At 70.6% G+C, this 57671-nt stretch carries 53 protein-coding genes (2 of these 53 only partly in view); 10 read left to right on the top strand and 43 right to left on the bottom strand.

The features are described 5' to 3' along the window. Positions 1-119, bottom strand: the 5' end (the start) of a protein-coding gene (locus tag ACFVWW_RS23005) for an Lrp/AsnC family transcriptional regulator (protein WP_384188678.1). It extends 337 nt beyond the left edge of the window; 119 of the gene's 456 nt are visible here — the first part of the coding sequence; the start codon lies at positions 117-119; its stop codon lies off the left edge, out of view. Positions 120-257: 138 nt separating this feature from the next. On the opposite strand from ACFVWW_RS23005, the gene ACFVWW_RS23000 reads away from it, so the two are divergent. Further along, positions 258-662: an ATP-binding protein gene (locus tag ACFVWW_RS23000; RefSeq protein ID WP_386878799.1), complete on the top strand. Its 405-nt coding sequence runs from the start codon at positions 258-260 to the stop codon at positions 660-662. A 70-nt stretch (positions 663-732) separates the two neighbouring features. On the opposite strand, the gene ACFVWW_RS22995 is transcribed toward ACFVWW_RS23000, so the two are convergent. The 6 genes from ACFVWW_RS22995 to fmt all read right to left on the bottom strand — a co-directional run bounded on the left by ACFVWW_RS22995 (position 733) and on the right by fmt (position 8042). Beyond that, positions 733-1608: an RNA polymerase sigma factor SigF gene (locus ACFVWW_RS22995; RefSeq protein ID WP_384330247.1), complete on the bottom strand. Its 876-nt coding sequence runs from the start codon at positions 1606-1608 to the stop codon at positions 733-735. Positions 1609-1882: 274 nt separating this feature from the next. Beyond that, complete coding sequence (locus tag ACFVWW_RS22990; RefSeq protein WP_384193294.1) at positions 1883-3346, bottom strand: GuaB1 family IMP dehydrogenase-related protein; 1464 nt, start codon at positions 3344-3346, stop codon at positions 1883-1885. A gap of 213 nt (positions 3347-3559) precedes the next feature. Then, positions 3560-4609, bottom strand: coding sequence for a sugar-binding transcriptional regulator (locus ACFVWW_RS22985; RefSeq protein WP_384193289.1), 1050 nt, complete (start codon positions 4607-4609; stop codon positions 3560-3562). 148 nt (positions 4610-4757) lie between these two features. Next, positions 4758-5441, bottom strand: a complete 684-nt coding sequence (gene rpe / locus ACFVWW_RS22980) for a ribulose-phosphate 3-epimerase (RefSeq protein ID WP_384193287.1) — start codon at positions 5439-5441, stop codon at positions 4758-4760. A gap of 190 nt (positions 5442-5631) precedes the next feature. Further along, positions 5632-7065 carry an RsmB/NOP family class I SAM-dependent RNA methyltransferase gene (locus ACFVWW_RS22975; protein ID WP_386878798.1) on the bottom strand — a complete coding sequence of 478 codons (1434 nt, stop codon included), beginning with the start codon at positions 7063-7065 and terminating at the stop codon, positions 5632-5634. A 32-nt stretch (positions 7066-7097) separates the two neighbouring features. Next, on the bottom strand, positions 7098-8042 hold the full coding sequence (gene fmt, locus ACFVWW_RS22970; protein WP_384193281.1) for a methionyl-tRNA formyltransferase: 945 nt from the start codon (positions 8040-8042) through the stop codon (positions 7098-7100). A 271-nt stretch (positions 8043-8313) separates the two neighbouring features. On the opposite strand from fmt, the gene ACFVWW_RS22965 reads away from it, so the two are divergent. Beyond that, positions 8314-8865: a hypothetical protein gene (locus tag ACFVWW_RS22965; protein ID WP_384330242.1), complete on the top strand. Its 552-nt coding sequence runs from the start codon at positions 8314-8316 to the stop codon at positions 8863-8865. Positions 8866-9109: 244 nt separating this feature from the next. Here the strand turns inward: ACFVWW_RS22965 and ACFVWW_RS22960 are convergent, their stop codons facing one another. Further along, entirely contained in the window at positions 9110-11254 is a 2145-nt protein-coding gene (locus ACFVWW_RS22960) for a primosomal protein N' (RefSeq protein ID WP_386878797.1), read from the bottom strand. A gap of 215 nt (positions 11255-11469) precedes the next feature. Here ACFVWW_RS22960 and ACFVWW_RS22955 point away from each other — a divergent pair, with 215 nt between their 5' ends. Genes ACFVWW_RS22955 through ACFVWW_RS22940 form a run of 4 tightly spaced genes read left to right on the top strand, consistent with a single transcriptional unit; the run spans position 11470 to position 16605 of the window. Further along, entirely contained in the window at positions 11470-12786 is a 1317-nt protein-coding gene (locus tag ACFVWW_RS22955; protein WP_386878796.1) for a helix-turn-helix domain-containing protein, read from the top strand. After that, positions 12779-13531, top strand: a complete 753-nt coding sequence (locus tag ACFVWW_RS22950) for a TIR domain-containing protein (protein WP_386878795.1) — start codon at positions 12779-12781, stop codon at positions 13529-13531. Before ACFVWW_RS22955 ends, ACFVWW_RS22950 begins: the two co-directional genes overlap by 8 nt. Continuing rightward, entirely contained in the window at positions 13528-15486 is a 1959-nt protein-coding gene (locus ACFVWW_RS22945) for an ABC transporter substrate-binding protein (RefSeq protein ID WP_386878794.1), read from the top strand. Before ACFVWW_RS22950 ends, ACFVWW_RS22945 begins: the two co-directional genes overlap by 4 nt. A 39-nt stretch (positions 15487-15525) precedes the next feature. After that, entirely contained in the window at positions 15526-16605 is a 1080-nt protein-coding gene (locus ACFVWW_RS22940) for a hypothetical protein (protein ID WP_386878793.1), read from the top strand. A gap of 81 nt (positions 16606-16686) precedes the next feature. Here the strand turns inward: ACFVWW_RS22940 and metK are convergent, their stop codons facing one another. The 13 genes from metK to pyrR all read right to left on the bottom strand — a co-directional run bounded on the left by metK (position 16687) and on the right by pyrR (position 31253). Continuing rightward, positions 16687-17895 (bottom strand): methionine adenosyltransferase, encoded by a 1209-nt coding sequence (gene metK, locus ACFVWW_RS22935; RefSeq protein ID WP_384193272.1) that lies wholly within the window; start codon positions 17893-17895, stop codon positions 16687-16689. 292 nt (positions 17896-18187) lie between these two features. Beyond that, entirely contained in the window at positions 18188-19432 is a 1245-nt protein-coding gene (gene coaBC / locus ACFVWW_RS22930; protein ID WP_386878792.1) for a bifunctional phosphopantothenoylcysteine decarboxylase/phosphopantothenate--cysteine ligase CoaBC, read from the bottom strand. Between the two features lie 110 nt (positions 19433-19542). After that, entirely contained in the window at positions 19543-19815 is a 273-nt protein-coding gene (gene rpoZ / locus ACFVWW_RS22925) for a DNA-directed RNA polymerase subunit omega (protein ID WP_003970369.1), read from the bottom strand. 77 nt (positions 19816-19892) lie between these two features. Further along, positions 19893-20456 (bottom strand): guanylate kinase, encoded by a 564-nt coding sequence (gmk, locus tag ACFVWW_RS22920; RefSeq protein WP_384193266.1) that lies wholly within the window; start codon positions 20454-20456, stop codon positions 19893-19895. Positions 20457-20494: 38 nt separating this feature from the next. Beyond that, positions 20495-20818: an integration host factor gene (locus ACFVWW_RS22915; RefSeq protein WP_384193264.1), complete on the bottom strand. Its 324-nt coding sequence runs from the start codon at positions 20816-20818 to the stop codon at positions 20495-20497. A gap of 310 nt (positions 20819-21128) precedes the next feature. Next, positions 21129-22004, bottom strand: coding sequence for an orotidine-5'-phosphate decarboxylase (pyrF, locus tag ACFVWW_RS22910; RefSeq protein ID WP_386878791.1), 876 nt, complete (start codon positions 22002-22004; stop codon positions 21129-21131). Beyond that, positions 22001-23110 (bottom strand): quinone-dependent dihydroorotate dehydrogenase, encoded by a 1110-nt coding sequence (locus ACFVWW_RS22905; RefSeq protein WP_386878790.1) that lies wholly within the window; start codon positions 23108-23110, stop codon positions 22001-22003. The genes pyrF and ACFVWW_RS22905 overlap by 4 nt, the downstream gene beginning before the upstream one ends. Positions 23111-23242: 132 nt before the next feature. After that, the gene (carB, locus tag ACFVWW_RS22900; RefSeq protein ID WP_386878789.1) at positions 23243-26554 is read right to left on the bottom strand and encodes a carbamoyl-phosphate synthase large subunit; all 3312 of its coding nucleotides are present in this window, start codon (positions 26552-26554) and stop codon (positions 23243-23245) included. After that, positions 26547-27692, bottom strand: a complete 1146-nt coding sequence (carA, locus tag ACFVWW_RS22895) for a glutamine-hydrolyzing carbamoyl-phosphate synthase small subunit (protein ID WP_386878788.1) — start codon at positions 27690-27692, stop codon at positions 26547-26549. Before carA ends, carB begins: the two co-directional genes overlap by 8 nt. Continuing rightward, positions 27689-28267 carry a hypothetical protein gene (locus ACFVWW_RS22890; protein ID WP_386878787.1) on the bottom strand — a complete coding sequence of 193 codons (579 nt, stop codon included), beginning with the start codon at positions 28265-28267 and terminating at the stop codon, positions 27689-27691. The genes carA and ACFVWW_RS22890 overlap by 4 nt, the downstream gene beginning before the upstream one ends. Further along, entirely contained in the window at positions 28264-29550 is a 1287-nt protein-coding gene (locus ACFVWW_RS22885) for a dihydroorotase (protein WP_384189973.1), read from the bottom strand. The genes ACFVWW_RS22890 and ACFVWW_RS22885 overlap by 4 nt, the downstream gene beginning before the upstream one ends. A gap of 2 nt (positions 29551-29552) precedes the next feature. Next, positions 29553-30563, bottom strand: a complete 1011-nt coding sequence (locus ACFVWW_RS22880) for an aspartate carbamoyltransferase catalytic subunit (RefSeq protein ID WP_384189975.1) — start codon at positions 30561-30563, stop codon at positions 29553-29555. A gap of 93 nt (positions 30564-30656) precedes the next feature. Further along, positions 30657-31253, bottom strand: coding sequence for a bifunctional pyr operon transcriptional regulator/uracil phosphoribosyltransferase PyrR (gene pyrR, locus ACFVWW_RS22875; protein ID WP_384189978.1), 597 nt, complete (start codon positions 31251-31253; stop codon positions 30657-30659). 209 nt (positions 31254-31462) lie between these two features. Here pyrR and bldD point away from each other — a divergent pair, with 209 nt between their 5' ends. Then, a complete protein-coding gene (bldD, locus tag ACFVWW_RS22870; protein ID WP_030355502.1) occupies positions 31463-31963 on the top strand; it encodes a transcriptional regulator BldD in 501 nt (166 codons plus the stop codon). 174 nt (positions 31964-32137) lie between these two features. Here bldD and ACFVWW_RS22865 read toward each other — a convergent pair whose 3' ends face one another. The 17 genes from ACFVWW_RS22865 to rpsD form a co-directional block, all read right to left on the bottom strand. Continuing rightward, the gene (locus ACFVWW_RS22865; RefSeq protein ID WP_386878835.1) at positions 32138-33589 is read right to left on the bottom strand and encodes a pyridoxal phosphate-dependent decarboxylase family protein; all 1452 of its coding nucleotides are present in this window, start codon (positions 33587-33589) and stop codon (positions 32138-32140) included. A gap of 53 nt (positions 33590-33642) precedes the next feature. Next, positions 33643-35037 (bottom strand): MFS transporter, encoded by a 1395-nt coding sequence (locus ACFVWW_RS22860; RefSeq protein ID WP_384330221.1) that lies wholly within the window; start codon positions 35035-35037, stop codon positions 33643-33645. Positions 35038-35167: 130 nt separating this feature from the next. Continuing rightward, the gene (gene nusB, locus ACFVWW_RS22855) at positions 35168-35596 is read right to left on the bottom strand and encodes a transcription antitermination factor NusB (RefSeq protein ID WP_386878786.1); all 429 of its coding nucleotides are present in this window, start codon (positions 35594-35596) and stop codon (positions 35168-35170) included. 2 nt (positions 35597-35598) lie between these two features. After that, positions 35599-36165 carry an elongation factor P gene (gene efp, locus ACFVWW_RS22850; protein WP_384189986.1) on the bottom strand — a complete coding sequence of 189 codons (567 nt, stop codon included), beginning with the start codon at positions 36163-36165 and terminating at the stop codon, positions 35599-35601. A gap of 109 nt (positions 36166-36274) precedes the next feature. Further along, positions 36275-37381: a M24 family metallopeptidase gene (locus tag ACFVWW_RS22845; RefSeq protein WP_384189988.1), complete on the bottom strand. Its 1107-nt coding sequence runs from the start codon at positions 37379-37381 to the stop codon at positions 36275-36277. Positions 37382-37465: 84 nt separating this feature from the next. Continuing rightward, positions 37466-38329 (bottom strand): Pro-rich N-terminal domain-containing protein, encoded by an 864-nt coding sequence (locus ACFVWW_RS22840; RefSeq protein WP_384330217.1) that lies wholly within the window; start codon positions 38327-38329, stop codon positions 37466-37468. Positions 38330-38460: 131 nt separating this feature from the next. Beyond that, a complete protein-coding gene (locus tag ACFVWW_RS22835) occupies positions 38461-38901 on the bottom strand; it encodes a type II 3-dehydroquinate dehydratase (protein ID WP_384189994.1) in 441 nt (146 codons plus the stop codon). Next, a complete protein-coding gene (gene aroB, locus ACFVWW_RS22830; protein ID WP_386878785.1) occupies positions 38898-39992 on the bottom strand; it encodes a 3-dehydroquinate synthase in 1095 nt (364 codons plus the stop codon). The genes ACFVWW_RS22835 and aroB overlap by 4 nt, the downstream gene beginning before the upstream one ends. Next, positions 39989-40564, bottom strand: coding sequence for a shikimate kinase (locus ACFVWW_RS22825; protein ID WP_386878784.1), 576 nt, complete (start codon positions 40562-40564; stop codon positions 39989-39991). Before ACFVWW_RS22825 ends, aroB begins: the two co-directional genes overlap by 4 nt. A gap of 14 nt (positions 40565-40578) precedes the next feature. Then, on the bottom strand, positions 40579-41763 hold the full coding sequence (gene aroC, locus ACFVWW_RS22820) for a chorismate synthase (protein ID WP_386878783.1): 1185 nt from the start codon (positions 41761-41763) through the stop codon (positions 40579-40581). 127 nt (positions 41764-41890) lie between these two features. Then, positions 41891-42724, bottom strand: a complete 834-nt coding sequence (locus ACFVWW_RS22815; RefSeq protein ID WP_386878782.1) for a shikimate dehydrogenase — start codon at positions 42722-42724, stop codon at positions 41891-41893. Continuing rightward, entirely contained in the window at positions 42721-44562 is a 1842-nt protein-coding gene (gene mltG / locus ACFVWW_RS22810) for an endolytic transglycosylase MltG (protein ID WP_386878781.1), read from the bottom strand. Before mltG ends, ACFVWW_RS22815 begins: the two co-directional genes overlap by 4 nt. A gap of 121 nt (positions 44563-44683) precedes the next feature. Further along, positions 44684-45148 carry a Holliday junction resolvase RuvX gene (ruvX, locus tag ACFVWW_RS22805; RefSeq protein WP_384330205.1) on the bottom strand — a complete coding sequence of 155 codons (465 nt, stop codon included), beginning with the start codon at positions 45146-45148 and terminating at the stop codon, positions 44684-44686. A gap of 6 nt (positions 45149-45154) precedes the next feature. Next, positions 45155-47824 (bottom strand): alanine--tRNA ligase, encoded by a 2670-nt coding sequence (alaS, locus tag ACFVWW_RS22800; RefSeq protein WP_386878780.1) that lies wholly within the window; start codon positions 47822-47824, stop codon positions 45155-45157. Next, positions 47824-48159 (bottom strand): DUF6167 family protein, encoded by a 336-nt coding sequence (locus ACFVWW_RS22795; RefSeq protein ID WP_386878779.1) that lies wholly within the window; start codon positions 48157-48159, stop codon positions 47824-47826. The genes alaS and ACFVWW_RS22795 overlap by 1 nt, the downstream gene beginning before the upstream one ends. A gap of 7 nt (positions 48160-48166) precedes the next feature. After that, a complete protein-coding gene (locus ACFVWW_RS22790) occupies positions 48167-48610 on the bottom strand; it encodes a DUF948 domain-containing protein (protein ID WP_384190015.1) in 444 nt (147 codons plus the stop codon). 202 nt (positions 48611-48812) lie between these two features. Next, entirely contained in the window at positions 48813-49427 is a 615-nt protein-coding gene (gene rpsD / locus ACFVWW_RS22785) for a 30S ribosomal protein S4 (RefSeq protein ID WP_030355486.1), read from the bottom strand. A 177-nt stretch (positions 49428-49604) separates the two neighbouring features. Between rpsD and ACFVWW_RS22780 the strand changes: the two genes are divergently transcribed. After that, positions 49605-50282, top strand: a complete 678-nt coding sequence (locus ACFVWW_RS22780) for a DUF2470 domain-containing protein (RefSeq protein WP_386878778.1) — start codon at positions 49605-49607, stop codon at positions 50280-50282. A gap of 4 nt (positions 50283-50286) precedes the next feature. On the opposite strand, the gene ACFVWW_RS22775 is transcribed toward ACFVWW_RS22780, so the two are convergent. From ACFVWW_RS22775 to ACFVWW_RS22760, 4 genes are all read right to left on the bottom strand, one after another. After that, positions 50287-51642, bottom strand: a complete 1356-nt coding sequence (locus ACFVWW_RS22775) for a replication-associated recombination protein A (protein ID WP_384190021.1) — start codon at positions 51640-51642, stop codon at positions 50287-50289. A 53-nt stretch (positions 51643-51695) separates the two neighbouring features. Then, positions 51696-52331 carry a vitamin K epoxide reductase family protein gene (locus ACFVWW_RS22770; protein WP_384190023.1) on the bottom strand — a complete coding sequence of 212 codons (636 nt, stop codon included), beginning with the start codon at positions 52329-52331 and terminating at the stop codon, positions 51696-51698. Between the two features lie 135 nt (positions 52332-52466). Continuing rightward, positions 52467-53729 (bottom strand): histidine--tRNA ligase, encoded by a 1263-nt coding sequence (gene hisS, locus ACFVWW_RS22765; protein ID WP_386878777.1) that lies wholly within the window; start codon positions 53727-53729, stop codon positions 52467-52469. Positions 53730-53742: 13 nt separating this feature from the next. Continuing rightward, positions 53743-54465 carry an MBL fold metallo-hydrolase gene (locus tag ACFVWW_RS22760; RefSeq protein WP_384190029.1) on the bottom strand — a complete coding sequence of 241 codons (723 nt, stop codon included), beginning with the start codon at positions 54463-54465 and terminating at the stop codon, positions 53743-53745. A 252-nt stretch (positions 54466-54717) separates the two neighbouring features. Between ACFVWW_RS22760 and ACFVWW_RS22755 the strand changes: the two genes are divergently transcribed. Both ACFVWW_RS22755 and ACFVWW_RS22750 read left to right on the top strand, forming a co-directional pair. Beyond that, positions 54718-55515, top strand: coding sequence for a peptidylprolyl isomerase (locus ACFVWW_RS22755; RefSeq protein ID WP_384190032.1), 798 nt, complete (start codon positions 54718-54720; stop codon positions 55513-55515). A 150-nt stretch (positions 55516-55665) separates the two neighbouring features. Further along, the gene (locus tag ACFVWW_RS22750) at positions 55666-56895 is read left to right on the top strand and encodes a DUF349 domain-containing protein (protein WP_384190035.1); all 1230 of its coding nucleotides are present in this window, start codon (positions 55666-55668) and stop codon (positions 56893-56895) included. Positions 56896-57003: 108 nt separating this feature from the next. Here ACFVWW_RS22750 and ACFVWW_RS22745 read toward each other — a convergent pair whose 3' ends face one another. Further along, on the bottom strand, positions 57004-57671 hold the 3' end of the coding sequence (locus ACFVWW_RS22745) for a RelA/SpoT family protein (RefSeq protein WP_384190038.1). It continues 1891 nt past the right edge of the window; the window shows 668 of its 2559 coding nt (coding positions 1892-2559); its start codon lies beyond the right edge, outside the window; the stop codon is at positions 57004-57006.

The following is a 57671-nucleotide window of genomic DNA, read 5'->3' as shown; positions in this document are numbered from 1 at the left end:
ACACGCCGCTTCACGGCGGGCGCGGACAGGCCGACGAGCGAGCCGATGTCGGCATAGGAGCGGCGGGCGTCCTCGGCGAGGGCGTGGACGATGCGTTCGTCGAGATCGTTGAGTCGCACTGCTGGTGGTTCACTTCTCTGCGGTGGCCGCTCGGGGCGGCGGGTCCGGGGGCGGCGGGGGGCCGTAACGGAAGTAGAACACGAGCCTGACCACCCGGGTGGCGGTGGAAGTCGGATAATGGGGTAGGCGGGCCTGTGATGAGTACCGAGCCCCATGTGGTGGTTGTGGACTCGCCGCACCGGGACAGTGCGGCGGCCCGGGGAACAGCCGCCGAATTCCTGAAGCAGCACTGTCCCTGGGCCGACCTGGACGCGGTGCTGCTGGTCGTCTCGGAACTCGCCACGAACGCCATCCGGCACACCTCGGGGTGGTGGCGGCTCCATCTCACCGCGGCGGACGAGACCTTGACGGTGGAGATGGACGACTCCAGTCCACTGCCGCCGGTCGCCCGCCGGCCCGACTTCGCGGGCGGCGGCGGATTCGGCTGGCACATGGTGCTGAGGCTCGCGGGTCATGTCGAGATCACGCCGCTGCCGGACGGCAAGCGGGTGAAGGCGGTCTGGCACCGGTCGGCGGTCACGGTCCCCGCCCCGGTCTGCTGAAGGGGTACGCCGTACGGAGGGGGCGGCCCCCAGACGCGGGCCGCCCCCTCCGTACGCCGTACTCCCCGCCCTACTCCACCACCAGCAGCCCTTCGCGCAGCCGTCCGGTGATCCGCGACAGCAGCCGGGACACATGCATCTGAGAGACGCCCAGTTCGGCGCCGATCTCCGACTGGGTCATCTCGTCGCCGAAGCGCATCCGCAGGATCTGTCGCTCCCGCTCGTCGAGTTCCTCGATGAGCGGCTTGAGCGCCTGGACGTTCTCCGCCGTCTCCAGACCCGCGTCGGGCGCGCCGAGCCGGTCGGAGAGCGGGGCGGAGGCTTCCGCCGCGTCGTCGGTCGGCATGTCGATCGAGCCGGCCGTGTAGCCGTTGCTCGCGACGATCCCCTCGATGATCTCGTCCTCGTCCAGACCGAGATGCCCGGCCAGTTCGGCCGTGGTCGGCGCGCGGTCGAGGCACTGGGACAGCTCGTCGGTCGCCTTGGCCAGGTCGATCCGCAGCTCCTGGAGCCGGCGCGGTACGTGCACGGCCCAGCTGGTGTCCCGGAAGAACCGCTTGATCTCGCCGACGATGTACGGGACGGCGAAGGTCGCGAACTCCACCTCGCGGCTGAGTTCGAAGCGGTCGATCGCCTTGATCAGGCCGATGGTGCCGACCTGGACGATGTCCTCCATCTGGTCCGCGCGGTTCCGGAAGCGCGTGGCCGCGTAGCGGACCAGCGCGACATTCAGCTCGATCAGCGTGTTGCGCACGTACTGGTACTCGTGTGTGCCTTCGTCCAGCTGGGTCAGCCGGACGAAGAAGAGCTTCGAGATTTCCCGTGCGTCCTTGGGTGCCACATCCCCGGGGCTCTCCACGTACGGAAGGTCCAGCTCGGCCGCGTCGGCCCGCCACCGGATTCCGTACCGCGTACGTTCGGTCGGGACCGTGCTCGCGATGGACACTTCGTCCTCCCCTGCTCCGTGATCAGTGCAGGACCCGGATACCCCGTCCTGACGCACTCATGCCTGTTGATTCCAGATTGAGATATGCCGCAGGGTAGCCGGGAGGAGCTCTAGTGCTGTGACCGGAAAGGTTCACCGGCTCGCGACGCCCGGCACGGCACCTCGCCGCGTTGTCGGAGTCGCGCAAGTACGTCCAGTACGAGCGCGATCCTCCGCCTTGCGATGTACCGCACCGGCCGCCGCGAGCCCCCGGCAAACCTTTCCGGCCACAGCACTAGCTCCAACTGGCGTGCAGCGGCTTGCCCTCGGCGTAGCCGGCGGCGCTCTGGACGCCGACGATCGCCTTCTCCGCGAACTCCTCCAGGGAGTTCGCACCGGCGTAGGTGCAGGAGGAGCGCACCCCCGCGATGATCGAGTCGATCAGATCCTCGACGCCGGGACGCGACGGGTCGAGGAACATCCGCGATGTCGAGATGCCCTCCTCGAACAGCCCCTTGCGGGCCCGGTCGTACGCCGACTCCTCGCTCGTACGGTTCCGTACGGCGCGCGCGGAGGCCATGCCGAACGACTCCTTGTACAGCCGTCCGTCGGCGGCCTCCTGAAGGTCGCCCGGGGACTCGTACGTACCGGCGAACCAGGAGCCGATCATGACATTGGAGGCGCCCGCGGCGAGCGCCATGGCGACATCGCGCGGGTGCCGGACTCCGCCGTCGGCCCACACGTGCTTGCCGAACTTCCCCGCCTCGGCGGCGCATTCCCGCACGGCCGAGAACTGCGGCCGGCCCACGCCGGTCATCATGCGGGTGGTGCACATCGCGCCGGGCCCGACACCGACCTTGATGATGTCCGCGCCGGCCTCGATCAGATCGCGTACGCCCTCCGCGCCGACGATGTTGCCCGCCACGATCGGCACCTCCGGGCTGAGCGCCCGTACGGCCCTGATGGCGGCGATCATCGACTCCTGGTGGCCGTGCGCCGTGTCGACGACGAGTGTGTCGACGCCCGCGTCGAGGAGCTGCTTGGCCTTGCCCGCGACATCGCCGTTGATGCCGACGGCGGCGGCGATCCGCAGCTTGCCCCGGGCGTCGGTGGCGGGCGTGTAGAGGGTCGCGCGCAGCGCGCCCTTCCTGGTGAGGATGCCGACCAGCCTGCCGTCGGCGTCGATGGCAGGCGCGAGCTTGCGGTTGGCGTTGTCGAGGGTGGTGAACGCCTCGCGCGGGTCCATGTCCGCGGCGATCAGCAGCAAGTCCTTGGACATGACCTCGGACAGCTGGGTGAAGCGGTCGACGCCGGTCAGATCGTGATCGGTGACGATCCCGACGGGCCGCTCCTCCTCGTCCACCACGACACCCGCGCCATGCGCCCGCTTGGGCAGCAGCGACAGCGCGTCGCCGACGGTCTGGGCCGGGGCCAGGACGATCGGGGTGTCGAGCACGAGATGGCGCGTCTTGACCCAGGAGATGACGTCGGTGACGACCTCGATCGGGATGTCCTGCGGGATGACGACGAGGCCACCGCGCCGGGCGACGGTCTCGGCCATCCGGCGGCCGGCGATGGCGGTCATGTTGGCGACGACCAGGGGGATGGTGGTCCCGGTGCCGTCCGGCGAGGAGAGGTCCACGGCCTGGCGGGAGCCCACGGCCGAACGGCTCGGCACCATGAAGACGTCGTCGTACGTCAGGTCGTACGGCGGCTGCAAGTCATTGAGGAAACGCACGTGCTGAACATCCCAGTCGATCGGAGTCGGACCCCGGTCGGTGGAGCCGGGGAAAGCGCACGTACTTCATTCTCCCATGCCGGACCGCGTACCCCACCGGGGATAAACGTCCAGTTCAGGAGGGGTGTCCTGGTGCGATGCTCCCATGGCTGCCCCGGCGGTCCCGCCGCCAAACGGCCGGGCGGGACGCTCCCCGTCCGGGCCATTCCCCGAACGGGTCATTCCCCGACCGGGTCATTCCCCGTCCGGGTCGGACCGCTCCAGCGCGGGCCGTGGCGCGGGCGTGAACTCGGTGAGCAGGAAGTCCGCCGCCGCGGTGTCGGTGACCAGGCTGGTCACCAGGCCCGAGCGCAGGACGGCGCCGATCGCCACTGCCTTGCGCAGCCCGCCCGCGATGGCCACGACCTCCGGGATACGGCGCAGCCGGTCGGCCTCGACCGTGATGCACCGCTCGCCCAGATCGCGGCCGACGCGACGGCCGTCGGCGTCGAAGAGATGCGCGGACATCTCGGCGGCGACGCCGAGCGAGGCGTAGTGGGCCCTCTCCTCGTCGGTGAGCATGTCGTGCACCGTGGAGATGCCCGGCTCCCACGAACCGATGGAGACGGCCGCGACGGTGACCTTGTCGAAGTACTCGAAGGCGCGCGCGATACCGGTCTGGCTGCGCAGCGCGGCGGCGGTCGCCGGGTCGGGCAGCAGCATCGGGGCGTAGATGGGGTGTGCCTCCCCCCCGGACACCTGGGCGGCACGCCGTACCGCCTCGACCGAGCCGCGCTCGGCGGTCCCCGCGTCGTACACACCGGTGAGCTGGACGACCGTACAAGGCGGCAGCCGGTCGAGCGCGGCCGCCATATGGATGGTGGACCGGCCCCAGGCCAGCCCCAGCACATCGCCCTCGACCACCAGCTCACCGAGCAGATCGGCGGCGACCTCGCCCAGATTCTCCGGGTCGGGCGACTCGTCCGCGCCCTCCGCGGGCGACTCGACGACCACCGCGTGGCGCAGGCCGTAGCGGGCGCGCAGAGCGTCGGAGCGCTCCGCGTCCAGTTCGGCGGGGACGCGGATCTCGATCCGTACAAGATCACGTTCGAGAGCCGTCTCCAGGACCCGGGCCACCTTGAAGCGGCTGACGCCGAACTCCTCGGCGATCTGGATCTTGGACTTGCCCTCCAGGTAGAAGCGGCGTGCCATGGCCGCCGCCTGCACCAGTTCCGCGGGTCCCATCCGCAGGGCTGGCCGACCTGCCGACATACCAGACACCGCGATCTCCTCACTGCTGTTCACACTCTGGACTCGCTGTTCATCCTGTCAGATGCAACGGTCCTCGATCAGCCCTGATGGGCCCGTTCATGTTCCTGTGGCTCGGTGGCCGGCCCGGGGTCGGTTCAGCGACCGGTTCCGGGGCCGTGTGGTGACCGGCTCGGGGGCCGTGTCAGTGGCCGCACGCCCAGGGGGCGGAGGCGGTCGCCTCGGTCGCCTGGTTGCGCAGCATCCGCACCGCCGCCGCCGGATCGTCCGTCCCGTACACCGCGGATCCCGCGACGAAGACATCGGCGCCGGCCTCGGCGCACCGCTCGATGGTGGCGGCCGAGACCCCGCCGTCGACCTGGAGCCACAGCTCGAGGCCGTGCTTGGAGATCAGCTCCCGGGTGCGTCGGATCTTGGGCAGCATGATGTCCAGGAATGCCTGGCCACCGAAGCCCGGCTCCACCGTCATGATCAGCAGCATGTCGAGCTCGGGGAGCAGATCCTCGTACGGCTCGATGGGCGTCGCGGGCTTCAGCGCCATGGACGCCCTGGCGCCCTTGGCTCGGATCTCGCGCGCCAGCCGTACGGGGGCGGCCGCGGCCTCCGCGTGGAAGGTCACGGAACCGGCGCCCGCCTCGACGAACTGCGGGGCCCAGCGATCGGGTTCCTCGATCATCAGATGGCAGTCCAGCGGGATGTCCGTCGCCCGGCCGAGCGCTTCGACCACGGGCACGCCCAGGGTCAGATTGGGCACGAAGTGGTTGTCCATGACATCGACATGGAGCCAGTCGGCGCCTTGGACGGCCTTCGCCTCCTCGGCGAGTCGGGAGAAGTCGGCGGACAGGATGCTGGGGTTGATCTGGGCCATGTGCCAAGCCTGCCATGCTCCGGACGTGTTCCCGACCTCTTCCGGGCCTGGATACGGACCTCTGTACGAGCCGGTGCCGGACGGGAACGGCACAGTCCGCGCAATCCTCGCGTTTCAGCGAGGCCGGCGGCACGCGGCCGTCGGCCGTACCCCGTGCTGCTCGCCACGGCCGTCGGTCGGTCGGCGCTTCTCAGGCGGTACGGCGCAGCAGGGCCAGGTACATGGCGTCCGTGCCGTGCAGATGCGGCCACAGCTGGACGTCCGGGCCGTCCCCCAGCGCCGGTACGCCCGGCATCAGCGGCCTGGCGTCGATCCATTCCGCCTCGACGGCGGGGCCGCCGCGCCCCTTGAGGACGTCCTCCACGACCACCCGGGTCTCGGCGAGATGCGGGGAGCAGGTCGCGTACCCGACGACGCCGCCGACCCGTACCGCGCCGAACGCCTCGCGCAGCAGGGCGCGCTGGAGGGGGGCGAAACCCTCCAGGTCCTCCGCGCGCCGTCGCCAGCGCGCCTCCGGCCTGCGCCGCAGCGCGCCGAGGCCCGAGCAGGGGACATCGACCAGGACGCGGTCGAAGGAGCCGGGAACCCACGGCGGCCGGGTACCGTCCGCAGTGATCACCTGGTACGGGCCGGGGTTCCCGGCGAGCGCGCGTTCGACGAGCCGCGCCCGGTGCGGCTGCTTCTCCGCGGCGAGCAGGAACGCGCCGCGTTCGGCGGCCAGCGCGGCCATCAGCGCCGCCTTGCCGCCGGGCCCCGCGCAGCCGTCGAGCCAGCGGGCGTCGGAGCCGTCCACCGGTGCGTTGGCGACGGCGACCGCGACCAGCTGACTGCCCTCGTCCTGGACACCGGCCCGCCCGTCGCGTACGGCGTCGAGCGCGCCCGGTTCGCCGCCCTCGGTGAGCCGTACGGCATAGGGCGACCAGCGGCCCGGCATCCCGGAGTCCTCGCCCAGCACCTCCATCAGCTCATCGGTGGTCGAGCGGCCAGGACGGGCGACCAGCGTCACCTCGGGCCGTTCGTTGTCGGCTTCGAGGAGATCCTCGATACCGGCGCGGCCGCCGCCCAGCGCGTCCCAGAGGGCGGAGACCACCCAGCGGGGATGCGAGTGGACGACCGCGAGATGGTCCTCGGCGTCCTCGTCGTACGGCGGAGCGACCCGCTCCAGCCAGGTGTCCAGATCGTCCTGCGCGATCTTCCGCAGCACGGCGTTGACGAACCTGGCGCGGCCGTCGCCGAGCACCACCCGGGCCAGCTCCACACTCGCGGAGACCGCCGCGTGGGTCGGGATCCGCGTCCCGAGCAGCTGGTGCGCGCCGAGCGCGAGCACATCCAGCACCGGCGGGTCGACCTCGCGCAGCGGGCGGTCGATGCACGCCGAGATGATCGCGTCGTACGTGCCCTGGCGGCGCAGCGTCCCGTACACCAGCTCGGTGGCGAGCGCGGCGTCCCGCGCCTCGAAGGCGCTGTCCTCGCGGGCCTTCTTCAGCAGCGGGGGCAGGACGAGGTTCGCGTACGCGTCCCGCTCGTCGACGGCCCTGAGCGCCTCGAAGGCGAGGATCCGCACGGGATCCTTCTTGGGGCGGCGGTACGGCTTGGGGGGACGGCGATGGGCCTGCTCGTTCAAAGGTGCTCCGCGGTGAGAAGAGTCGAACCCTCTCAGCCTACGTGCGCCGCGCCGAGCCGTTCGCCCGGGGCGATCCGCACTCCGCGCGCCCAGTCGGCGGCGCGCATCGGCTTCTTGCCCTGCGGCTGGACCCAGAGCAGCTCGACGTCGTGCGAACCGGTGCCCGCGTAGACATTGTTCTTGCCGACGGCCAGCTCCCCGGGCGCCAGTTCCGTACGGCCGGGCAGCAGCCCCAGATGCACCAGCTTGAGCCGCTCGCCGCGGAAGACGGTCCAGGCGCCGGGCGCGGGTGTGCATGCGCGGACCACGCGGTCGACGCGCAGCGCCGGCGCCGCCCACTCCACCTGTGCGTCCTCGACGGAGATCTTGGGGGCGAGGGAGATGCCCTCGGCGGGCTGCGGTACGGGCTTGAGGGAGCCGTCCTCGATCCCGTCCATGGTCGCGGAGAGCAGGCCGGCGCCGGCGAAGGCGAGCCGGGTCAGCAGATCACCGCTGGTGTCGGTGGGCCGTACATGCTCGGTGATCACGCCGTACACCGGCCCGGAGTCGAGTCCCTCCTCGATCTGGAAGGTGGCCGCGCCGGTCATCTCGTCGCCCGCCATGACCGCGTGCTGGACGGGCGCCGCGCCGCGCCAGGCCGGCAACAGCGAGAAGTGCAGATTCACCCAGCCGTGGACCGGTACGCCGAGGGCGACCTTGGGCAGCAGGGCGCCGTACGCGACGACCGGGCAGCAGTCGGGACCGATCTCCCGCAGCCGCGCGAGAAAGTCCTCGTCACGCGGCTTGGCCGGCTTGAGCACCTCGATGCCGGCCTCCTCCGCGCGCTGGGCGACGGGGCTGGCGACCAGCCTGCGGCCGCGTCCCGCGGGCGCGTCGGGCCTGGTCACGACGGCGACGACGTCATGCCGGTCGGAGGCGATGAGTGCGTCCAGGGCGGGTACGGCGACCTCGGGGGTGCCGGCGAAGACGAGCTTCATCGGTGGCTGACTGCCTCTCGGACTGGTGAGGACCGGTGCGTGATCCGGTGCGTGATCTCGGGCCGGTGCGCGCGGTGATCGAGCAGCGCACCAGTCTATGGGCCCGCGCCACGGGGGGCGTACGACGGCCCGCGCGCCCCCGCACATATGCGGATACGCCCCCACAGCGTGACCACAACACCGGGTGGCGCGTTGTCAAGGGAGATTGACCAACACGGGCCGCACCGGTGCGGCCCGGATCCTTTTCAACGCCGGTTCGAGAGGCTTGTTCATGGCCGACCACGCAACCCACGACGCACAAGCCCGGGCAAGTCTGCACCTGTTGGTGCGGGACATCGAGCGGGTCCGACGGCAGGTGGACGCGTTGCGCACCCTCACCGCCCAGCTGGGCAATGTCTACCGCCCGCGCCGCTCAGGCCCGTCCACGGGCTTCGTCGTCTACGGCAGGGCCCCCGCTCCGACCGTCCGTCTCGCGCAGGAGCTGAGGGACAGCGTCGAGACCCTGGTGACCGCGGCCGTGGACTTCGACCGCTCGCTGGGCTTCTCGTGGGACGCGGTGGGTTCGGCGCTGGGTGTCACCAAGCAGGCGGTGCACCGCCGTTACGGCACCCGGCGGGCCGCGGCACAGCAGCAGCCCGCCGCGGTCGAGGCGGACCGCCCGCCGCAGGACCCCACCGCACCCCGCCCGCCCTTGCAGGCCGTACCGGGCGCCGTACCCGCGGTCCCCGCCGCGCGGTCGATGCCCCCGCAGCCGACCGCGAGCACCCACTCCCTCCGCGAGGAAACCCGCCCGGGCGCCTTCCCCGGCCCACGTGGCGGCTGATCTTGGGAGGAGCCGGGCCGGGGCCGGGCCCTGTCCGGGAGATGACCGGCCGTACGCGCGGCGAGGGCCTCGGGGCTCCACACACCGGCCCCGCCCGGCGCCGCTCGTGCGGACGAAGGACGGGGCGGTGTGGCCGGCAGCCGCACGGCCGCACCGCCCCCGGGCCATGCTTGGGCCACTTGAGCCCGAAGGGCGGAACCCCCTGCCCCCGCCCGGTACGCAAACAGCCGGGTTCGCCGCGCCGTCAGCCGATGTCCGGTGGATCGATCCTGACCCGTACCGGATCGCCGCCGCCCCGGGCCAGCCGTGCTGCCTGCGCCGCCTTCAGCGCGCCGGCCAGCGCGGCGCCACTGCCCGGTGGCACCCGCAGCAAGGCGCGCTCCCAACGCTCCCCCGGCGGGGGGTCGCCGGGTCTGCGCGGTCTGCCCGGGTCCGTGAGCGGCAGCGGTACGGGGCCCAGCACCTCGGCGTCGCCCGGCAGTTCGGCGGCCGCAAGGAACACGCCCACCGCCTCCGCCCGGCCGGTCACCGCCGCCATCCGTGACACCGGCGGGAACCCCAGCTCGGCCCGCTCCGCCAGCTCGCGCTGCGCGTGGCCCACCGGATCCCAGCGCACCAGTGCCTGCACCGGCCGCAGTGTCGGCTCGGCCACCACGACCACCGTGCCGCCCTCGCTCTGCCCGCGCACCAGGGAGCTGGCCTGCATCCAGCGCCGCAGGGCCTCCTCGCCCGCCCGCAGATCCGGCCGCCCGAGCATCGCCCAGCCGTCCAGCAGCAGGGCGGCCGCGTAACCTCCCTCCGCCACCGGCTCGGCCCCGGGGGTGCTGACCACGAGCGCCGGGCGCCCCGGCACGGAATCGAGCACATGGTCCCGGCCCGAGGTACGGACCGGGACGGCCGGGAACGCCCGGCCCAGCTCCTCCGCCGTCCGCCGCGCTCCGACGATCTGCGCGCGCAGCCGGGTGTTCCCGCACTCCACGCACTGCCAGCCCGGCTCATCACGGCCGCACCACGCGCAGTGCAGCTCACGTTCCCGCGGAGCCTCCAGCGGGCCCGCGCAGTGGCGGCACCGGGCCGGCGTACGGCAGCGTTCGCAGGCCAGCTTGGGCACATAGCCGCGCCGGGGCACCTGCACCAGCACCGGACCGGTCTTCAGCCCTTCCCTGACGGCCTGCCAGGCGAGGCTGGGCAGCCGGGCCACGCGCGCCGCCTCGTCCCGGGCCAGCTCACCGTCGCCGACGGTACGGACCAGCGGCGCGGCCGTACGCACCTGCTCGCGGCCCGCCGCCAGGGGCAACGCCCACCCCGTCTCCACCAGCTGGGCCGCCTCGACCGTGCATCCCGTACTGCCCAGCAGGAAGCCGCACTTGTCGTGGGCGGCACGCAGCAGCAGCACCTCGCGCGCGTGCGGCTGGGGGGCGTGCTGTTCGCTGTGGCTGCCGTCCCCGTCGTCCCAGATGGCGACGAGTCCCAGGTCCTGTACCGGCGCGAACATGGCCGCGCGGGTACCGACCACCGCCCGCACCGAACCGCGCCGTACGGCGAGCCACTCCCGGTACCGCTTCTCCGGCCCCGCCTCCGCCGTGAGCAGCGCGTGCCGGCCCTCGCCGAGCAGCGCCGTGAGCGCGGTGTCGACCCGCGCCGCGACCCGCCCGTCCGGTACGACGACGAGCGCGCCCCGGCCCGATGCCAGCGTCGCCGCCACCGCCCGCGCCAGCTCCTGCGCCCAGTGGGGTCCGGGCAGCGCGGTCCATACGGCCCGCGGCGCACCACCCCCGGCCAGCGCGTCCAGGAACGCGGCCCCCTTCACGTACCGCTCCCACGTCCCCGCCTCCGGCGCGGCCGGCGACGGCAGCGGCTCCGGGGAGGGCTTCGACTCGGCGCGCGCGTTCCTCGGCGGGACCGCGAGCTGCAGGACGTCCGCGAGGCTCCCGGCATAGCGGTCGGCGACAGCCCGCGCGAGCCCGAGCAGCTCGGCGCTGAGCACGGGCTCCGGCGACACCACATCGGCGAGCGCCGCAAGCGGCCCGGAGTAGTCGGAATCGGCCCGCCGCTCGACGACGAACCCGTCGATCAGCCGCCCGCCCTCGCGCCGCCCGCCCCGCACCTGATGCGCCCCGGCCCCGAACCGCACCCGCACCCGCACCCCCGGCTGCGCCACCTCGTCCAGCTCCTCCGGCACGGCGTAGTCGAAGAACTGATCAAGATGCAGCACCCCCTTGTTGACCACCACCCGCGCAACCGGCAACTCCCCGGCCAACGCGGCCCCCCGCCACGTCCGCGGCTTCGCCCGCGGCACCGTGGCCTTCCGCACACTCTCCCGAATAAGCGCAAGCTGCTCAGGCCCCCCACCCCCGGGATCCTCAGACCGCCTGTCATCGCTGCTCACAGCTTCATACCTACCAGACACCTCTGACAGCGGCAGACGCGGTGGCGATTCGGACATCACGCCCTGTGGCCGTCTCGACACACACCGCAGGCTCGGGTTCCCTCCCGAAGAGGAAACGGGAAACGTCCCTGTTCGCCTTGTCCCGCATTACCGGCTGCCGCACGCTGATGCACGTCATTCGTCGGCAGCCCGGCCGCGGAGTGACGGAGGTTGAAGTGCTTGATCAGACGAACGACTTCGGGCGAGAACTGCGACGACGGCGCTTGGCGGCGCCGCTGTCTCTTGAGCAGCTGGGAAAGCTCGTGCACTACAGCAAGGGTCAGCTCAGCAAGGTGGAGAGAGGCCTCAAGCCCCCTACCACCGAGCTGGCCCGGCTCTGCGACGTCCAGCTGTCGGCCGGAGGAGCACTCTCCGAGCTGGTACCCCGGCAGGAGGCGAACGCCCCCCTGCCCGATTCCGGTCACGAAGGTGAGGTGTGGTCAATGCACTTGGGCAAGGACGGATCGAGTTCGTTCCAGCCGGTGCGGCGCCGCAGCGTCATTGCCGCCGGTGCCGCTTCGGTACTCGCGATGCAAACAGACGGACTCGGCACGCAGGACCCGGCGGGCATGGGCGCCGAGACAGTGGTGGACGCGTCCCGCATGTTGTTCGACCAGTTCCGGCGGATCGGCCAGGCATCCGGCCCCGCCGGCGTCCTCCCACCGCTCATCGCGCAGACACACACCCTTGAGCAGCTCTCGAAGCGCACAGGACCGCACTCCCGCCGGGCTCTTCTGGTACTCGCCTCCCGATATGCCGAGTACACCGGATGGATGGCCCAGGAGTCCGGAGACGACAGCTCGGCCCTGTGGTGGACCGACCGCGCCGTACTGCTCGCCCGAGCGGGCGACGACGCCGGGCTCGCCGCCTACGCCTTGGTCCGGCGCGCTCTCGTCTGCCTGTACCGGGGTGATGTGCGACAGGCGGTCGAACTGTCCGAGCGGGCCCTTGGCAGTGAAGCGTCACCCCGCATACGGGGGCTCGCGGCACAACATCTCGCGCAGAGCGTCGCGTCCGACGGTCAGTACGACACCTGCATGCGCAACCTCGACCGGGCCCGCGACTTGCTCGCCGAGGATGCCGCTGACCCGGCAGCGCCCATCCTCGGCGCGTCCCACGTACCCGATGTGGTGTCCATGTTTCACGGCTGGTGCCTGTACGACCTGGGCCGGCCACGCCTGGCCGCCGAAGTGCTCGACCGGGAGCACGCACGCATCCCCGAGCACGCGATGCGGACGCGGGCGCGGTACGGCGTCAGACGTGCCCTCGCCCATGCCGCCGCCGGGGAAATCGACCACGCCTGTCACCTCACGAGGGACGTACTTCCTTCGGTGCGGCTCACCCACTCCGCGACGATCTTCGCGGATCTGCGCCGACTCGCACGCACGCTGAGGCGTCACCCGCGCAACGCCTCGGTGAGAGAGATCAGCCCGGATCTCTCCTCGGCACTGGCGCGCACCACAGGTTTTCAGAGAGGACTTGACCATGCATGAAATCTTCATCAACTACCGGACTCAGGGCGGTAAGGAAACCGCGTACATCTGCCACGAGCGGCTGTCCGGCAGATTCGGTGCGAACAGCGTCTTCCTCGCCGCGAAATCCATCGCGCCGGGCACCAACTACAGGGACGCTCTCATCGACGGCGTACGACGCAGTTGTGTTCTGCTGGCGCTGATAGACAAAGACTGGCTCGACGTACCTGACCGGAATCAGCCCAGCAGAAGGGCGCTGGTCAATCGGCAGGACTGGGTTCGACGCGAGATCGAGGAAGCTCTCACCTCCGGCACCCTGGTGGTTCCGCTCATGATCGGGCACCAGGTGGAACAGCTGGACGCCCGCCGGCTCCCCAAGTCGCTGGCTGAACTGGCCGAATGCCAGTACGAACGGCTCTCCCTGCGTGCGATCGACACCGACATGGCCCGGCTGGGTGACCGGCTCATCCGCCAGGTCCCGGAGCTGGCCGCTCTGGATCGTCGCCCCGCTCCGCAGACCGCGCCCACCGCCGTCGCTGAAGGCGGCGTGCACAACAACAGCCAGAGCGGCGGGATCGGCCAGGTCGGCGGCTCTGTAGGCACCTTCGTGAACGAGGCACACGGGCCTCTCCACACGGGGAACGGCAATCAGGTACATCAGCCGAAGATCACAGGGGACGGCACCAACTACGTCGCCGGGAGCAATCACGGTGGGATCCGTCAGGAGTTCGGCCCGCGCACCCCCCGGAAGGACGACGAGCGGTGACCTGGAGCCCCAGTTCCTACATCAACGAAGCACGGAGCGCAGTGCACAGCGGTGACGGGACGCAGGTGAACAACTACTACCTGGAAGCGGCCTCGTCACGGATACGGGGACAGGCACGCAGTCGTCCGCGCACCGTCGCGAAGGGTGACCGCGACCGGCTCTATCAGCGCTTTGTCCCACCGCCCCGCTTTCAGCAGGCACGCCAGGCGCTGCACACGCATCATGCGGCACTGCTCTCCGGCCAGCCGGGCAGCGGTCTGCGCGCGGCCGCCCTGATGCTGCTGCATGAGCTCCCCGAAGCCGGGGGAAGTTTTCACGAGCTGCCCGATACCCGGGACGACGACTCCTCCTCATCCCCGTTCGACAGTGGGGACATCAACAGCGGCGACCGGCTGCTTCTCGATCTCTCAGGTGCGGAGGAGACCCGCTATCTGGAAGTTCAGAGTCAACTCTCCGACTTCCGGCACCAGCTCATCGAACGGGGAGCCCACCTGACCGTGGTCCTGCCGCATCGTCTCGGCTATCTGCTGCGCAGCGATCTGCGGCCTCTCACCACGGATATCGAGCGCCCGTCGGCACGCAGAGTTCTCGCCGTCCATCTGCGCCGCGACGGCATCCGCCCAGCGGCAGCCGAGTTGGACACCCCCGAGCTCACGTCCTACTTGGCCAAGGCCCCTCTGCGTGACGTCGCCGATCTGGCCGACCGCATCCGGCGTCTGCGCGACGCCGCGGGTGCCGAACGAGGATTTCCGCACTGGCTGCGCGATGCCCTCGCCGTGCTGACGGATCAGACCGCCCGGGTGGCGGGCGATCTGTCCACACTCCACACGGGCCGGCGCCGCGCCTTGTTACTCGCACTGGCCATGTTTCACGACACCACGCCCGCTACGGTCTTCAGCGCCACCACCGCTCTGCTCAAGGTCCTGGAACACCCACCCGATGAGCGCCCCCGGCTGGAGCACAGCGACCTCACCGCTGAGTTCAAAGCGATTGGCGCGGAGACCCAGTCCTCCGGTCGCGTCCGATTCAGCCGAGTCGGCTACGACCGCGCCGTACGGGACCATTTCTGGACGTATCTCCCGGACCTGCGTCGGCAGCTGTGCGACTGGGTCAGGGAGTGCATGGAGTGGGCGTGGCTCAGCCCGAAGGAGCGGGAGCGTGTCATCGCGCGGTTCGCCGAACAGGGTCTGCGTGCGGGGCGACCTGACGATCTGTCCTGGCTGGTGACCCAGTGGACGGGGCACAACGCTCCCGCGCGTCTGATGTCTGACGCGGCGCAGGTCCTGACGCACGGCCTGGCCGATGATCGGCACGGCAGATCGTTCCGCCAGCAGATCTATGAATGGTCCAAGACCGCCGAGCTGAGTCCGAGGCTCAAACAAGTGCTGGTCCTGGTGTGTTCGCAGGTGATGGCCGAAACCCATCCTGACCAGGCGATGGTTCGCTTGCACCATCTGGCGAGGCGCGCGGCCGGTCCGGCGGGGCGGGCGGCACAGGAGTCGCTGCTCCGTCTGGCGCGCGCCGACAGCCGGCTCTATCGCCTGTTGCTCGGTCGGATCGAGACGGGAATGGCGGACAGCCACAGCGAGGCCGACGCCGTTCTGTTTCTGGCGCTGGCCGACGCGGCCCGTTTGATCAGGTCCGCGAGCGTACGTGCCGCACTCACCTCCGGCTGGGCCGGGGTCATGCGGCGATGGCCGGTGGAACGCTGGCGACCGGACGCCGATCGCTGGCTGACCGTATGCCAGGACGACCGCTACCGCGCCCCCGGCCTTGATGTACTGGTCGCCGCGTGCGCGGGTGACGGTTCCACGCTGGGCTGCGTCTACCGCGTGGCCCACGACTGGGCGCGCGCCGGCGCCGATGACTCCTCCCTTCGGGCCGAAACCACTGCTTGCCTTCTCCGGAAGATCAATAGCGCGCAGGGACTCGAACCCTTCAGTGTCGGTGCCTGACAGAAATCGAGGGTATTCATGAGTTCAGGCCAGAAGACCGTGACGGTCTTCGTCACCGTCATCCTGGGGCTGATCCTCGTCATATTCGGCCTCTGCTCGGACTGGCCCCTTTGGGCCTGGCCCGCGACCGTGGCCCTCCTCGTGGTCATCCCCATGGTGACCAACAGGGTGCTCACCCGCCGGCCCGACGAGTTTCCCCGTGAGTTCACGCTGGACCCGGATGTCCCGGCGCCACCGGTTCAACGTCAGGAGCAGCGTGTCACCGGCGTGGCACTGCCGAGCGCCGAGGCCGACTACGATTTCTCGTTCTCCGCAACGGTGCGCTGGATTCTGGTGGAGACCGGACATGACGCCCCGCTCATCAACCCCGGCGGGCTGGCGATCGATGCCGTACTCCAGCGTGCCCGTGCGGTGACAGCGAACCAACCGCCGACGCGCAGCGCACTTCTGCAGCACCAGCTCGACGCCGCTCTGGGCACCATGCGACCCGACCCGACGGACCGCGTCCTCGCCATGGCGCAGAACGTCTCGCTCGTCCTCCCGGATCCCGACCGCGAACGACTCACCAGACTCTCCGACGTCCGCAAGGACGAAGATCTCTGGGAGCACGAACGGAACTACGAACGCAACAAGCGCGCGTACTTGGGCGACGACGTGTTGAAGGACACCGGAAGCGCTGTCGTGTGGTGGCTGTCCAAGAACGACGATCAGGTGGAGGGAGCGGTGGATCGCATCGGGATGCTGGCCAGTCTCTCCGCCGCCGCCAACAACGACACGGTCGCTCCGACGTTCCAGCACCTCGTGTCTCCTGCTGCCTTCGACCCCGCGTTCCTCTCAGCGGGCGGCGAAGCTGCGGGAGCACCGTACGCGGAAGCCGCCGACATGTCTGGACCGCATCGGCCTTCCGGTCCGGAGCCTTCTCTGGACACTTTGCTGGAGTGGTTCGGCTTTGGCCTTGAGGACATGGATCTCGCTCTCTTCTCCGAACGGCTCGCCCAGCTCGCTCTGATCCACGGGAAAGCCGAAGCGGCGGACAGGATCAGGGCACGTTTCGATGCCCCGGACTCGGATGGCACGGACTCGGACGATACGGAGGAAGCGCCGGATCAGGAGGAGTAGCAAGCGAGACCTTGCGGCCCCCATGCGATGAGGCCCCGGACACCATCAGGTGTTCGGGGCCTCATCGCGAAACGGGGTGGGTCAGACGCCTGCGGCCTTGCGGAGGGCGTCTACGCGGTCGGTGCGCTCCCAGGTGAAGTCCGGGAGTTCGCGGCCGAAGTGGCCGTATGCCGCCGTCTGGGCGTAGATCGGGCGGAGCAGGTCGAGGTCGCGGATGATCGCGGCCGGGCGGAGGTCGAAGACCGAGGCGATGGCCTGCTCGATCTTGTCGGTGTCGACCTTGGCGGTGCCGAAGGTCTCGACGAAGAGACCGACCGGCTCGGCCTTGCCGATCGCGTACGCGACCTGGACCTCGCAGCGCGAGGCGAGGCCGGCGGCCACGACGTTCTTGGCGACCCAGCGCATGGCGTACGCGGCGGAGCGGTCGACCTTGGACGGGTCCTTGCCGGAGAAGGCGCCGCCGCCGTGGCGGGCCATGCCGCCGTAGGTGTCGATGATGATCTTGCGGCCGGTCAGACCGGCGTCGCCCATCGGGCCGCCGATCTCGAAGCGGCCGGTCGGGTTGACCAGCAGGCGGTAGCCGTCGGTCTCCAGCTTGATGCCGTCGTCGACGAGCTCCTTGAGGACGTGCTCCACGACGAACTCACGGACGTCGGGGGCGAGCAGCGAGTCCAGGTCGATGTCCGACGCGTGCTGCGAGGAGACGACGACCGTGTCGAGGCGGACGGCCTTGTCGCCGTCGTACTCGATGGTGACCTGCGTCTTGCCGTCGGGGCGCAGGTACGGGATGGTCCCGTTCTTGCGGACCTCGGAGAGGCGGCGCGAGAGCCGGTGCGCGAGGTGGATCGGGAGCGGCATCAGCTCGGGCGTCTCGTCGCAGGCGTAGCCGAACATCAGGCCCTGGTCGCCGGCGCCCTGCTTGTCCAGCTCGTCCTCGTCGCCCTCGACGCGCTGCTCGTACGCCGTGTCGACGCCCTGCGCGATGTCGGGCGACTGGGCGCCGATGGACACCGAAACGCCGCAGGAGGCGCCGTCGAAGCCCTTCTTCGAGGAGTCGTAGCCGATCTCCAGAATCTTGTTCCGCACGAGCTGCGCGATCGGGGCGTAGGCCTTGGTGGTCACTTCGCCGGCCACATGCACCAGGCCGGTGGTGATCAAGGTCTCCACGGCGACCCGGGAGGACGGGTCCTCCTGCAGGAGCGCGTCAAGAATGGTGTCGCTGATCTGGTCAGCGATCTTGTCGGGGTGACCTTCGGTCACTGACTCCGAGGTGAACAGACGGCGGGACACATCGCTCCCTGAGGTTGCAGCGGCTGCTGGCTGATCATTGGCGGACCGGCGGGGGGCTGCAGCCCCGCGACGGTCCACGACCACTTTATCGGTCGTATGAGGCCACGGGGCGAAGTGTCTCGATCTGTGGGAGTCCCGACGCCCGCGGCACTGCATTATGCGATACGCCGAACAACCCTGGCCAGGGGCCGCTACGCCGGATTTGAGCGGTTCTCGAGCGCCGGGGCGACGGATCCGAAGGGGCGCCCCGAAAGAGGCGAAACAAAGAATTCATCCGAGCAACGTGTCGCGTTCAGGTGTTCCGGTGTCCCGGTGTTCCCGTGTCCCGGTGTTCCGGTCCCAGCCTCGGCACCACCAGATCCCAGACGACATCCGCGAGGGCCTCCTTGGGCCCGTACGGCACCGGGGTCTCGGTGCCGTCCGCCGCGAGCACGACCGCCTCGTTCTCCTCGGCGCCGAAGGTCTTGCGCTCCCCGACCTCGTTGACGACCAGCAGGTCGCATCGCTTGCGCAGCAGCTTCTGCCGGCCGTTGGCGAGGACGTCGTCCGTCTCCGCGGCGAAGCCGACAACCACCTGTTCGGCGTGCGCCCGTTCGGCCGAGATCTCGGCGAGTATGTCCGGGTTACGGACCAGCACGACGGGCGCGGGCTCCTCGCCGTCCTTCTTCTTGATCTTGCCCTCGGCGTAGGACGCGGGCCGGAAGTCCGCGACGGCGGCCGCCATGACCACGGCGTCGGCCCGCGCCGCCGCCTTCAGCACGGCCTCGCGCAGCTGTACGGCCGTCCCGACATGGACCATGTCCACACCGGCGGGATCGGCCATCCCCGTGTTGGCCTCGATGAGGGTCACCCGCGCGCCCCGGGCCGCCGCCGTACGGGCCAGGGCGTACCCCTGCTTCCCCGAGGAGCGGTTCCCGAGATAGCGCACGGGGTCGAGCGGCTCGCGCGTACCGCCCGCGCTGACCACGACATGACGGCCGGCGAGGTCGGGCTCCACGGCGCCGCGCGCCAGTACGCGGCGGCAGATCTCGAAGATCTCCCCCGGATCGGGCAGCCGGCCCTTGCCGGTGTCGACGCCGGTGAGCCGGCCGACGGCGGGTTCGATGACGACGGCGCCGCGGCGGCGCAGCGTCGCGACGTTCTCCTGGGTGGCGGGGTGCTCCCACATCTCGGTGTGCATGGCCGGGGCGAAGACGACCGGACAGCGGGCGGTGAGAAGCGTGTTCGTGAGCAGGTCGTCGGCGAGCCCGTGCGCCGCCCTGGCGAGCAGGTCGGCGGTGGCCGGAGCGACGACGACCAGATCGGCGGACTGCCCGATCCGTACGTGGGGCACCTCGTGGACATCGGACCAGACGCCGGTGGAGACGGGATGGCCGGAGAGCGCCGACCAGGTCGCGGCACCCACGAAATGAAGCGCGGACTCGGTCGGTACGACCCGTACGTCATGGCCGGACTCGGTCAGCCGTCGCAGCAGCTCGCACGCCTTGTAGGCGGCGATCCCGCCGGCGACCCCCAGAACGACCTTCGGCTTGTCCACCGTGTCTCCCCGCTCTCGAACACCTACGGTCCCGCACCTATGACAGCACCTATGACACACCACAGGCCCGGCAGTCGCGCTGCCGGGCCTGGATGAAGAGCCTGTACCGCCTACTGAGCCGGGCCCTCGATGGCCTCGGAGGTCAGCAGGCCCGCGTTGATCTCGCGCAGGGCGATCGAGAGCGGCTTCTCGTGGACGTGGGTGTCCACCAGCGGACCGACGTACTCGAGCAGGCCCTCACCGAGCTGCGAGTAGTACGCGTTGATCTGGCGCGCGCGCTTGGCCGCGTAGATCACGAGGCTGTACTTCGAGTCCGTGGCCTCGAGCAGCTCATCGATCGGCGGGTTGATGATGCCCTCGGGCGTGGTGATGGAAGAGGACACTCTCTAGCCTTCCGAAGAAAATTCAGGGAGAAACCGGTAATCGTGGGATTCACCATTCAGGAAAAGCCCACAAAAGATCATGCAACTTCCATCAAGGCTAGCAGCTCGCGCGCGACGTCCTCGACGGAGGTGTTGACCAGCGTCGTATCGAACTCCGACTCCGCGGCCAGCTCGACCTTGGCGGCCGCCAGCCGGCGCTCGATCACCTGGGGTGATTCGGTGCCCCGGCCGGTGAGCCGGCGCACCAGCTCGTCCCAGCTCGGCGGCGCCAGGAAGACCAGCAGGGAATCGGACATCGACTCCTTGACCTGCCGGGCACCCTGGAGATCGATCTCCAGGAGCACGGGCTCGCCCGCCTCCAGGCGGTCGAGGACCGCCCGGCGGGGCGTGCCGTAGCGGTTGCCCGCGAACTCCGCCCATTCCAGCAGCTCGCCATTGGCGACCAGCTTGTCGAATTCCTCGTCGGAGACGAAGAAATACTGGACGCCGTGGCGCTCGCCGGGGCGGGGCTTTCTCGTGGTGGCCGACACCGAGAGCCATACCTCGGGGTGGACCTTGCGCATATGCGCGACGACCGTGCTCTTGCCGACCCCGGAGGGGCCGGAGAGCACGGTCAGCCGCGGTCGTACCTCTGCTGCCATGCAGCGATTATCCAGGTTCCCGGGAGTGCCCGGGAACGTCAGGCGCCGCTGCCGCCGAACTCGCGCTCCAGGGAGGCGATCTGGTTGGAGCCGAGACCGCGCACGCGACGGCTCTCGGAGATACCGAGCCGCTCCATGAGCTGCTTGGCGCGGACCTTGCCGACGCCGGGCAGGGACTCGAGCAGGGCGGAGACCTTCATCTTCCCGATGACGTCGTTCTCCTGACCCTGCTTGATGACGTCATGGAGGGATGCGCCGGAGTGCTTGAGTCGATTCTTGACCTCGGCCCGCTCCCGGCGAGCCGCGGCGGCCTTTTCGAGCGCGGCTGCGCGCTGTTCAGGGGTAAGGGGCGGAAGAGCCACGCCTACGTCACCTCGGATGTCGAACTGTCGGATGAGGACCGGTGCGGGACCTGATCGCCCCACACCAGGCGAGCAACGGGCAACGGACTGCACGTTGGCTCTCGACGGAGACTAGCGGCCAAGGCCGCCTGAGTCAGCGAGAACAGACGAAAAGTCCTGGTCAGCATCGATCGGGGCCGACATATCGGTCATTTTGCCCTGCTTTTCTGTCCCGAGCCCCGTGATCGGACTTCCCGAGCGGCGTCCGAGGTCGCGCCGAGCGACGTCCGCGGACACCCCGACCGCTCTCGCCGGGCTCTCGCCGGACTCCTCACGCGCCGCCGACGGCCGCCCGTACCTCGTCGGCGAAGCGCTCCGCGGCGTCCCGCAGTGCGACGACGTCCGGACCGTGCCGCAGGACGCCCCTGCTGATGCTCGGGACCACATTGCCGACCGCCGAGCCGAACACCGCGGGCAGATCCGCCGGGGTCGCGCCCTGCGCGCCGATCCCGGGGGCGAGCAGTGGCCCGTTGATCGCGAGATCCACGCCCGCGTCGCCGAGGGTGGCGCCGACGACCGCGCCGACCGAGCCGAGGGGCGTCGCACCCGCGTTCTCGGCGGCCATGTGGTCGAGCATCAGCTGCGCGAGCGACCGGCCGTCGGCGGTGGTGGCCCGCTGCACCTCGGCGCCCTCCGGGTTGGAGGTGAGGGCCAGGACGAAGACTCCCGCGCCGGAGACGGCGGCCGCGTCCAGCGCCGGGCGCAGGGATTCGAAGCCGAGGTACGGCGAGACCGTGACCGCGTCCGAGAAGAGCGGCGAGTCCTTGTCCAGATAGGTCGCCGCGTACGCGCCCATCGTCGAGCCGATGTCACCGCGCTTGGCGTCCATCAGGACCAGCGCGCCGGCCGCCCGTGCTTCCTCGACGGCCTTTTCCAGTACGGCGATGCCGCGCGACCCGAAGCGCTCGAAGAACGCCGACTGGGGCTTGAGGACGGCGACCCGGCCGGCCAGGGCCTCCACGGTCGTACGGGTGAAGCGCTCCAGGCCCGCGATGTCGTCGTTGAGGCCCCAGTCCGTGAGCAGCGAGCCGTGCGGGTCGATGCCGACGCAGAGCGGTCCCCGGGTGTCCATGGCGTGCCGCAGCCGGGCTCCGAACGGCCGTTCGAGGTCTTGAGGGGTCGCCTGAGGGGTCGCCTGAGGAGTCATGCGATCACCTTCCGGGTGTCGGCGCCGACCGCGTCGGCGAGCGTGGAGTACGGGCCGGCGGCCAGGCGCGCGGCGAGCCCCCGGTGGATCGCACGGCTCCAGAACGGGCCCTCGTAGATGAAGGCGCTGTAGCCCTGGACCAGCGTGGCGCCCGCGAGGATGCGCTGCCAGACGTCGTCGGCGTTCTCCACGCCGCCGACTCCGACCAGGGTGATCCGGTCGCCCACGCGCGCGTACAGCCGGCGCAGGACCTCCAGCGAGCGCGCCTTGAGGGGCGCACCGGACAGTCCGCCGGTCTCCGCGGTCAGGGCCGTGCCGGAGGTCAGGCCGAGTCCGTCCCGAGCGATGGTGGTGTTGGTGGCGATGATGCCGTCCAGCCCGAGGTCGACGGCGAGATCGGCGACGGCGTCGATGTCCGCGTCCGCGAGGTCGGGCGCGATCTTGACCAGGAGTGGAACCCGGCGGTCCGTGACGGTCCGGTCGGCCGCCTCGCGTACGGCGGTCAGCAGCGGCCGCAGCTGGTCGACGGCCTGGAGGCTGCGCAGTCCCGGGGTGTTGGGCGAGCTGACGTTGACCACGAGATAGTCGGCGTGGCCGGCCAGTCGCTCCGCCGAGGTGACGTAGTCGCCGATCGCCTCACCCTCGGGGACGACCTTGGTCTTGCCGATGTTGACGCCGACGGTGGTTCTGAAGACCGGCGTGCGGGCTGCCAGCCGCGCCGCCACGGCCGCCGAGCCCTCGTTGTTGAAGCCCATGCGGTTGATCAGCGCGCGGTCGGCCACGAGCCGGAAGAGCCGCTTCCCGGGGTTGCCCGGCTGCGGCTCGCCGGTGACCGTACCGATCTCGATGTGGTCGAAGCCGAGCATCGCCATGCCGTCGATGGCGACGGCGTTCTTGTCGAAGCCCGCGGCGAGGCCGAAGGGGCCGTGCATCCGCAGGCCGAACGCCTCGGTGCGCAGCTCCGGGAAGCGGGGCGCGAGGACAGCGGCGACGACGGTACGCAGCACGGGGATACGGGCGGCGAACCGGATCCACCGGAAGGCCAGCCGGTGGGCCTGTTCCGGGTCCATCCGCCGGAAGACCAGCCGGAAGAAGAATCTGTACATGGAGTGGGTCTCTCCTCGATGACCTCATGAAGCTCGATGACTGCATGAAGGAGACCTCATGAGCTGACCTCATGAGATGGCCTCATGAAGCGGGGGACACCGGATCCGGTGTCCCCCGCTTCGGGCTGGTGGCTACTCCTCGCGTGCCGCGATCAGATGTCGCGCGTGTTCCTGGAGGGAGCGGACTCCGACGTCGCCCTGCTTGAGGGCGTCGATGCCCTGGACGGCCGCGGCCAGCGCCTGGACCGTCGTCAGGCAGGGGACGCCGCGCGCCACGGCGGCCGTACGGATGTCGTAGCCGTCGAGGCGGCCACCGGTGCCGTACGGCGTGTTGACGATGAGGTCGACCGCGCCGTCGTGGATCAGCTGGACGACGGTCTTCTCGCCGTCCGGGCCCTCGCCCTCGCTCTGCTTGCGTACGACGGTGGCGCTGATGCCGTTGCGCCTGAGGACCTCGGCCGTGCCGGACGTGGCGAGCAGCTCGAAGCCATGGGCGACCAGCTCGCGCGCCGGGAAGATCATCGAGCGCTTGTCGCGGTTGGCCACGGAGATGAAGGCACGGCCCTTGGTGGGCAGCGGGCCGTACGCGCCGGCCTGCGATTTGGCGTACGCGGTGCCGAAGGCCGAGTCGATGCCCATGACCTCGCCGGTGGAGCGCATCTCCGGGCCGAGGATGGTGTCCACCCCGCGGCCGTGGATGTCGCGGAAGCGCGACCACGGCATCACGGCCTCCTTGACGGAGATGGGCGCGTCCAGCGGCAGCGTGCCGCCGTCGCCGTGGGCCGGCAGCATGCCTTCGGCGCGCAGTTCCGCGATGGTGGCGCCCAGCGAGATACGGGCCGCGGCCTTGGCGAGCGGTACGGCGGTCGCCTTCGAGGTGAAGGGGACCGTACGGGAGGCGCGCGGGTTGGCCTCCAGGACGTAGAGGATGTCGCCGGCCATCGCGAACTGGATGTTGATCAGTCCGCGGACCCCGACCCCCTTCGCGATGGCTTCGGTCGAGGCGCGCAGCCGCTTGATGTCGAAGCCGCCCAGCGTGATGGGGGGCAGGGCGCACGCCGAGTCGCCGGAGTGGATGCCGGCCTCCTCGATGTGCTCCATGACGCCGCCGAGGTACAGCTCCGTGCCGTCGTAGAGCGCGTCGACGTCGATCTCGATGGCGTCGTCGAGGAAACGGTCCACCAGGACCGGCCGGGTGGGACTGATCTCGGTGGATTCGGCGATGTACGAGGAGAGCCTGGTCTCGTCGTACACGATCTCCATGCCTCGTCCGCCGAGGACGTACGACGGCCGTACGAGGACGGGGTAGCCGATCTCGTCGGCGATGGCCTTGGCCTCGGCGAAGGTGGTGGCGGTGCCGTGCTTGGGCGCGGGCAGCCCGGCCTCCGCGAGGACCCGGCCGAAGGCTCCGCGGTCCTCGGCGGCGTGGATCGCCTCGGGGGGTGTGCCGACGACGGGGACGCCGTTGTCCTTGAGGTCCTGGGCGAGGCCGAGCGGGGTCTGGCCGCCGAGCTGCACGATGACGCCCGCGATCGGTCCCGCCAGCGACTCGGCGTGCACGATCTCCAGGACGTCCTCCAGGGTGAGCGGCTCGAAGTAGAGCCGGTCGGAGGTGTCGTAGTCGGTGGAGACGGTCTCCGGGTTGCAGTTGACCATCACGGTCTCGTAGCCGGCCTCGCTCAGCGCGAAGGAGGCGTGGACGCAGGAGTAGTCGAACTCGATGCCCTGGCCGATGCGGTTGGGGCCCGAGCCGAGAATGATCACGGCGGGCTTCTCGCGCGGGGCGACCTCGTTCTCCTCGTCGTACGAGGAGTAGAAGTACGGGGTCTTAGCGGCGAACTCGGCCGCGCAGGTGTCGACCGTCTTGTAGACGGGGCGGACCCCGAGAGCGTGCCTGACCTCGCGGACCACGTCCTCGCGCAGACCGCGTATCCCGGCGATCTGGGCGTCGGAGAAGCCGTGCCGCTTGGCCTCGGCGAGCAGCTCGGGAAAGAGCTCGGCGGCGGTGGCCAGCTCGTCCGCGTACTCCTTGATCAGGAACAGCTGGTCGACGAACCACGGGTCGATCTTCGTCGCGTCGAAGATCTCCTCGGGGGTGGCGCCGGCCCTGATGGCCTGCATGACGGTGTTGATCCGGCCGTCGGTGGGGACCTTGGCGGTCTCCAGCAGCGCGCCCTTCTCGCCCGGTTCGCCGGTGAAGGAGAACTGGCTGCCCTTCTTCTCCAGCGAGCGCAGCGCCTTCTGCAGCGCCTCGGTGAAGTTACGGCCGATGGCCATGGCCTCGCCGACCGACTTCATGGTGGTGGTGAGGCTGGCGTCGGCGGCCGGGAACTTCTCGAAGGCGAAGCGCGGCACCTTGACGACGACGTAGTCGAGCGTGGGCTCGAAGGACGCCGGGGTCTTCTCGGTGATGTCGTTGGGGATCTCGTCCAGCGTGTAGCCGACGGCGAGCCTGGCCGCGATCTTCGCGATCGGGAAGCCGGTGGCCTTGGAGGCGAGCGCGGAGGAGCGGGAGACACGCGGGTTCATCTCGATGACGATGACCCGGCCGTCCTCGGGGTTGACCGCGAACTGGATGTTGCAGCCGCCGGTGTCGACCCCGACCTCGCGGATCACGGCGATGCCGACGTCCCGCAGGGTCTGGTACTCGCGGTCGGTGAGGGTCATCGCGGGCGCGACGGTGATCGAGTCCCCGGTGTGCACGCCCATCGGGTCGAAGTTCTCGATGGAGCACACGACCACGACGTTGTCGTTCTTGTCGCGCATCAGCTCCAGCTCGTACTCCTTCCAGCCGAGGATGGACTCCTCGAGGAGCACCTCGGTGGTCGGGGAGAGCATCAGGCCCTGTCCGGCGATCCGGCGCAGGTCGTCCTCGTTGTGCGCGAAGCCGGACCCCGCGCCGCCCATGGTGAAGGAGGGGCGTACGACGACGGGGTAGCCGCCGAGCGTCTCGACGCCGCCCAGGACGTCGTCCATGGAGTGGCAGATGACCGAGCGCGCGGACTCGCCGTGGCCGATCTTCGCGTGGACGGCCGCGACGACCTCCTTGAAGAGGTCGCGGTCCTCGCCCTTGTTGATCGCCTCGACATTGGCGCCGATCAGCTCGACGCCGTAGGTGTCGAGGATGCCCGCCTCATGGAGCGAGATCGCGGTGTTGAGCGCGGTCTGCCCGCCGAGGGTGGGCAGCAGCGCGTCGGGGCGCTCCTTGGCGATGATCTTCTCGACGAACTCGGGGGTGATCGGCTCGACATACGTCGCGTCGGCGATCTCCGGGTCCGTCATGATCGTGGCCGGGTTGGAGTTGACCAGGATGACGCGCAGGCCCTCGGCCTTGAGGACCCGGCAGGCCTGGGTGCCCGAGTAGTCGAACTCGGCGGCCTGGCCGATGACGATCGGTCCTGAACCGATGACCAGGACGGACTGGATATCGGTGCGCTTAGGCACGCTGGTCCTCCATCAGGGATACGAAGCGGTCGAAGAGGTACGCGGCGTCGTGCGGACCCGCTGCCGCCTCGGGGTGGTACTGGACGCTGAAGACCGGCCGGTCGAGCAGCCTGAGGCCCTCCACCACGTTGTCGTTGAGGCAGACGTGGGAGACCTCGGCGCGGCCGTAGGGGGTGTCGGTGACCTGGTCGAGCGGGGCGTCGACGGCGAATCCGTGGTTGTGCGCGGTGACCTCGACCTTGCCGGTCGTCCGGTCCTGCACGGGCTGGTTGATGCCCCGGTGGCCGTACTTCAGCTTGTACGTGCCGAAGCCGAGCGCGCGGCCGAGCAGCTGGTTGCCGAAGCAGATGCCGAAGAGCGGTGTGCCGCGTTCCAGCACGCCCTTGACGACCGTCAGGTCGGCGGTGGCCGGGTCGCCGGGGCCGTTGGAGAGGAAGACTCCGTCGGGCCCGGTCGCGTACACCTCGTCGAGGGTGGCGGTGGCCGGCAGGACATGCACCTCGATGCCGCGCTCGGCCATCCGGTGCGGGGTCATGCCCTTGATGCCCAGGTCGAGGGCGGCGACGGTGAAGCGCTTGGTGCCGATCGCGGGGACGACGTACGCCTGTTCCGTGGCGACCTCGGCGGAGAGGTCCGCGCCGGTCATCTCCGGGGCCTGCTGGACGCGGGCGAGCAGCGTCGCCTCGTCGGACAGGGACGCGCCGGAGAAGATACCGACGCGCATGGCGCCGCGCTCGCGCAGATGGCGGGTGAGCGCGCGGGTGTCGATGCCGCTGATGCCGACGACGCCCTGCGCGACCAGCTCCTCGTCGAGGGAGCGCCGCGAGCGCCAGTTGGACGGCACGCGCGCGGGGTCGCGGACGACATAGCCGGAGACCCAGATCCGCCGCGACTCGGGGTCTTCGTCGTTGACGCCGGTGTTGCCGATGTGCGGGGCGGTCATCACGACGACCTGGCGGTGGTACGAGGGGTCGGTGAGGGTCTCCTGATAGCCGGTCATGCCGGTGGAGAACACCGCCTCGCCGAAGGTCTCCCCCACGGCCCCGTAGGCGCGGCCGCGGAAGCTGCGGCCGTCCTCCAGGACGAGTACGGCGGGAAGCGCCTTTGGCTGGGCGGTTCCCCGGGTGGAGGTGGTCATCGTGCGGGGCCTTCCGTCGTGATGGATGGGTTCATGGCGTTGACCGCCTCGACCCATGCGGGGTGCTCGGCGGAGCGGTCGGAGCGGAATCCGGAGTCGATCAGCGTGTCGCCGTGCTGCCAGGTGACGATCAGCAGCCCGCCCTCGGCGAGGACCTTGCCGGCGATGCCCTTGTCGAGCCGGGCCTCGCGCAGGCACCCGGCCGGGACGAAGAAGTCGTTCGCCCCGGGGCGTACGACCTCCAGGCCCGCGTCGGTGAGGGTCAGCTCCACGCGGCTGCGGGCGCCCAGGCCGTGGGCCACGATGCGGTCGAGCCACTGCCCGGCGGTGGTGGACCCGTGGTAGCGGCCGGCCATGGAGAGCCTCGCCTCACCGGGTGTCTCCGGCGCGGTGGGCAGTGCGGGCAGACCGGACTGCAGGCTGCCGCGCCATTTCCAGCCCTGGCGCATCAGCCAGTACACGAACGCGATGAAGAGCAGCAGACCGACGACCCAGCCGATGCGGGCGGCCCAGTCGGTCACGTCCGCCGATTTCTGCTCGGCGGCCAGGGGCAGGAGGAGCTTCACACTTGTCACGCCAGATTCCCGTCGACGACCGTGGCCCGGCCCCGCAGGAAGGTGTGGGTCACGCGTCCCGGCAGCTCACGCCCCTCGTAGGGGGTGTTGCGGCTGCGGGAGGCGAAGCCCGCGGGGTCCACGACACCACGGTAAGCCGGATCGACCAGTGTCAGGTTGGCGGGCTCACCTGCCGAGACGGGACGGCCGTGGCCCTCCAGGCGGCCGATACGCGCCGGTCGGAACGACATCCGGTCGGCGACCCCCGCCCAGTCGAGCAGGCCGGTGTCGACCATCGTCTGCTGGACGACGGAGAGCGCGGTCTCCAGGCCCACCATGCCCATGGCGGCCGCGGCCCACTCGCAGTCCTTGTCCTCGTGCGGGTGGGGCGCGTGGTCGGTGGCGACGCAGTCGATCGTGCCGTCGGCCAGTGCCTCGCGCAGTGCCATCACATCGGCCTCGGTGCGCAGCGGCGGGTTCACCTTGTAGACGGGGTTGTAGGACCGTACGAGTTCGTCGGTGAGGAGCAGGTGGTGCGGGGTGACCTCGGCGGTGACGTTCCAGCCCTTGGATTTCGCCCAGCGGACCAGCTCGACCGAGCCGGCCGTGGAGAGATGGCAGATGTGGACGCGGGAGCCGACATGGGCGGCGAGGAGGACATCGCGGGCGATGATCGACTCCTCGGCCACGGCCGGCCAGCCGCCGAGCCCCAGCTCGGCGGAGACGACGCCCTCGTTCATCTGCGCGCCCTCGGTGAGCCGCGGCTCCTGGGCGTGCTGGGCGATCACGCCGTCGAAGGCCTTCACGTACTCCAGCGCCCGCCGCATGATCACGGCGTCGTCGACGCACTTGCCGTCGTCGGAGAAGACCCGGACGTTCGCCGCCGAGTCGTGCATGGCGCCCAGCTCGGCAAGGTGCTTGCCCTCCAGGCCGACCGTGACGGCCCCGACGGGCTGTACGTCGCAGTAGCCGGACTCCCTGCCCAGCCGCCAGACCTGCTCGACCACACCGGCCGTGTCGGCGACCGGGAAGGTGTTGGCCATGGCGTGGACCGCGGTGAAGCCGCCGACCGCGGCGGCCTTCGTGCCGGTGAGGACGGTCTCGGAGTCCTCGCGGCCCGGCTCACGCAGATGGGTGTGCAGATCGACGAGACCGGGCAGCAGGACCTGTCCGCCGGCCTCGACGACGGTGGCGTCACCCGCGTCGAGGCCGGTGCCCACCGCCTCGATGGTCCCGCCGTCGATCAGGACGTCCCGCACCTCGCCGCCGAGAACCTTCGCGCCCCGGATAAGGATCTTGCTCATGATTACTTGTTCTCCTCGGTACGGGCGTGGGTGACGGCAGGCTCGTTGCCGCCCAGCAGCAGGTACAACACGGCCATCCGGATCGAGACACCGTTGGCGACCTGCTCGACGGCCGTGCAGCGGCCGGAGTCGGCGACCTCGGCGGTGATCTCCATGCCGCGGTTCATCGGGCCGGGGTGCATCACGACGGAGTGCTCGGGCATCCGGCCCATCCGCTCGCCGTTCAGGCCGTAGCGGCGGGAGTACTCGCGCTCGGTCGGGAAGAAGGCGGCGTTCATCCGCTCGCGCTGCACCCGCAGCATCATCACGGCATCCGACGCGGGCAGCACCCGGTCCAGGTCGTACGACACCTCGCAGGGCCAGTGCTCGACGCCGATGGGGACGAGGGTCGGCGGGGCGACCACCGTGACCTGCGCGCCGAGGGTGTGGAGCAGCAGGACATTGGAGCGGGCGACCCGGCTGTGCAGCACGTCGCCGACGATGGTGACCCGCTGCCCGTCCAGGTCGCGCCCGATGCCGGCGTCCGCGCCGACCAGCCGGCGGCGCAGTGTGAAGGCGTCGAGCAGCGCCTGCGTGGGGTGTTCATGGGTGCCGTCGCCGGCGTTGACGACCGCGCCGTCGATCCAGCCGGAGGTGGCGAGCCGGTAGGGGGCGCCGGAGGCGGGGTGACGGATGACGACGGCGTCCGCGCCCATCGCCTCCAGCGTCAGCGCGGTGTCCTTGAGCGACTCGCCCTTGGAGACGGACGAGCCCTTGGCGGAGAAGTTGATGACATCGGCCGAGAGGCGTTTGGCGGCGGCCTCGAAGGAGATCCGGGTGCGGGTCGAGTCCTCGAAGAAGAGATTGACGACGGTACGTCCGCGCAGCGTCGGCAGCTTCTTGATGGGCCGGTCGGCGACCCGGGCCATCTCTTCCGCGGTGTCGAGGATCAGGACGGCGTCGTCGCGGCTGAGATCGGCGGCGGAGATGAGATGGCCGGGGGTACGGGGGCTTGCCCCTGGGAGGCGCAGCATCTGGAGTGTGCTCCGGTGTGTGGAGGTGTGCGGGCGTGCGGGCGCGCAGGCGGAATCCGTACGGGATCGGTGGCGTACGGAGCTCTGTGCGGGCTACTGCTCGCCGGACGCGGCGGGCTGCTGGAGACCGAGCAGCACGGTGTCGCGCCCGTCCTCCTCGGAGAGCTGGACCTTGACCGTCTCCCGCAGCGACGTGGGGAGGTTCTTGCCGACGTAGTCGGCGCGGATCGGCAGCTCGCGGTGGCCTCGGTCGACGAGGACCGCGAGCTGTACGGCCCGGGGGCGGCCGATGTCGCCGAGCGCGTCGAGCGCGGCGCGGATCGTACGGCCGGAGAAGAGCACATCATCGACGAGGACCACGAGACGCCCGTCGACACCGTCGGCGGGGATGTCGGTGCGGGCCAGCGCCCGGGCGGGCCGCAGGCGCAGGTCGTCGCGGTACATGGTGATGTCGAGGGAGCCCACCGGGATCGTGCGGCCGGTGATCTCCGCGAGTTTCGCGGCCAGCCGGCGGGCCAGGAAAACGCCTCGGGTCGGAATGCCGAGCAGCACCACATCGTCGGCGCCCTTGGCGCGTTCGACGATCTCGTGGGCGATGCGGGTCAGGACCCGCGCGATGTCGGGGGCTTCCAGAACCGGGCGGGCCGCGCCGGAGCTGTCTGCCGTGGTGCCAGTGTTGACAGTGTCCATACGAAACGGACCTCCTTCTCCGCCTCACGGGACGGACCTTAAAGGACGTCGAAATTACGCCACCCACGCTACCAGGAGCCGACGGATCACCTGGTGGCGGCCCCTGTCGGGAGGCGGTGAGGACCGCGGTGCCACTCCCTCGGCTTGACGCATCCAAGTAACGCTGCGTAACCTCACAGTGAGTTACCAGACTTCGTCCGGGGAGCTATATGTCCAGCGAATACGCAAAGCAGCTCGGGGCCAAACTCCGCGCCATCCGCACCCAGCAGGGCCTTTCCCTCCACGGTGTGGAGGAGAAGTCCCAGGGCCGGTGGAAGGCCGTCGTGGTCGGTTCGTACGAGCGCGGCGACCGTGCCGTCACGGTGCAGCGTCTCGCCGAGCTGGCGGATTTCTACGGTGTCCCGGTACAGGAGCTCCTTCCCGGCACCACGCCCGGCGGAGCCGCCGAGCCGCCGCCGAAGCTCGTCCTTGACCTGGAGCGACTGGCCCATGTGCCGCAGGAGAAGGCGGGCCCGCTCCAGCGCTACGCGGCGACGATCCAGAGCCAGCGCGGCGACTACAACGGCAAGGTGCTGTCGATCCGCCAGGACGACCTGCGCACCCTGGCCGTGATCTACGACCAGTCGCCTTCGGTCCTGACCGAACAGCTCATCAGCTGGGGCGTCCTGGACGCGGACGCCCGTCGCGCGGTCGCCCACGAGGAGGGCTGATCGCGCCTGGCGCAAATCAGCAGAAACGTCACCTCCGGAGGGTGGGCCCGTGGCCACGGGTCCGCCCTTCCGTGCGTTCGGAGCGTGCGCGAGCGGGGTCGGAACGTCGGTGCGTTCAGGGAGCGTCGGTGCGTCTCAGGGAGCGCCGGTGCCTTCAGGGAGCACCGGTTCCTCTCAGGAAGCGCCGGTGCGGTAGAGCCGGCCGATGACCTCCGGCAGCAGGCGTTCCGTCAGGCGCGGCGGGAGCGACTGGAGCACGGCCAGCACGGGCGCCATCCGCTCCGGGAGCGCGCCGTCCGCGCCGATGCCCGCGAGCTCCAGGGCGAGCGCGATCTCCTCGGGCCCGAGCAGCTCGGGATCGAGCAGCGCCGCCGCTTCGGCGAGCGCCGGATCGACGCGCGCGGGGCCCAGCTCCCTGGCCCGCGCCACCGCCCTGCCCAGCGCGTCGAGCAGCAGCCGTACGGTCTCCTCGTCCGCCACCGCCGCGGTCACGGTCAGATGCAGATTCGCGGGCGACCCGGCGACGGCGGGCTGCGGTTGCAGATACCAGCCCTCGCTGCGGATCTCGTCGGCGACCACGAACGGATCGACGTCCGGATCGTCGGAGGCGACGGCCAGCAGTGAGGCCTCGGGCCGGGCCAGGACGCGCAGGCCGTCGATCCGGCCGATGCCCTCGGCGAGCGCCGTCGTCGCCCGGTGGACCCGGGCGGACAGCGCGATGTAGCCGTCCGTGCCGATCCGCTCCAGCACGGCCCAGGCCGCGGCGAGCGGACCCGCCGGCTTGGTGCCCTGAAGGGTGGCGTTGACGACCGGATAGCCGGGCCAGGAGGCGTACGCGAACCAGCCGTGCCGGCGCAGCTCCGCGTCCCGGAACAGCAGCACGGACGCGCCCTTGGCGGTGTAGCCGTACTTGTGGAGATCGACCGAGAGCGAGGTCACGCCGGGCACGGCGAGATCGAACGGTCGCACCTCCGGGCCCGCGAGCCGCAGATGCCCCAGATACCAGCCGCCGATACAGGCGTCCACATGACACAGCACCCCCCGGCGGGCGGCCTCCCCGGCCACCTCCGCGACCGGGTCGATGACCCCGTGGGCGTACGACGGCGCGGAGACGACGACCAGCGCGGTGTCCTCGGTGATCGCCGCGGCCATCGCCTCGGCGGAGACCTGGTACGTGGCGGGGTCGACCGGCACCACGGCGGTAGTGAGCCCGAAGAGCTTCGCCGCCTTGTGGAACGCGGCGTGGGCGGTGCTGGGCAGCACCAGTTCCGGCGCGGTGACCCCACGGGTGCGCCGGGCCTGCTCGCGGGCGGTGAGCACGGCCAGCAGACAGCTCTCGGTACCGCCGCTGGTGAAGGTCCCCGCTGTGTGCCCGTCACCGCCGAGCAGCCGGGCGGCCCGCGCCACGATGTCGTTCTCCAGGGTGACCACGCTGGGGAAGGCGGTCATGTCCAGCCCGTTGACGCCCGCGAACCGGGCGGCGGCCTCGGAGGCGAGCTCCTCGACCCCGTCGAGGCCGGAGTCGTACACGTACGCCATGGTCCTGCCGCCCCGTACGGGCAGGTCGCCCGCGCGCAGGGCGGAGAGCCGGCCGAGGATCCGCCGGTCGGCGGCCTCCGTACCCATAGCGGCATCGGCATGGACATCGGCCTGGGCCTGGGCATCGGTGCGGTCAGTGCTCACGGGCGCTCCACGGTCGCTGCGGAAGGGTCGTGCGGACGGCCCGCTGACGCGTCGCGCAGCCGTACCAGCTCGGATTCGGACAGCCGGTAGCGGGCGAGCAGCGGCAGGCTGACGAGCAGCAGCGCGGCGGGCAGCGCGCCGAAGCCGACGACGATCGCGGTGAGGGCGGACCCCGGCTGGGCGACCCGGTGGGCCGCGTCGGACGAGACGAACCCGCCCAGGGACAGCACCAGACCGAACAGCCCGGGCCCGAGGGCGAGCCCCAGGGTCTCCCCCGCCGTCCACAGTCCGGTGAAGAGCCCCGCCCTGCGCCGGCCGTGGGTGAAGGCGTCGGCGGCGATGGTGTCCCCGAGCATCGCCATCGGGAGCATCTGCATGCCCGCGTAGCCGACACCGGCCAGGGCCACGCCGCCGTAGACCGCCGCCGCGGGCAGCTCCCTGGCCGCCGCCGCGACCAGCGCGCCGGCCAGGAAGCAGACCGAGGCGGTGAGCGCTGCGGCGCGTTTGCCCGTACGGCGTCCGGCGGCCAGCCACAGCGGCATGGCGAGCAGCGAGGGCACGATCAGGCAGGCGAAGAGCAGGGTGGTCGCGCTCGGGCGGCCGAGGATGTACGTGGCGAAGTACTGGGTGCCCGCGAGCATCAGCCCGGTCGCGGCGGCCTGGACGACAAAGGCCCCCAGCAGCCACAGGAAGGGCCGGTGGGACCTGGCGGCCCTCAGCTGGACCACCAGGCCCCCGGGCGCCCCGGTGGTCCGCAGCACGCCGTGCACGCGTGCGGTGGCGGCGAAGGCGGCCAGCATGCCCGCGCAGAGCAGCGCCCCGACGACGACGCCCATCAGCCGGTAGCCGCCCCGGGTGCCGCTCCCGTCGTCCGTGGCCCCGGCCAGCAGCGGCGCGACGGCGCCGGAGAGCAGGATCGCGGCGCCGAGGAAGGCCACCCGCCAGGACATGATCCTGGCCCGCTCGTCGGGGTCGGCGGTGAGTTCGGCGGGCAGCGCGACGTACGGGACCTGGAAGCAGGCGTAGCCGCTGGCGGCGAGCAGGAAGAGTACGGCGACGTACCCGGCGGCCCAGCCGCGTTCCAGCCCGGGGGCGGCGAACATCGCGGCGAAGCAGAGCGGCATGGTGAGCGCGCCCAGCAGCATCCAGGGCCTGCGCGGCCCCCAGCGGTGCTCCGTGCGGTCGGAGAGGCTGCCGATCCAGGGGTTGAGCAGGACGTCCCACGCCTTGGGGAGGAAGACCAGCAGGCCCGCCAGGCCCGCGGCGACGCCGAGGATGTCGGTCAGGTAGTAGAGCAGCAGCAGTCCCGGGACGGTCCCGAAGGTGCCGGTGGCGAACGAGCCGAGCCCGTAACCGATACGGACCCGGGCGCCCAGAAGGGGTGCGGACATGCGCCGCAACCTAAAGCACAGGTCAGAACATGCACCAGGCCCGAAGCAGAAGATTGTTCATCTTCTGCTTCGGGCCTGGTGAGCCGAACGGCCGCCGAAGCCGGAGCCGAGCCCTGAGGACTCGGCCGGATCAGGCGCGGCGCAGGTTCGGCTTGAGCTCCTTGAAGCGGCCGAGCAGGCCGTTCACGAAGGACGGGGAGTCGTCGGTGGAGAACTCCTTGGCGAGCTGTACCGCCTCGTCGATCACCACCGCGTCCGGGGTGCCGTCCACCCACACCAGCTCGTACGCGCCGAGCCGCACGATGTTCCGGTCGACGACCGGCATGCGGTCGAGCGTCCAGCCCACCGAGTAGGTGGCGATGAGGTCGTCGATACGGTCCGCGTACTCCGCGTACCCCTCGACCAGTTCCATCGTGTACTCGCCGACCGGCGGCTGGCGGTCGTCGGTCCGGGCGTGCCGAATCCAGTCCGCGAGGACCGTCTGCACGGACGCCCCGCGCTGGTCGGCCTCGAAAAGGATCTGGAAGGCGCGCTTGCGGGCCTTGTTCCGGGCAGCCACGGTTAGCTGTTCACCCGGCCGAGGTACTCGCCGGAGCGGGTGTCGACCTTGATCTTCTCGCCGGTGGTGATGAAGAGCGGGACACCGATCTCGTAACCGGTCTCCAGCGTGGCCGGCTTGCTGCCACCGGTCGAGCGGTCGCCCTGGACGCCCGGGTCCGTGTGCTGGATGACCAGCTCGACGGCGGCGGGCAGCTCCACGTAGAGCACCTCGCCCTCGTGGGTGGCGACGCTGGCCGTGAAGCCCTCGATGAGGTAGTTGGCGGCGTCACCGACCGCCTTGCGGTCGACCATCAGCTGGTCGTAGGTCTGCATGTCCATGAAGACGTAGTACTCGCCGTCCATGTACGAGAACTGCATGTCGCGGCGGTCAACGGTGGCCGTTTCGACCTTCACGCCGGCGTTGAAGGTCTTGTCGACGACCTTGCCGGAGAGCACGTTCTTCAGCTTGGTACGCACGAAGGCCGGGCCCTTGCCGGGCTTGACGTGCTGGAACTCGACGACGGACCAGAGCTGGCCTCCGTCGAGCTTGAGCACCAGGCCGTTCTTGAGGTCGTTCGTGGAAGCCACGGTTGCGGAATCTCCTGGACTGAAAGCTGGTGGACGACCGGGGGTGCGCGCGGTGCCGCGACCGGCACTGTCTGCCCGTCGGGACGGGCAAACGTTACCGGGAGGTGCACTAGAGCGCGAGCAGCTCCTTGGTCGTGATGGTGAGTAGCTCGGGTCCGCCGTCCGCCTCGGGGCGGACGACGAGCGTGTCATCGATCCGGACACCGCCCCGGCCCGGGAGGTGGACCCCCGGTCCGACGGTGACCGGCACACAAGCGTCCAGTTTACCCATGGCCGCGGGGGCCAGCTGCGGGTCCTCGTCGATTTCGAGCCCGACCCCGTGTCCCGTACGGGGCGGGAGCCCTTCGCCGTACCCCGCCGCCTCCAGCGGCTGCCGGGCCGCGCGGTCCACGTCGCGGTAGCCGGCGCTCGGGACAAGTCCCTGCCGACCTGCCCGTTGTGCCGCGAAGACCAGTTCGTACAGCTCGATCTGCCAGGCGGCCGGGGACGTCCCGATGACGAAGGTGCGGCCGATCAGACACCGGTATCCGCGATATTCGGCGCCGAGGCAGACGGAGAGGAAATCACCCTCTTCGACCCGCCGGTCCGACGGATGGTGCCCGCAGCGGCCGGAGTTGGCGCCGGTGGCGACGCTGGTCGGGAAGGCGGGGCCGTCGGCGCCGTGGTCGACGAGCCGCCGCTCCAGCTCCAGCGCGAGATGGCGTTCGGTACGGCCGACGAGGATCGACTCCAGCAGTTCGCCCAGCGCCTGGTCGGCGATCTCGGCAGCGATCCGCAGACAGGCGATCTCCTCCTCGTCCTTGACGATCCGCTGCTGCTCGACGGCGCCGCCCAGGTCGGCGAGGCGCAGCCGAGGGGCGACGGAGCCGATCGCCCGGTGTCTGGCGACGGTCAGATGGTGCTCCTCGACGGCGAGCGACTCGGCGGGCGACGCGGCGAGGATGCCGGCGGCGGCGACCGCCGGATCGCCCGAGGGGGTGGGCAGGACGGTCAGCCGCAGCTGTTCGTCGAGGTGTCCGTCGACGGAGTCGCCGGTGGGGGTACGGGGACAGAGCAGCATGTCCTCGCCGGGGCCGAGCAGCAGGACGGCGCCCGGCGGCGCCCCGCCCGCGAGATAACGGACGTTGGCGGGGCGGGAGACCAGGGCCGCCGCGTTGCCCGCGGCGGAGCACCGGTCGCGCAGCCGCGCGCGGCGGGCGGCGTACACGTCTGACATGACCCGAGCGTATGAGCGAGTGGCAGGACCGGCCGGTTCAGCGCGTCCGACCGGGGGGCCGCGCACCGGCGGGCCGGGCGGCGGTCACCAGGCCGGCGGGCTGGCCAGGGAGCGGGCGAGGACGTCGTCGAGGACCCGGGCGGTGGTCTCCACGTCGTACTTGGAGTTGTCGATGATGGGCAGTCCCGAGCCGTACCAGCCGGCCATCCGGCCATGGATGCCGGCCACCTCCTCGTCGGAGAGACGGCGGTTTCCGCTGCGCTCGGCGTTGCGCTCCAGCACGATCTCCAGCCCGGGGAGCAGGACGACGGGGAGCAGGCCGGGGCCGACATGGCGCTTCCAGCCGCCGAGTCCGACGACCGGGCGGTCGGGGAAGACCGCGTCGTCCAGGATGCAGGAGATGCCGTTGGCGAGGAAGTTGCGGGCGGCGAAGCCGCAGGTGCGGCGGGCCAGCCGGTACTGCGCCTCGGAGTGGTCGTTCCAGCCGGACTGGGGGTCGGCGAAACCGGAGCAGACCCATTCACGGACGTCGTCCAGGCTGATGTGCGCGGTGGGCACGCGGCGGGTCAGCGCCCAGTGCCGGGCCACGGTCGTCTTGCCGGCGCCGGCCGGGCCGATCAGCAGGACGGCGAGGGTCGCCGCACCGGTGCCGCTGTCCGCGGGGGGCGGGGCGGGTATGGGCACGGGGCCGCCGGGCGGCAGCTGGATGTGCCCGGTGGAATCCGGGGGCGGCGGCCCGGCCGGCGGTCCCGGGGGCGGCAGTGGAGCCTGCCGGGCCGCGGGCCCCGGATGGTGCGCGGGCCCCGGGGGGCCGGGAGCCTGGTGCGGCGGGTGGTGGGGCTGAGGACCGGGCGCCTGGTGCGCTCCGGGCGGCTGGTGCGCCCATCCGCCGGGTCCGTGCCCCGGCCCCTGGGGAGGCGGCAGCGGAGCCCCCACTGCGTGCTGCATCCGGTGCCACTCCGTCTCGTGCGACTGACGCTGGTCGGCGGCCCCGCGGGCCGCGCGCTACCGAACGGTACCGCCCCCGGCCGCCGCCGTGGCAACGGCCGGGGTTCACGACCGGACAGGGCCGCCGGCGGTCAGCCGGTCAGTTCCTCGGCGAGGGCGCGCAGCGCGAGCCGGTACGAGCCGATTCCGAAGCCCGCGACCGTACCGCTGGCGACCGCCGCGACCACCGAGGTGTGCCGGAACTCCTCGCGCGCGTACGGATTGGAGATGTGCACCTCGATGAGCGGCGCGGTGCGCTGAGCGGCCGCGTCACGCATTCCGTACGAGTAGTGGGTGAACGCGCCCGGGTTGAGAACGACCGGAATCGAACCGTCCGCGGCCTCGTGGAGCCAGCGGATCAGCTCGCCCTCGTCGTTCGTCTCGCGTACGTCGACATCGAAGCCGAGCTCCTTGCCGAGCACCCGGCAGGCGTCCACCAGACCCGCGTACGACGTCGCGCCGTAGACGTCGGGCTCGCGCGAGCCCAGCCTGCCGAGGTTGGGTCCGTTGAGGACGAAGACCCGCCGGGTCACGCCGACACCTCCCCGTACGCCGCGAGCAGCACGGCCGGGTCCGGGCCCTCCAGCACGGTCGGCTTGGCCAGACCGTCCAGCACGATGAAGCGCAGCAGGTCACCGCGGGACTTCTTGTCGACCTTCATGGTCTCCAGCAGCTTGGCCCACTGGTCGCCGCGGTAGGTCAGCGGCAGCCCGACGGACTCCAGCACGGAGCGGTGCCGGTCGGCGGTCGCGTCGTCGAGACGCCCGGCGAGACGGCCCAGTTCGGCGGCGAAGACCATGCCGACGGAGACGGCGGCGCCGTGCCGCCACTTGTACCGCTCGTTCTTCTCGATGGCGTGCGCGAGGGTGTGGCCGTAGTTGAGGATCTCGCGCAGACCGGACTCCTTGAGGTCGTTGGAGACGACCTCCGCCTTGACCCGGATGGAGCGCTCGATCAGCTCGGCGGTGTGCGGACCCGCGGGCGTACGGGCACCCTGGGGGTCGGCCTCGACCAGATCGAGGATGGCCGGGTCCGCGATGAACCCCGCCTTGATGATCTCGGCCATGCCGCTGACGTAGTCGTGGACGCCCAGCGAGTCCAGCGCGGCGAGGTCGCAGAGGACCCCGGCCGGCGGGTGGAAGGCGCCGACGAGGTTCTTGCCCTCGGCGGTGTTGATGCCGGTCTTGCCGCCCACCGCCGCGTCGACCATGCCGAGCACGGTCGTCGGTACGGCGATCCAGCGCACTCCGCGCAGCCAGGTCGCCGCCACGAATCCGGCCAGGTCGGTGGTGGCTCCGCCGCCGACGCCGATGATCACATCGGTACGGGTGAAGCCGGTCTGGCCGAGCGCCTTCCAGCAGTACGCCGCGACTTCGGCGGTCTTGGCCTCCTCGGCGTTGGGCACCTGGATCGCGACGGCCTCGTACCCCTGGCCGGCGAGGTCCTGGCGCAGCGCCTCGCCGGTCCCTTCGAGCGCCTCCGGGTGCAGGACCGCGACCCGCTTGGCCTTCGGACCGATGAGCGCGGGCAGCTCCCCCAGCAGCTGCCGGCCGACCAGCACCTCGTACGGGTCGTGCCCGGCTGTGCCGCCGACCTGGATACGGGTGACTGCCTGGTCCGTCATACGAGGTTCTCCTTGCCCGGATTCCCGGGATCTTCGTCAGGGAGGTGCTTCAGCTCCAGTGCGTCGAGCACGGCTTCAGCGACCTCTTCGGGGGTGCGGTCGTCGGTCGCGACCACCACCCGGGCCACATCGGTGTAGTGATGGCGGCGGGCCTCCATCAGCAGCTTCCACTGCTGACGGGGGTTGACGGCCAGCAGCGGGCGGGCGGTGTTCAGCCCCACGCGCTTGATCGCCTCGCCGACCTCCATCGAGAGATAGACGACGGGCAGCCCGGTGAGCAGTTCGCGGGTGTCCGCGTCGAGGATCGCGCCGCCGCCGAGCGCCAGGACGCCCGGGTGCTCGGCGACCGCCAGCCGGACCGCTTCCCGCTCCAGCTCGCGGAAGCGCGGCTCGCCCTCGTTGACGAAGATGTCCGAGACCGACATGGCCTGGGCGCTGACGATATCGGCGTCGCTGTCGCGGAAGCCCGTACCGAGACGCTCGGCGAGGAGCTCGCCGACGGTGGACTTGCCGACCCCCATCGGACCGATCAGCACGATCAGTGGTGCGCGCGTCGCGTCCGGCCCGCTCATCGCGTCCGCCCCGTTCATCGGATCTGCAGGTGGTCGAGGAACGAACGGACATTGCGGCGCGTCTCCGGGACGCTGTCGCCGCCGAACTTCTCGGCGACCGCGTCCGCCAGGGTCAGCGCGACCATGGCCTCGGCGACGATGCCGGCGGCCGGCACGGCGCACACGTCGGAGCGCTGGTGGTGCGCCTTCGCGGCCTCGCCGGTGGCCACATCGATGGTGGCCAGCGCGCGGGGCACGGTCGCGATGGGCTTCATCGCGGCCCGTACGCGCAGCAGCTCACCGGTCGTCAGCCCGCCCTCGGTGCCCCCGGAGCGGCCGGACGCGCGCCTGATGCCCTCGTCGGTCGCCAGGATCTCGTCGTGCGCCTGCGAACCGGGCACCCTGGCCAGTCCGAAGCCGTCACCGACCTCGACGCCCTTGATGGCCTGAATGCCCATCAGGGCGGCGGCGAGCCGCGCGTCGAGCCGGCGGTCCCAGTGGACGTGCGAGCCGAGTCCGACCGGCACGCCGTACGCCAGCACCTCGACGACTCCGCCGAGCGTGTCGCCGTCCTTGTGGGCCTGGTCGATCTCCGCGACCATCGCCTTGCTCGCGTCCGCGTCCAGGCAGCGCACCGGGTCCGCGTCCAGCTTCGCCACATCGGACGGGGTCGGGTAGACGCCGTACGGAGCCTTGGCCCCGGCCAGCTCGACGACATGGGAGACGATCTCGATCCCCGCCGTCTCCTTCAGGTACGAACGGGCCACGGCGCCGAGCGCGACCCGCGCCGCGGTCTCCCGGGCGCTGGCGCGCTCCAGGATCGGCCGGGCCTCGTCGAAGCCGTACTTCTGCATCCCCGCGAGGTCCGCGTGGCCGGGCCTCGGCCGGGTCAGCGGGGCGTTACGGGCCAGCTCGGCCAGCACGGCGGGATCGACCGGGTCGGCCGCCATGACCTGCTCCCACTTGGGCCACTCGGTGTTCCCCACCATGATCGCGACCGGCGATCCCATGGTCAGCCCGTGCCGTACACCGCCGAGGAAGGTGACCTCGTCACGCTCGAACTTCATCCGCGCGCCGCGCCCGTAGCCGAGACGCCGCCGGGCCAGGTGGTCCGCCACGATCTCCGTGGTGATGGGCACACCGGCGGGTAGACCCTCCAGCGTCGCCACGAGTGCGGGTCCGTGGGACTCCCCCGCGGTCAGCCAGCGCAACCTGCTCAACGGTGCTCCTCATACTCGCGCCTGGAACTGCAGCGGCGCGACCGGGTGCGCGGCCCTGGCCCGCCATGTCCGATCCTCCCACGACCGGCGCCCCGACCCGGCCGCCGGTCCAGGAACCGGACAGCCCTCAGCGTCCGCCGAGCGCCCGCTCCCCGGCATTCCGCATCACCGCGAGAGGTGCGGGTGAGTGGCCCGTCATCCGTTCCACCTGGAGCACCGCTTGGTGCACCAGCAGGTCGAGCCCGCCGATCACCGCGCCGTTCCGCGCCGCCCAGGCCGCCGCGAGCGGCGTCGGCCAGGGGTCGTACAGCACGTCGAACAGCGTTCCGGCCGCCTTCGGGACGGCGGTGGCGAGAGCGTCGGTGGTGCCGGCGGGGGTGGTGGCGATCACGAGAGGCGCGTGCAGCGCCTGCTCCGCCTCCGCCCAGTCGGCGATCCGGACGTCGACGCCGAGCCGGTCGCCCCAGCCGCGCATCTCGGCCGCGCGGGCCTGGCTGCGTACGTACGCGGTGACCGGGCCCGTACAGATACGGGACAGCGCGGCGACGGCGGACGACGCGGTCGCGCCCGCGCCGAGGATCGCCGCCGACTCCACCTTCTCGACCCCGCGCTCCCGCAGCGCGGCGATCATGCCGGGGATGTCGGTGTTGTCGCCGATGCGCCGGCCGTCGTCGCCGAAGACGACCGTGTTGACCGCCTCCACGGAGGCCGCGGTGTCGGTGATCTCGTCCAGCAGCGGAATGACGGCCCGCTTGAGCGGCATGGTCAGCGACAGCCCGGCCCACGACTCGTCGCCGCGCAGACCCTCGAAGAAGCCGGGGAGCCCGGCCTCCACCAGTTCGAAGCGGTCGTACGACCAGTGACCGAGGCCGAGTTCCCCGTAGGCGGCGCGGTGCAGCACCGGGGAGAGGGAATGAGCGATCGGCGATCCGAGGACCGCCGCTCGCCGACGTGAACTCACGGTTTGCTGTTTTCCTTCTCGTACTCCTGGCGGTTCTTCTCGTGCTCCTCGTTGGTGACGGCGAAGAGTGTCCGGTCCGCGGTCACCGAGACGAAGTAGTACCAGGGACCGTCTTCCGGCTCGAGCGCCGAGGCCAGGGCATCAGCGCCCGGGTTTCCGATGGGACCGGGAGGAAGACCCTTGATGTCGTACGTGTTGTACGGATCCTTGATCTTGCGCAGGTTGTCGACCGCGCCGAGATCCAGCCTGCTCTGCGTCTTGATGTAGTTGACCGTGGAGTCGAACTCCAGACGGCCGACGGTCTCCGTGTTGTCCGGCTTCAGACGGTTGTAGACGACACGGGAGACCTTGTCGAAGTCGTGCTTGTACTTGCCTTCGGCCTGGATGAGGCTCGCGACAGTGATCAGCTGGAGCGGCGAGTCGAGCCCGAGCCTTTCGGCCTCGCCCTTGAGGTCTTCCTTGCTGTACTCGGCGCTGGCGCGGGCGACCATCTTCTTGAGGATGTCCTCCGGCTTCATTCCCTTCGCGACCGGATAGGTCGCGGGATAGAGGAAGCCTTCCAGCGGGTCCTTGATGCCCTTGGCGTCGTTGGCCCACTCCGGCAGACCCAGGTTCTTCGCCTCGGCCTTCGCCGCGGCGGCGGTGTCGCCACGCTTGATCTTGAGCCGGTTGTCGATCTGCTCGTAGACCCAGGCGTTGCGCTTGCCCTCGGGAATGGTCAGCGCGTTGCGGCTGCTCGGCAGGAGCAGCATCTTGACAGCGTTCGCCGCGGACATGCCCTTGTTGAGCGTGTAGGCGCCCGCCTGGATCGTCATGCCCTTGGGGTTGCCCTTCTGGGCGGCGACGAACGCGTCCTGGCTCTTCACCACCCCGCTCTTCACCAGGATCGCGGCAATCGCGTAACCGCCCGAGCCCGGCGGGATCTCGACCTGGACGGAGCCGGAGCCCGTGCCCGCGTAGTCCGGCGCGGGACCGAACTTGTCCTGCAGGAAGTTGTAGCCGACATAGCCGACGCCCCCGACCCCGCCCGCGAGCACCACGGTCAGGAACAGACAGGCACAGCCGTTGCGGCTCTTCTTCTTCGTCTTGCCGCGGCGCTCCCGGCCGTTGCCCCGGCGCTTCTCACCCGGGTCGTCGTCGGACTCGGCGTCGTCGTCGCGGTCCTCGTCACCCGTGAAGAAGGGATGCGTCTCCTTCTGGGGCTCGGCGTCCCAGTTGTTCTCCGGCTCGGGCTCGGCCTGGCGCTGGGCCGGCGGCTGCGGCGGCGGGTATGCCTCGGGGGTGCCGTAGTAGTCCTGGTTGTCGCCGTAGCCGCCGCCCTGCTGGCCCTCATACGGGGTCGCGGGGTTCGCGGCATACGGCATCGTGGCCTGCTGGCCGGTGTCCCAGCCGCCGTTGTACTGCGGATCGTTGTACTGCGGCTGCTGCGGCTGCTGGGGGTGAGACTGCTGCGGGTGCTGCGCGTGCTGCTGCCCGCCGTACTGGGGGTTGCCGCCGTACTGCTGCGGGTCGTACTGCTGCTGCCCACCGTGCTGCGGTCCGGCGTGCTGCGGTCCGGCGTGCTGCGGTCCCGCGTGCTGCGGTCCCGCGTGCTGCGGTCCGGCGTGCTGGTGCCCGTCGTACTGCTGCGGGTGGTACTGCTGCTGGTACGGGTCCTGGCCGACCCCGTACGGCGCCTGGGTCTGGGGCTGCGCCTGCTGCGGATACTGCTGCTGCGGCTGCCCGCCGTAGGGAGCGCGGCCGTCGTCGGCCTGCTGTGCTCCCCACCCTTGGTCCCCGTACAGAGGGTCCTCTGGGTGCCACGGTTCGGAGCCGGGGCCCCGGCCATAGTCAGTCATCGATCCCCTAGAGCCGCGAGGCGGTGTCCGCCGGCGAGTGCGCCCGGCGTCCGTTTCGTCTCTTCTTGTGCGGTGACTGTTCGAACACCACCGCATCGCGCGGAACGTTACCGTATCGCGATCAGATGACCACTTCGACGCCCTCGCCTGGAGCAGTACCGGAGCCCCGTTCGGCCTCAAGCGCGCTCTGGAGGATGATAACTGCCGCCACTTGGTCGATAACGGACCGGCCTTTCTTGGACTTGACGCCCGAAGCGCGCAGTCCCTGACTGGCGGTCACCGTGCTCATCCGCTCGTCGACCAGTCGTACCGGCAGGGGCGCGATGCCTCGCGCCACCTCCTGTGCGAACACACGTACCTTTGCCGCGGCCGGTCCTTCGCCCCCGTTGAGGGAGCGGGGAAGGCCGACCAGCACCTCGATCGGCTCGTACTCCTCGACGATCTGCCGCAGCCGCCGGTGGGCGGCCGGGACATCACGTCCCGGCACGGTCTCCACCGGCGTGGCGAGGATCCCGTCGGGGTCGCACGAGGCGACCCCGATCCGGGCGTCCCCGACATCGATCGCGAGACGGCGTCCGCGTCTCATCCGGGATCAGGCCGTCTCGGCGACAAGGCGTTCGACGGCGGCCACGGCGTCCCCGATGGCGTCCGGGTTCTGGCCGCCGCCCTGGGCGACGTCCGGCTTGCCGCCCCCGCCGCCGCCGAGGGTCTTGGCGGCGGTACGGACCAGGTCACCGGCCTTGAGCCCGCGCTCACGGGCGGCCTCGTTGGTGGCGATGACCGTCAGCGGACGCCCGTTGGCCGTGGTGAACAGCGCGACGACGGCCGGGCGGCCGCCCTGGATGCGCCCGCGCACGTCGAGGACCAGCTTGCGCAGATCGTCGGCCGAGGTGCCGTCCGGGACCTGTCCGGTGACCAGAGCGGTGCCGCGTACGTCCTTGGCGCTGTCGGCGAGACCGGCGGCGGCCGCGAGGACCTTCTCGGCGCGGAACTTCTCGATCTCCTTCTCGGCGTCCTTCAGCTTGGCGAGCATGCCGGAGATCTTCTCGGGCAGCTCCTCGGAGCGGCCCTTGACCAGCTCCTGGAGCTGGGCGACGACGGTGTGCTCCTTGGCGAGGAAGTTGTACGCGTCCACGCCGACCAGGGCCTCGATACGCCGCACGCCGGAGCCGATGGACGACTCACCGAGCAGCTTCACCAGGCCCAGCTGGGCGGTGTTGCGGACATGCGTACCGCCGCACAGCTCCTTGGAGAAGTCGCCGATGGTGACGACGCGGACCCGCTCGCCGTACTTCTCGCCGAACTCGGCGATGGCGCCCTGCTTCTTGGCCTCGTCGATGGACATGACCTCGGCCTGGACGTCCAGTTCACGGGTGAGCACTTCGTTGATCTTCTGCTCGACGTCGGTGAGGACCGTGCCGGGTACGGCGGCGGGCGAGCCGAAGTCGAAGCGGAAGCGTCCCGGCGAGTTCTCGGAACCGGCCTGGGCGGCCGTCGGGCCGAGGGCGTCGCGCAGCGCCTGGTGCGTGAGGTGCGTGGCGCTGTGGGCGCGGGCGATGGCCCGGCGGCGCGTGAGGTCGATGGCGGCGTAGGCGGAGGCGCCCACCGTCACCTCGCCGACCTGTACGGATCCCTTGTGCACGGAGACACCGGGGACCGGCTGCTGGACGTCGCGGACCTGGATGACGGCCCCGGAGTCGAGCTTGATCCGGCCCTGGTCGGCGAGCTGGCCGCCGCCCTCGGCATAGAAGGGGGTGCGGTCGAGCACGATCTCGACCTCGTCGCCCTCGGTGGCGGCGGGCGACGGCACCCCGTCCACGAGCAGGCCGACGATGGTCGACTCGCCCTCGGTGGAGGTGTAGCCGGTGAACTCGGTGGAGCCGCTGTCGTCGGCGACGGCGCGGTAGGCGGAGAGGTCGGCGTGGCCGGACTTCTTGGCCTTGGCGTCGGCCTTGGCCCGCTCCCGCTGCTCCTTCATCAGACGGCGGAACCCGTCCTCGTCCACGGAGAGGCCCTGTTCCGCGGCCATCTCCAGGGTGAGGTCGATCGGGAAGCCCCAGGTGTCGTGGAGCAGGAACGCCTTGTCGCCGGAGAGGACCTGTCCGCCGGCGGCCTTGGTGTCGGTGACGGCGGTGTCGAGGATGTTCGTGCCGCCCTTGAGGGCCTTGAGGAAGGCGGCCTCCTCGGCGAGGGCCACGGTCTCGATGCGCTTGCGGTCGCTCTCCAGCTCCGGGTACTGCTCGCTCATGGTCGAGATGACCACGTCGACCAGGTCGGCGACGACCGGCCCGGTGGCGCCGAGGAGACGCATGTTGCGGATGGCGCGGCGCATGATGCGGCGCAGCACATAGCCACGGCCCTCGTTGCCGGGGCTGACCCCGTCGCCGATGAGCATCACGGACGTCCGCATGTGGTCCGTGACGACGCGCAGGGAGACGTCCGAGGTGTGGTCGGCTCCGTAGCGCACGCCGGTCAGCTCGGTGGCCTTCTCGATGACGGCCATGGAGGTGTCGATCTCGTACATGTTCTGCACGTCCTGCAGAATCATGGCGAGGCGCTCCAGGCCGAGGCCCGTGTCGATGTTCTTCGACGGCAGGTCACCGAGGATCGGGAAGTCGTCCTTGCCCTCGCCGGCGCCGCGCTCGTACTGCATGAAGACCAGGTTCCAGATCTCCACATAGCGCTCGTCGTTGACGGCGGGGCCGCCCTCGACGCCGAACTCGGGGCCGCGGTCGTAGTTGATCTCGGAGCACGGTCCGCAGGGTCCTGGCACGCCCATGGACCAGAAGTTGTCCTTCTTGCCCAGCCGCTGGATGCGCTCGGCCGGTACGCCGACCTTCTCCCGCCAGATCGTCTCGGCCTCGTCGTCGTCGAGATAGACGGTGATCCACAGGCGCTCCGGGTCGAGCCCGTAGCCGCCGTCCGCCACGGAGCTGGTGAGCAGCTCCCAGGCGTACTGGATGGCGCCTTCCTTGAAGTAGTCGCCGAAGGAGAAGTTGCCGCACATCTGGAAGAAGGTGCCGTGCCGGGTGGTCTTGCCGACCTCTTCGATGTCCGGCGTGCGGACGCACTTCTGCACGCTGGTGGCGCGCGGGGACGGCGGCTTGACCTCGCCGAGGAAGTACGGCTTGAAGGGCACCATGCCCGCCGGGACCAGCAGCAGAGTCGGGTCGTCCGCGATGAGCGACGCCGAAGGCACGACGGTGTGCCCGCGCTCCTCGAAGAAGCTCAGCCAGCGGCGGCGGATTTCAGCCGACTCCATCAGTGGTCCTCATTCCGGTTGTGCGGTTTGTAGGAGTACGTGGTTCGGGGGTATTCGGTGTGCTCGATGGCGGCGACGCGCCGCGGCGCGGGAAGCGCGGGGTCGGCCGGTGCCTCCAGGCCCAGTGCCTCGCCCAGCTCGGCCTCGCGTCGCACCATGCCGGCCCTGACGTCAACGGCGAATTCCCTGAGCTTGTGCCCGGCGTCGATCGCCTTGTCCGCCGCCTGGGCGGCGAGGCTCTCCGGGGTCAGCTGCTTGAGCTTGCGAGTGACCTTGGTGGTGGCCCAGACGCCGGCGGCCGCGCCCGCGGTGAACCAGAACGTACGGCGGAACATCGCTGCGTCAGCCCTTCTTCTTCCTGCGCCGGGCGGTGGGCACCGTGCGGCCGACGACCGTGCGGCGGGAGGCCGGCTCGGTGGTCCCGCTCCCGGCGGCCGGCGCTCCCTTGCGCCCGATGGCCTGCCGTACGCCGTAGCCGAACGCCGCGACCTTGACCAGGGGCCCGCCGAAGGTCGAGGCGACCGTGGTGGAGAGCGCCGAGGCGTTGGAGGTGACTTCCTGGACGTCCGTGGCGATGGCGTCGACCCGGTCGAGCTGGGTCTGCGCGGAGCGGACGGTCGCGGAGGCGTCCGCCAGCAGGGGTACGGCCTGTTCGGTCACGTCCGCCACGAGTCTGGTGGTCGCCTTGAGTGTCTGGGCCAGCCTCACCAGCACCACGGCCAGGAAGGAGACCAGAATCGCCCAGAACACGGCCACCAGGATCCCGGCAACCTCTCCACCGGTCACGCCGCACCGCTCCCTGATCGTTGACGGTCATCTGGAAAGCGACTGGAAAGTCGTTCTCCGACCTTATCGCGCCGACGGTCGCGCCCCGTACCGGATTAGTCGTGCGCGGAGCGGCAGTTGCCGGGGAGACGCGGAAGCCCGCCGGCCTCCCCGCGAAAGGGCGGGGAAGCGGCGGGCCGAAGCGCTGTGAGCTACGTCCGGGTCAGCGGGCGTAGTACTCGACGACCAGCTGCTCGTCGCAGATGACCGGGATCTCCTTGCGCTGCGGGTCACGGTCCAGGCGGAACGCCAGGGCCTTCAGGTTGACCTGCAGGTAGCGCGGGGTCTCGCCGTCGGTGTCGTAGCCACCCTCACGCGCGACCTGGAAGGGGACCTTCTCGCGGCTGCGCTCGCGGACCATCACGACATCGTCGGGACGGACGCGGAACGACGGCTTGTCGACCTTGCCACCGTTGACCTCGATGTGGCCGTGGACGACCATCTGGCGGGCCTGGTAGATGGTGCGGGCGATGCCCGACCGCAGGACCAGCGCGTCGAGGCGGCGCTCGAGCTCGACGACCAGGGCCTCGCCCGTCTTGCCCTCGGCCTTGCGGGCGCGGTCGTAGGCGCGGGCCATCTGGCGCTCGCTGATGTCGTACTGGGCACGCAGGCGCTGCTTCTCCAGCAGACGGACCTTGTAGTCACTGTTCTGCTTGCGTCCACGACCGTGCTCACCCGGCGGGTAGGGACGGGCCTCGAAGTACTTGACAGCCTTCGGCGTCAGCGCGATACCGAGCGCACGCGACTTCTTGACCTTGGGACGCGACTGGTTAGGCACGTTCTCCAGACCTCCGTTGTAGGTTAGGTTAGGCTCACCTTACTCAAAGGAGATCGCATGTCTCGCCCTGGGAACACCACGCGCATCACAGACAGCCTCGACGCACAGGGCACCGAATCGACGGAGGTCCGATCAGCTCATGGTCAGCCGCGTCCCAGCGGGCTTGAAATCGATCGGATGCCGTCAGCAGCCGAACGCACACGAACTCTCGTACAGAGTACATGCTCGGCGGTGCTGCTCATCCCGGGTCTGGACGGGGCCAGGCCCTACCAGCTGATGCCGGACGCGCGTGCCGTCGGGCCCGACGGCGAGGTGTTCCTGGTGTTCCCCGCCGACTCCCCCGCCGTACGCGCCGCGGCGCACGCGCAGGACGACGAGCTGACCGCGGTGCTCGAGGTCACGGACGTCGCACCCGTCTCCGTACCCCACCGGATCCGGGGCCGTGCCTGGCTCTCCGGCTGGCTCACCCGCGAACCCGACCTCACGGAACCCGGTCGCGTGATGCTGCGCCTGGAGGTCGGCGAAGCGTGCGTGGACGACCTCTGGGGCGCCGACCCGGTGGAGCCCGAGGACTTCGCCAGGGCCGCGCCGGACCCGCTGATGGAACACGAGGCGGAGCTGCTCCAGCATCTGCACTCCGCGCACAGCGCGGAGGTCCAGCGGCTGCGCGGGCTGCTCGGCGAGCGGACCGGCGGGACCGCGGCCGTGCCGGTCGCCCTCGACCGCTTCGGGCTGCGGGTGCGCTTCACCGGCGTCCAGTGCTTCGACGCCCGCTTCGACTTCCCGGAGCCGGTGCGGGACATGAACGAGCTGCGCCGGGCCATGCACACGCTCTTCGACGCGGCCGCGTCGTAACGGCTCAGGCGCCGTCCCCGCGCAGCCGCTCGCGCACCTTGTCGACGACATCGGCGTAGCGCGCTTCCGCTCCGTACCGCGTGGGCTGGTAGTAGCGCTTGCCCCGCACCGCGTCGGGGGCGTACTGCTGGGCGGCGATCCCGCCCGGCACGTCGTGCGGATAGACATAGCCCTGGGCATGGCCCAGCTTGGCCGCGCCCTTGTAGTGCCCGTCGCGCAGATGGGCCGGCACCGATCCCGCCAGCCCCTTCTTCACGTCTTCCAGCGCGGCCGAGATCGCCGTCGTGGCCGCGTTGGACTTGGGGGCGAGCGCCAGCGCGATGGTGGCGTGGCTGAGGGTGAGCGCGGCCTCGGGGAAGCCGATCATGGCGACGGCCTGGGCGGCGGCGACCGCGATCGGCAGGGCCGTCGGATCGGCGAGACCGATGTCCTCGCTCGCGGAGATCATCAGCCGCCTGGCGATGAACCGGGGGTCCTCCCCCGCGTCGATCATCCGGGCCAGGTAGTGCAGCGCCGCGTCCACGTCGGACCCGCGGATCGACTTGATGAGCGCGCTCGCCACGTCGTAGTGCTGGTCGCCGTCGCGGTCGTACATCACCGCCGCGCGGTCGACGGTCTCCTCCACGGTCTGGAGGGTGATCTCCTTCTCGCTCTTGGCGAGCGCGGCGCCGGCCGCCGCCTCCAGCGCGGTCAGCGCGCGCCGGGCGTCACCGCCCGCGATCCGCAGCAGATGCGCCTCGGCGTCCTCGGGGAGGGTGACCGCGCCGCCGAGGCCGCGCTCCTCGGTGAGCGCCCGTCGCAGCAGACTGCGCAGGTCCTCGTCGGTGAGCGGCTCCAGCGTGAGCAGCAGGGAGCGGGAGAGCAGCGGGGAGATCACCGAGAAGTACGGATTCTCGGTGGTGGCGGCGATGAGGGTGACCCAGCGGTTCTCCACCGCGGGCAGCAGGGAATCCTGCTGGGCCTTGCTGAAGCGATGGATCTCGTCCAGGAAGAGGACGGTGTCCTTGCCGAAGCCGCCGGAGGCCCGGCGGGCTCCGTCGATGACGGCCCGCACCTCCTTGACGCCCGCGGTGATGGCGGACAGCTCCACGAAGCGCTTGTTGGTCGCCTTGGAGACGACATACGCGAGCGTCGTCTTGCCGGTGCCCGGCGGGCCCCAGAGGATCACGGACGAGGGCCCGGCGGGGCCGCCGCTGCCTTCGCCGACGAGCCGGCGCAGCGGAGATCCCGGCTTCAGCAGATGCTGCTGGCCGACGACTTCGTCGAGGACGCGGGGGCGCATCCGGACGGCCAGGGGGCTGCTGGACGGGTCCTTCTCCTGGCGGTCTTCCGCCGCGGCGGTAAAGAGGTCGGGCTCCACGCGTGAAGCCTATGCCAGGCCACTGACAACACCGTCAGCGCGGACCCGGCCGCTCAGCTGGTCCAGAAGTCCCACCAGCGGGTCAGGATGAGCATGCCGATGACGCCGATGTGCAGCGCGGGGAGCACCCAGGTGAACTCGCTCAGGAAGCCGCGCAGCCAGCTGGGCGCGGGCAGCACTCCGGTGCGGATGTTGTGGGACGTCACGTACCAGAACATGATGATCGTGGCGGCCCAGGCCAGGGAGCACCACAGGCACAGCGAGTTGATGTTGTAGAGCGACTGGTACTGGAGCCAGGTGCAGAACCCGACGCCGAAGAGCGTGCCGGCGTTGAGCCCGAGCCAGAACCAGCGCCGGTAGCGCGCCCCGGCCAGCAGCGCCATCCCGACGCCGATCACCACGGCATAGGTGACGAGGCCGAGCATCGGGTTGGGGAACCCGAAGACCGAGGCCTGCTCGCTCTTCATGATGTTGCCGCAGGAGACCACCGGGTTCAGGCTGCAGCCGGGGGTGAAATTCGGGTCCTCCAGCAGCTTGAACTTGTCGATGGTGATGACCCAGGCGGCCAGCAGCCCGGCCGCGCCCGTGATCACCAGCAGCAGCGCGAGCGCCCGGCCGCCGCCGACCGTGCGCGCGGCGCGCCCCTCCTCCCGCTTGGAGGAGACGTCGTCCAGTGCCGCACTCGTCATATCGCCGTTCCATCACTCAGTGGCCTGTGGGGGCAGCCTCATTGTGCCGCACGCTCCCCGTCGTCCACCGTTCGCCGGAGATAAAGACGGAGGGGCCCGGACGGTGACCGTCCGGGCCCCGCACGCCTGAAATGCTCAGCCGAGCCGCTCTGTGAGCTCCGACACGAGCGCGTCGAGCGCGACCGGGGTCTGCTCGCCGGTCTCCATGTCCTTGAGCTGCGCCAGACCCTCCGCGAGGTCCCGCTCGCCGGCGACGATCGTGTACCGCGCGCCGGACCTGTTGGCGTTCTTCATCGCGCCCTTGAGGCCCTTCCCGCCGTAGGAGAAGTCGGCGGCGACCCCGGCCCTGCGCAGTTCGGTGACGACACCGAACAGGACCCGCCGCGCCTCCTCGCCCAGCGGCACCGCGAAGACGCTGGTGGCGCCGGGGAGGTCGAGCGTGATGCCCTCGGCCTCCAGCGCCAGCACCGTACGGTCGACGCCGAGCGCCCAGCCGACCGACGGGAGCGCCGGGCCGCCGATCATCTCGGAGAGACCGTCGTAGCGGCCGCCGCCGCCCACCGCCGACTGCGAACCGAGACCGTCGTGGACGAACTCGAAGGTGGTGCGTGTGTAGTAGTCGAGGCCGCGTACGAGCTTCTCGTCGTCCTCGTACACCACCCCCGCCGCGGTCAGCAGCTCGCGGACCTCTTCGTGGTACGCCTTGCACGCGTCGCACAGATAGTCGCGCAGCATCGGTGCCCCGGCCAGCTGCCGCTGCACGTCCGCGCGCTTGTCGTCGAGGACCCGCAGCGGGTTGATCTCGATACGGCGGCGGGTCTCCCCGTCCAGGTCGAGACCGCGCAGAAAGCCCTGGAGCGCCTCGCGGTAGACGGGGCGGCACTCCTGGTCGCCCAGCGAGTTGAGCAGGATGCGGAAGTTCCGCAGGCCCAGCGAGCGGTACGCCTGGTCGGCCAGGATGATCAGCTCGGCGTCCAGCGCGGGGTCCTCCGCGCCGATCGCCTCGGCGCCGACCTGCGAGAAGTGCCGGTACCTGCCCTTCTGCGGGCGCTCGTAGCGGTAGTACGAGCCGGAGTACCAGAGCTTGACCGGCAGGTTGCCGGCCTTGTGCAGGTTGGCTTCCAGTGCGGCGCGCAGGACGGAGGCGGTGCCTTCGGGGCGCAGGGCGAGCTTGTCGCCGCCCTTGGTCTCGAAGGCGTACATCTCCTTGGAGACGATGTCGGTGGATTCGCCGACGCCGCGGGCGAACAGCTCGACGTTCTCGAAGCCGGGCGTCTCGACATAGCCGTAGCCGGAGTTCTTCAGCGGCGTGGAGATCGCCTCGCGCACCGCGAGAAAGACCGCGGAGTCGGGCGGAAGCAGGTCGTAGGTGCCTTTGGGGGCCTGGAAGGTGTTCATGGAGATCGGTGCGTCACATTCCTCGTCGCGGAGCGGCGCTCGGGCCGCTTCCGTAGCCGGCGGCCACGTCCCTCAGATAGGGGTTGGTGGCGCGCTCCCGGCCGATGGTCGTCTGGGGGCCGTGGCCGGACAGCACCACGGTCGAGTCGTCGAGCGGCAGGCACACACGGCCCAGTGACTCGATCATCTCGGCGTGGTCGCCGCCCGGCAGGTCGGTGCGTCCGACGGAGCCGGCGAACAGCAGATCGCCCGAGAAGAGGACCGGCGGGACATCCCCACCGCCGACCGCCTCGGGCATTCCGAAGGTCACCGACCCCTTGGTATGGCCGGGCGCGTGCGCGACGGTGAACTCCAGGCCCGCCAGCGTCAGCGCGGCGCCGTCGGTCAGCTCCTTGACGTCGTCGGGCTCCCCCACGGTCAGCTCGCCCATCAGCGGCATCCCGATCGAGCGGCCGAGGGCCTTCTCCGGGTCACTCATCATGTACCGGTCCGCGGGGTGGATCCACGCCGGTACGTCATGTGCTCCGCACACCGGGACGACCGAGGCGACATGGTCGATGTGGCCATGGGTGAGGATGACGGCGACGGGCTTGAGCCGATGCTTCCTGAGAGCGTCCTCGACTCCTCGCGTGGCCTGGTGGCCCGGGTCGATGATCACGCACTCCTCGCCTGCGGCGGGGGCGACCAGGTAGCAGTTGGTCGCCCAGGCCCCGGCGGGGAACCCGGCAATGAGCACGATCGTCCTTATATGTCGTCCGTCGGGAGAATGCGGCAGATCAGAGCCTACCGGCGCTGCTCATTACACAGCGAACCCATATACCGTACGGGGCTAGGTCCTGTGCGGCGGATCGTCGCGGATCAGCCCGCGACGATCCGCCGGACAGGGCCTGGGTCCTGTCGGGCGGATCTTCGCGGGCTCACGAAGATCGACCGGACAGGACCTGGTCAGGCCGGACAGGATCACACGACAAGTCGAGGAGAAGACCCGGTGGTCAACAGCGATCAGCGTCGGCGCCAGCTCGCCCGGGAGAAGTTCGAGCGGCAGCAGCAGCGCCGGGCCACAGCCCGGAAGAGGGCGAAGCGCCGCAACGTCGTCATCGCCTCCGCGCTGGCCGTGGTGGTGGCCGCGGGCGCCGCGGCGTACGCCTCAGGAGGCCTGACGGGCGGTGACAGCAAGAGCGACGCCGCCTCGCCCGAGGCGACCCCCTCGGCGTCGGCGTCGCCGTCGCCGACCGAGAGCAGCGCCCCCGAGCCGAAGATGACGGTCGACAAGACGGCGAAGTACACGATGGCGCTTTCGACGAGCCAGGGCGACATCTCCATCACGATGGACGCCAAGAAGACGCCGCACACCGTGAACTCCTTCAAGTCCCTCGCGGACAAGGGCTACTTCGACAAAACGAAGTGCCACCGGCTGACCACCGAGGGGATCTTCGTGCTGCAGTGCGGCGACCCCAAGGGGGACGGGACCGGCGGCCCCGGCTACACGATCCCGGACGAGAATCTGACCGCCCTCGGCAAGGCCGGCGCGGACGGCTCCGTCACGTACAAGGCCGGGACGGTGGCGATGGCCAATACCGGCCAGCCGCACACCGGGGGAAGCCAGTTCTTCCTCGTCTACAAGGACACCAAGCTCCCGCCCAGCTACACCCCGTTCGGGACGATGGACGCCGACGGTCTGAAGGCCGTGGACGCGGTGGCGAAGGCCGGGGTGGACGGCGGAGCGGGCGACGGTGCGCCCAAGAAGGCGGTCACCGTGAAGAAGGGGACGGTCGACAAGGCGTGACCCTCTGAATTCGGCCGTGCTGAGTGCGGACAGCCGGGCGGCCGGTCGCCTAGATTGGCGTTGTGCAGGGCGGGCGCAGCCCGTCCCAGGAAACTGTGGACGATGCCCGGGGGGTCACATCCCTCGCGGGCATCAGGTGGAGGAGGCGCTGTGAGCAGCGACCCGTGGGGCCGCGTCGATGAGACGGGCACCGTGTACGTGCGGACGGCCGAGGGCGAGCAGGTCGTCGGATCGTGGCAGGCAGGCTCTCCGGAGGAGGCTCTGGCCTATTTCGAGCGCAAGTACGAGGGCTTGGTCGTCGAGATCGGCCTCCTCGAACGGCGGGTGAAGACCACCGATCTGTCCTCGAAGGATGCGGCCACGGCCATCGAGCATCTTCGCGGGCAGGTCGACGAGCACCACGCCGTGGGTGATCTCGACGCGCTGCGCAAGCGGCTCGACGGGCTGGTCGCGACGGTCGACTCGCGCCGTGAGGAGCGCAAGGCGCAGCGGGCGAAGCAGACCGACGAGGCGCGCCACGCCAAGGAGGCGCTGGTCGTCGAGGCGGAGGAGCTGGCGCAGAGCGACCAGTGGCGGTCGGCCGGCGAGCGGCTGCGGGCGCTGGTGGACACCTGGAAGGGCCTGCCGAGGCTGGACCGGAAGTCCGACGACGAGCTGTGGCACCGCTTCTCGCACGCCCGCTCGGCGTTCTCCAAGCGCCGCAAGGCCCACTTCGCCGCGCTCGACGCGCAGCGCGAGGACGCCCGTAAGGCCAAGGAGAAGCTGGTCGCGGAGGCCGAGGCACTCTCCGGCTCCACCGACTGGGGGACGACGGCCGCCCGCTACCGGGAGCTGATGACGGACTGGAAGGCGGCGGGCCGCGCGCAGCGCGAGGCCGAGGACGATCTGTGGAACCGCTTCCGCGGCGCCCAGGACGTCTTCTTCGCCGCGCGCGGTGAGGTCTTCGCCGAGCGTGACGCCGAACAGACCGAGAACCTGAAGCTCAAGGAAGAGCTGGCGGTCGAGGCCGAGCGACTGGTGCCGGTGAGGGACCTCAAGGCGGCCAGGGCGGCCTTCCGGTCCCTCAACGAGCGCTGGGAGGCCGTCGGCCATGTGCCGCGCGACGCCAGGCCGAAGGTCGAGGGCCGGATGCAGGCGGTGGAGCGGGCTCTGCAGGAGTCCGAGGAGAACGAGTGGCGCCGTACGAACCCGGAGGCGCGGGCGCGCGCCGCGGGTCTGACGGGGCAGCTGCAGGCGGCCGTCGACAAGCTGCGTACGCAGATCGACGCGGCGCGTGCGAGCGGCAACAACGCCAGGGCGGACAAGCTCGCCAAGGAGCTGGAGGGCCGCCAGGCACTGCTCGACCAGGCGCTGAAGGGCCTCCAGGAGTTCGGCGGCTAGACCGCGGGCGGTATCGCGACGCGAAGGGGCTCTCCGTACCTGGTGTACGGGGAGCCCCTTCGCGTGTGCCGTGGTTCCGGCGTCGGTCCCGGTGTCGGTCCCGGTGAACTACGGCCTGCGGGCCGAGGTGACGCGGTAGACGTCGTAGACGCCCTCCACGCCGCGTACCGCCTTCAGTACGTGCCCGAGGTGCTTCGGGTCGCCCATCTCGAAGGTGAAGCGCGAGGTGGCGACCCGGTCGCGGGAGGTCTGGACGGCCGCGGACAGGATGTTCACATGCTGGTCGGACAGCACGCGGGTGACGTCCGACAGCAGCCGGGACCGGTCCAGCGCCTCGACCTGGATGGCGACCAGGAAGACCGAGGACTGGGTCGGCGCCCACTCGACTTCGAGGATCCGTTCGGGCTGTTGTGACAGCGAGTCCACATTGACGCAGTCGGCGCGGTGCACCGAGACGCCGCTGCCCCGGGTGACGAAGCCGATGATCGGGTCGCCCGGGACCGGCGTACAGCAGCGGGCGAGCTTCACCCAGACGTCCTCGACGCCCTTGACCACCACACCGGGGTCGGCGCTGGAGCGGCGCTTGTTGCGGCCGTGCGAGGGCGGGGCGCTCTCGGCGATGTCCTCGTTGGCGGCGTCCTCGCCGCCGAGGGCCTGCACCAGCTTCTGTACGACGCCCTGCGCGGCCACATGGCCCTCGCCGATCGCCGCGTACAGGGATGAGATGTCGGGGTAGCGCATCTCGTGCGCCAGCGTGACCAGCGAGTCTCCGGTGA

It is taken from the genome of Streptomyces sp. NPDC058198 (assembly GCF_042882605.1).
Taxonomy (GTDB): domain Bacteria; phylum Actinomycetota; class Actinomycetes; order Streptomycetales; family Streptomycetaceae; genus Streptomyces.
Note: the sequence above shows the minus strand (reverse complement) of the source record. Positions and strands in the feature narration are given on the sequence as shown.

Coding starts and splice junctions, on each gene's coding strand:
- ACFVWW_RS22780 (WP_386878778.1), top strand. CDS start 49,605: ATGCCGTCAGCAGCCGAACGCACACGAACTCTCGTACAGAGTACATGC.
- ACFVWW_RS22825 (WP_386878784.1), bottom strand. CDS start 40,564: ATGAGCGGGCCGGACGCGACGCGCGCACCACTGATCGTGCTGATCGGT.
- carA (WP_386878788.1), bottom strand. CDS start 27,692: ATGACCACCTCCACCCGGGGAACCGCCCAGCCAAAGGCGCTTCCCGCC.
- ACFVWW_RS22795 (WP_386878779.1), bottom strand. CDS start 48,159: ATGTTCCGCCGTACGTTCTGGTTCACCGCGGGCGCGGCCGCCGGCGTC.
- ACFVWW_RS22905 (WP_386878790.1), bottom strand. CDS start 23,110: ATGTACAGATTCTTCTTCCGGCTGGTCTTCCGGCGGATGGACCCGGAA.
- ACFVWW_RS22865 (WP_386878835.1), bottom strand. CDS start 33,589: ATGGGTACGGAGGCCGCCGACCGGCGGATCCTCGGCCGGCTCTCCGCC.
- ruvX (WP_384330205.1), bottom strand. CDS start 45,148: ATGAGACGCGGACGCCGTCTCGCGATCGATGTCGGGGACGCCCGGATC.
- ACFVWW_RS23000 (WP_386878799.1), top strand. CDS start 258: ATGAGTACCGAGCCCCATGTGGTGGTTGTGGACTCGCCGCACCGGGAC.
- ACFVWW_RS22965 (WP_384330242.1), top strand. CDS start 8,314: ATGGCCGACCACGCAACCCACGACGCACAAGCCCGGGCAAGTCTGCAC.
- aroB (WP_386878785.1), bottom strand. CDS start 39,992: ATGACGGACCAGGCAGTCACCCGTATCCAGGTCGGCGGCACAGCCGGG.
- mltG (WP_386878781.1), bottom strand. CDS start 44,562: ATGACTGACTATGGCCGGGGCCCCGGCTCCGAACCGTGGCACCCAGAG.
- alaS (WP_386878780.1), bottom strand. CDS start 47,824: ATGGAGTCGGCTGAAATCCGCCGCCGCTGGCTGAGCTTCTTCGAGGAG.
- ACFVWW_RS22885 (WP_384189973.1), bottom strand. CDS start 29,550: ATGAGCAAGATCCTTATCCGGGGCGCGAAGGTTCTCGGCGGCGAGGTG.
- pyrF (WP_386878791.1), bottom strand. CDS start 22,004: ATGACTCCTCAGGCGACCCCTCAGGCGACCCCTCAAGACCTCGAACGG.
- pyrR (WP_384189978.1), bottom strand. CDS start 31,253: ATGGACACTGTCAACACTGGCACCACGGCAGACAGCTCCGGCGCGGCC.
- gmk (WP_384193266.1), bottom strand. CDS start 20,456: ATGGCAGCAGAGGTACGACCGCGGCTGACCGTGCTCTCCGGCCCCTCC.
- bldD (WP_030355502.1), top strand. CDS start 31,463: ATGTCCAGCGAATACGCAAAGCAGCTCGGGGCCAAACTCCGCGCCATC.
- hisS (WP_386878777.1), bottom strand. CDS start 53,729: ATGAACACCTTCCAGGCCCCCAAAGGCACCTACGACCTGCTTCCGCCC.
- fmt (WP_384193281.1), bottom strand. CDS start 8,042: ATGAAGCTCGTCTTCGCCGGCACCCCCGAGGTCGCCGTACCCGCCCTG.
- ACFVWW_RS22880 (WP_384189975.1), bottom strand. CDS start 30,563: ATGCTGCGCCTCCCAGGGGCAAGCCCCCGTACCCCCGGCCATCTCATC.
- ACFVWW_RS22770 (WP_384190023.1), bottom strand. CDS start 52,331: ATGACGAGTGCGGCACTGGACGACGTCTCCTCCAAGCGGGAGGAGGGG.
- ACFVWW_RS22860 (WP_384330221.1), bottom strand. CDS start 35,037: ATGTCCGCACCCCTTCTGGGCGCCCGGGTCCGTATCGGTTACGGGCTC.
- ACFVWW_RS22950 (WP_386878795.1), top strand. CDS start 12,779: ATGCATGAAATCTTCATCAACTACCGGACTCAGGGCGGTAAGGAAACC.
- ACFVWW_RS22845 (WP_384189988.1), bottom strand. CDS start 37,381: ATGTCAGACGTGTACGCCGCCCGCCGCGCGCGGCTGCGCGACCGGTGC.
- rpe (WP_384193287.1), bottom strand. CDS start 5,441: ATGGCCCAGATCAACCCCAGCATCCTGTCCGCCGACTTCTCCCGACTC.
- ACFVWW_RS22840 (WP_384330217.1), bottom strand. CDS start 38,329: ATGCAGCACGCAGTGGGGGCTCCGCTGCCGCCTCCCCAGGGGCCGGGG.